This window comes from Streptomyces sp. NPDC005576 (assembly GCF_042871745.1).
GTDB lineage: Bacteria > Actinomycetota > Actinomycetes > Streptomycetales > Streptomycetaceae > Streptomyces.
This window is the reverse complement of sequence record NZ_JBIAJC010000015.1, coordinates 165,523-222,305: the sequence shown is the minus strand read 5'-3', so window position 1 is coordinate 222,305 and position 56,783 is coordinate 165,523. Positions and strand designations below refer to the sequence as shown.

Sequence of the window (56,783 nt, the reverse complement as noted above, 5' to 3'; positions counted from 1 at the left end):
GCGGCGTGCAACCAGCACTGCAGCAGGGTCTGCGCGGTGTCGACGGTCGCCTCGTCGATGCGGGCCTGCGGGCGTACCGGAGCGAGGAACGCGGCGGCCCGGGCGGCGGCCACCTCGGGCAGCTCGCAGCCGGAGGTCGGCGACCAGTGGAGGCGGGCCGGGGTGTCGCAGAGATGCCCGGGGTCGTAGACGAGGACGGGTCCCAGCTTGGCGCGGGTGTCCTTCGTCTCCGCCCAGACGGTGGGATCGGAGGTGACCACCAGCACCGGTCCGGGAGCGTCGAGCACGGCCTGCACGGCGGTGGGGCGTCGCTCGGCCGCCGTCGCGTAGAGGAGAACGGGCATACCGGAGGCACGGGGGGCGGGGACGAGGTGGTCGGGCTCCTTCGCCGGGACCGGAGGGGCAGCCTGGGTTGCGGGGGCCGTTACGGGATGCGGCTGCGGATGCGTCGCAGGAGCCTGGGGCATCGGACCCGGCGCGGGCGCGGAGGCGGCCGCCAGCGGCAGCGTCGGCGGTCCGGGGAGGGGCTCCGTGGCCACAGAGTGGGCGGCCAGGCGCTCTTGGCGCTCTTGGCGCTCTTGGCGCTCCTCGCGGGCGCGGCGGCGTACGGCGCGGCCCCGCGTGACGACCCCGAGGACGAACACGCCGAGCACCACCAGCACCAGCAGCTCGCTGATGAGCAGGCCCCAGAAGAGGCCGTGGCCGGAGAGTTCACCGGGTGGGGTGCTCGGCCAGGCGTCGGCGAGGTCACGGGGTGAGCCCGCGAGTTCCCGCAGGGCCGAGGGGGTGTGCGGCAGGGACACGCCGCGGGGCCAGGCCCCGTGCGCGAACAGACCGGCGAGTCCGGTGGCCGTCCACGTCAGGACCGTCACTCCGAGGAGGAAGGCCAGTCCTCCGATCAGCAGACCGTCCGGGACGCCACCGCCCCGCTCCTCGCTCCGGGCCGGAGGGTGCCCGGAGCCGTGACCCGTCGAGGTGCGCGCCACCTCAGGCCACCGTGGACTCGGACGACTTGTCGAGCCGTTGCCTGCGCTCGATGCGAGCGGCCCGCTCCGCCGTCTCCCGCTCGGCCTCGCGCGCGTACTCGGGGAGCAGGTCGTCCAGGTCGTCCGGGTTGGTGGAGGACTCCGTCATCGCGCGGTCGGTGAAGACCAGCGGGCGTTCCGCCTCGGTGATCAGGTGCTTCACGACCTGGACGTTGCCGTTGACGTCCCACACCGCGATGCCCGGCGTCAGCGTCGGGATGATCTCGACGGCCCAGCGCGGCAGCCCGATGACCCGGCCCGTCGCCCGGGCCTCGTCGGCCTTCTGGGCGTAGATCGTCCGGGTGGAGGCCATCTTGAGGATCGCCGCAGCCTCGCGCGCCGCGGCGCCGTCCACGACGTCGCTGAGGTGGTGCACGACGGCGACGAACGAGAGCCCGAGCCGGCGGCCGAACTTCAGCAGCCGCTGGAAGAGCTGGGCCACGAAGGGCGAGTTGATGATGTGCCAGGCCTCCTCGACCAGGAAGATGCGCTTCTTCCGGTCGGGCCTGATCCAGGTGTGTTCCAGCCAGACCCCGACGATCGCCATCAGGATGGGCATGGCGATCGAGTTGCGGTCGATGTGCGAGAGGTCGAAGACGATCAGCGGCGAGTCGAGGTCGATGCCGTCGGTCGTCGGTCCGTCGAACATGCCGCGCAGGTCACCGTCGACCAGCCGGTCCAGGACGAGGGCGACGTCGAGCCCCCACGCCCGTACGTCGTCTATGTCGACGTTCATCGCTTCGGCAGACTCGGGCTCCGGGTGGCGCAGCTGCTCGACGATGTCCATCAGGACCGGCTGGCGGTCGGTGATGGTCAGGTTGACGTATGCGTGGGCGACCTTCAGCGCGAAGCCGGAACGCTCGTCGAGACCGTGGCCCATCGCCACCTCGATGATGGTGCGGAGCAGGGCGAGCTGACCGGTCGTCGTGATCGCGGGGTCGAGCGGATTGAGCCGGATCCCGCCGTTCAGGGCGGCGGTGGGGTCGAGCCGGATGGGGGTGATCCCCAGCTCCTCGGCGATGAGGTTCCACTCGCCGTGCCCGTCCTCGCCCTGGGCGTCGAGCACCACGACCTGGCGGTCGCGGAAGCGGAGTTGGCGGAGTACGTACGTCTTCTCCAGCGCGGACTTCCCGTTGCCCGATTCGCCGAGCACCAGCCAGTGGGGTGCGGGCAGTTGCTGCCCGTACAGCTGGAAGGGGTCGTAGATGTAGCCCTTGCCGGAGTACACCTCGCGTCCGATGATCACCCCGGAGTCGCCGAGACCGGGTGCCGCGGTGGGCAGGTAGACGGCCTGCGCCTGGCCCGTGGACGTACGCACGGGCAAGCGGGTCGTCTCCACCTTGCCGAAGAGGAACGCGGTGAAGGCTTCCGACAATGCGGACAGTGGGTCTCGCACGAGTGGCCGCCCTCTCTCTCGACTGCTTCCGGTGGCCCGGAGGTGGGGTGGTGCGTGGTGCTGCGGTGCCGGCGGCACCCGGTTTTCGGTGGTCCGGTGGTCCGGTGGTCCGGTGGTCTGGTGTTCCGGTGGTCTGGTGTTCCGGCGCTGCCCGGGAAGGCCGGGCAGCGGGTGGGAGCCGCGTCAGCGGCGGATGCCGGTCGCGAACGGCAGGGTGTTCACGAACGCGCGATGGTGTTCGCGGTCGCACCACTCCAGCTTCAGGTACGACTTACCGGCCGAGGCCCGGATCGTCCGCTTGTCGCGGGCGAGCGCCTCGGGGGAGCGCGAGGAGACGGTGATGTAGCCGACGAGGTTCACCCCCGCCGCGCCGCTCGCGAGGTCCTCGCCGCGCTGGTCCATCCGGCCGTGGGCGGCGATGTCACGGGGGTCGACGGTGCGGTTCATCTTCGCCTGACGGCTGGCCTCGGCGTCGTCGTTGGTCTTCTCGGTCAGCATCCGCTCGATCGCGACCTCGGTGGGTTCGAGATCCATCGTGACGGCGACCGTACGGATGACGTCGGGGGTGTGGACGAGCAGCGGGGCCAGGAAGTTGACGCCCACCGGCGTCATCGGCCACTCCTTCACCCAGGCCGTGGCGTGGCACCAGGGGGCCCGGGTGGTCGACTCCCGCGTCTTGGCCTGGAGGTACGTCGGCTCCATGGCGTCCAGCTCGGCCGGCCAGGCGTTCCGCTTGGTCATGGCCTGGATGTGGTCGATCGGGTGGTCGGGGTCGTACATCGAGTGCACGAGGGAGGCGAGCCGGCTCTGCCCCAGCGGCTGGCGCACCCGGATGTCGGCCTCGGCGAGGCGGGCACAGATGTCGGTGAGCTCGCGGGCCATCACGACGGCGAGACCGGCGTCGCGGTCCAGCTTGCGGCCGCCCTGCGGGCGCGCCGCCCGGGCCATCGCGCTGGCCTCGGCGCTGAGCTCGCGGCTGTGGTGCATGCAGGCGACGAGGTACGCGCGGTGCTGCTCGCTGGAGGTCGACACCATGGACTGCAACTGGTCGTACGAATCCTGCAGCCAGCGCGGCGCGTGGTGGTCGCCCCGCTGGGCGACGTCCTTCGCGTGCGCGTCCGGGTCGGCGGGGAGGGTACGGGCCAGCATCTGGATACGGGTGACGAAGCCGTCGCCGTTGGCCACGTGCTTGAGCAGGGTGCCGAACCGGTCGACCAGGGCCTCCTGGTCCTCGCTGTCCCGCAGTCCGACGCCGGGGCCCTCGATCTCGATGGCGGCGGTCACCGTGCGGCGGTCCGCGTGCAGCAGCACCGCCATCTCGTCCGGCCCGAACGGCGCCGAGAGCCAGTTGATCCGGCCGATACCGGGCGGCGGCCCGACCTCGACCTCGCGGCCGTCGCCCCGTACCCCGGCCTCCATCACGGAGGACCGGTAGGCGGTACCGCGGCGCAGGGAGCGTTTGAAACTGCGGTTGATCTCGAACCACTTGTAGAAGGTCCGGTGCTTGTACGGCACGTACACGACGGCCAGCGCCAGCGCCGGGAACCCGGTGAGCAGCACGATGCGCAGGGAGAGGAGCGGGACCAGGAGCCCGCTCATCATTCCGAGGAACGCGCCGGCGATGATGAGGGCGATCTCGCCGGTCTCGCGGTTCTTGCCGACGATCGCGTTCGGCCGGGCCCGGCCGATGAGATACGTGCGGCGGGGCGCGATCGGGTGGGACTGGATCGTCACCGCCCTCCACCTCCTGTACTCGGATTACCTGTGCTGCCGGAACCGCCCCGCGGGGAGCGGCTGCTGTGAGGGGTCCCGGAGGTGGGACCGGAACCGCTGCGGGGCGCGGGGGCGGCTCCGCCGCCGCCCCGGGAGCCGTGGGCCGCGACACCGCCGCTGAGGGGATTGGCCGAGCGCCCGCCTCCGCCGCCTCCGCCGCCTCCGCTGTTCTGGTCGTTGCGACCGCTGTGCGTCTTGATGCCCTGGGAGACGAGGGCGGCGGGCGAACTGACCAGGGCAGCGGCCTGGGAGCCGTCGGTGGCCTGCTTGCGGTTGGTGCGCGCGCCCTGGATCTCGTCGCCGAACCCGGGGACGAAGCGGTAGATCATCGCCGACGCGAAGATGGCGAGCAGGATGATCGAAAGTCCGGAGACGACGGCGGAGAGCGCGTCCGGGCCGTCGTCCGAGGAGAGCGCTCCGGCGAGGCCGAGGACGATCACGATCACCGGCTTGACCATGATCACCGCGATCATGATGCCTGCCCAGCGGCGTACGTGGCCCCACATGTTCTTGTCCACGAGCCCGGCATAGACCACTACGCCCAGCAGAGCGCCGACGTAGAGCAGCGCCGCGCGGATGACCAGCTCAAGCCAGAGGATGCCCGCGGCGAGCAGGGACACCAGGGAGACGACGATGAGCATGATCGGCCCCCCGCCCATGTCGTCGCCCTTCTTGAGCGCGTCGGCGAACGAGCCGAAGAAGACATCGGACTGGCCACCGGTGGCGGTCGAGATGACCTCGGTGACCCCGTCGGTGGCGGAGACCACGACGTACAGGATGAGCGGCGTGAACGCCGAGGCCAGCACCGTCAGCCAGAGGTACCCGACGGCTTCGGAGATCGCGGTGGTGAACGGGACGCCCCGGATCGCCCTCTTGGCCACGGCGAACAGCCAGAGGACGAGGGTCAGGATCGCGGAGGCGGCGAAGACGATCGCGTACTGCTTGCGGAAGGACTCGTTGGTGAAGTCGACGCTGGCGGTGCCCTCGACTGCCTTGCTGAGCTGGCCGATGAGGTAGGACGCGGCGTCGGCGCAGCCGTGGGCGAGGGAGGTGAGGGGGTCCAGGGGGTCGGCGCCGGTGGAGGGTGGTGTGGTGCGTGCCCCGGCGTCGCCTTCGCAGTAGTCCTTGGCCAGCCCGACGATGAGGTCACAGGGGTTAGCGGTGCTGCCGGGCGATGGGGTAGGCGACGGAGAGGGCGCGGCTTGCGCTGTGGAGGGCCTCAACAGCATGGAGGCGAGCCCGCCGAGAAGCGTCGTTACCGCGAGCGCGCGAAGGCGGCGGTTACCGGGCATAAGTGAAGCCTCCGAATCCTTCGACGGCTCCGGCGATTTCGTCCGCAGTCGACGCGCGGTTGTCTCCGCCGACCGGGGTGGGACCCTCGGTCTGTGAAGACGAGGTGATCTTCCAGTCGCCTTTGACCCAGATGAGCTTCTCGGTGATGGTGAACCAGGTTTCAGTGACGGGCTTGGTCGATCCCTGTCCTGCCAGTCCAACGAGGCCGGTGCACCAGACGTCCACCGTGGCGCTTTCGCTGGAAGAGGCCGTCACCTTGGTGCCGACCGGCACTGTCTTGGAGACGAAGGTGAGGCCGGAGGGTGCGCTGCCGTCCTCATTGAGTCCGACGTTCTTGAGAAAGGTCGGCGAATAGGCGGCGTCCGTGTCGGATTGCAGATCGTCGACTACGGAAGCTGTGTGGGTCGTTCGGAGGATGGAGTGGCGTGTCTGAGCATCGAACATCCCCGCAGACCCCAACGCCACCGCGTAGTTCGCCGCCGCGCTCTGCGCCCCCTGCTCGTCGTGTGCGAAACCCGAGGCGATGCTGCCGATCTTCCCCGTGACGGGATCGGTGCCGGTGGGGGCGGTCGGGGCGGTGCCTCCGGTGGTGTCGGACCGGCTGCTGCCGGGGGCGCCCGAGTCCGAGGCTTTGTGGTTGTCGCCGCCACCGAGGTTCGCGAACGCGATGGCAGCTACGAGCAGCGCCACCACGCCGGCAGCCATGACCAGCGAGCGGGTGTTGCGGGCCGGTCGGCGGCCGTGGGGCGCGCCGGGGTCGCCCTCGGGGAGGCGGGTGCGCGTTTGGCGAGTTCCGCCCAGGGTGCTGTACGCGTCGTCGCCGCGGCCGCCGGAGTCCCTGTTCCCGTAGCCCTGCTCGTCGTAGCTCATGCCGCGTACGTCCCCTCAGCCGTGTGCGGTCCTCCGTCATATGACGGTAGCTGTGCTGGGCGCCGCGCGGGGGCGGTGTGGTGACTCGACATGGGTTGACTCGACCTCAGCCGGTGGCGCGACGGACGGATGGTGGTGGGGGGCGAGATGCGGCAGCAGGGCGAGAACGCTGATCGCGCGTCAGACAGCCATGCCATACACGATGGTGAACAGGGTGCCGAGGGATCCGATGATGAAGACGCCGGTCAGTCCCGCGACGATCAGGCCCTTGCCCTGTTCCGCGCTGAAGGTGTCGCGCAGGGCTGTTGCGCCGATGCGCTGTTTGGCCGCGCCCCAGATCGCGATGCCGAGACAGAGCAGGATGGCTACCGCCATCACCACCTCGATCATGATGCGTGCCTCGTTGCCCAGCGTCCCGAACGGGCCCCAGTTCGGGGCGATTCCGCCGATGATGGTGGTGATGTCGCCCTTCTCAGCTGCCAGGATCATGTAAGTCACCGCCCCTGTTGCTCAGTTCGCCGCCCGCGCCGTCCGGTGCGGGTCGTGTCTTCTATCTTCGCTGATGAACCCACGCCAGCACGACGCCTTCCCGGGTCTCTTTACCCGGATCTCGCACACATGACCGGACCGGTCGCCCTGACCTGCAGTGGAACCGGAGACGGTTGAGACACCGACTGGTTACTCTGTGTATCACGCTCCGTGACGAGGGGCAATGATGGAAGCCACGGGATTCTGTCGCGATCGGAGTGTTCGCCCAGGTGCCCATGTTCGTATGCGCTGTTCGAGAGCTGGTCGTGCGCTGCTGCTCCGCGCCCGACGCCCCATCACGTCGAACCACTTCAGGCGTGGGTCGCCACCAGCGAGCGCAGGAGCTCGCGTGTCGCACGCACGTCGAGGGCCAGTAATTCGAGCCGGTCCAGGAGCTGACGGTACGTCCGGAGCAGTGCGTCGGTATCCAGCTGGGCGAGGCCGTGCGCCTGCTCCAGGTGCACGGTGTCCAGTTGCGCGACCGATCCCTGTACGTACGTGATCGGCTGCCCTGCCCCCGGTTGCCCGCCGGACGCAAAGGGGATGACACGGAGGGAGATGGCCTCCCGCTCGCTCATCGCCAGAAGGTGGCGCAGCTGAGGACCGGCTACCCGGGAGCCGCCGAGCCCCATGTGCAGGGCGGCTTCGTGGATGACCACCCGGTACGGAACCGCCTCCGTGCGGAAGACGACGTCCTGGCGTCTGATGCGGAAGGAGAGCCGCCGTTCGATCTCGGGCGGCGACAGTTCGGGCACGCCGCGGGCGAGGGCCTCACGGGCGTGGTCCACGGTCTGGAGAAGGTCCGGCAGGGTGCAGGTGGTGGCTGCACGGAGGGCGGTGCCGTGGTGTTCGAGTTCGGCGAGGTCCAGCAGGTTGCCAGGGAGGTCGTCCCGGTACTCCTCCCACCAGCCGCTGCGGCGTTCGCCGGTCATCGCGGCCAGCGCCTCCACGAGTCGTCGGTCGGTGCACGCGTAGTGGCGGGAAAGCGCACGGACCCGGTCCGCGCTCACGCCGTACCGGCCGGCCTCGATGTTGCTGATGCGTGCCTGGTTGCCGCCGAGCAGGACCGCTGCCTCCGTTGCGGTGATCCCGGCGCGTTCACGGAGCTTGCGCAGCTCCGCGCCGAGTCGCCTCCTGCGGGCCGTCGGGGTCGAGTTGGTCGCCATCGGCCTCCTTCGCCCAGTCACCCGTACGGGTGTCTTGGGACATGCATTACCCCGACTGCGGGGAATGTATTACATGGCGCCTCTACCGTGATCGTGGGGCAGGTGCCCGAGACGAGCCCACCGGTCGGTCGGCTCGAACGTCGGGTGCCGTACGGGGCCCGCCAACCACACCATCCGAACGGGGACTTCCATGCACGCACCCACCGTATCGCCGCCGTGGGCGTACACCCTTCAACTGCCGCACGATCCGCGCTCCCCAAGCGTCGCCCGCTCCGTCCTGCGGGTCGTGCTGCGCGCGCACGGCATGACCGCGCTGGGCGACACCGCCGAGCTGCTGGTGAGTGAGCTGACCACCAACGCGTACCAGCACTCCTGGGGGGCGTATTCGCTCCGGATGTGCGGCGAAGGACATCGCCGTATCCGGCTCAGTGTCTGGGACAGCAATCCGGAGATCCCGCCCCCCTTCCGAGGAGCCGGGGAGGGCCGGAGCGGCGGAGTGGGCGTGCCGGCCCGGCAGACGACGCTCACGGAACGCGGGCGCGGACTGACTCTCGTACAGATGTGCGCGGAGAGTTGGGGCGGTCGAGTCCTGCCCGCCGACCCGACCGGCGAGGGCGGCAAGCTGCTGTGGGTGGTGTGCGGGGAGAAGCCCGAGTGAACGCGTCCTGCTGTCACCACTCGGGGGTACGGACTGACGTGCCGACCACCATTCGGGTGAACTCGTAGCCGGGCGTACCCCTGAATGCCCTGGAAATACCGGGCCCACGCCACGTAGAGCCGTGGAAGGGCGGCGTGTCGCCCTTCCCGGATCAGGCACAGTTCTGCCGCTCCACGATCGAGGATCGAGGATCGAGGATCAAGGAACGGGGTGGTGGTGTGTCCGTGATCGGACAGCCGCAAGCGTGGCAGACGGGTGATCCGGCGGAGAAGCAGGTGTTCCACGGCCAGGGCGCTGGCGGTGTGGGGGACGGGCTGGAGCACGGGCCAAGGAACGTCGCGGGGAAGGCGGTGGCGGATCCGGCTTCCGGCCACGCCCGACTGAGACACGGCGACGGGCCCTGGACCAGAGCCGCGGGCGACGCCGAGGCGTTGCACACGCATCTGGGGACGGCGCGGTCCGAACTGGTGAAGTCGCACGAGGGCCTGCTGACGGGCGAGGGCGCCGGGAACTTCGCGGTTCTGGCGGAGCTCGCAGCGGTCCGTGAGTCGTGGGTGCGCCGTGTATCGACGGCGCAGGGCGAATGCGGAAGCCTCGCCGGCACACTGCGGGCGGTCTCCAGGGAACAGCGGACGACGGACGAAGCGGTACGGGACGGGTTCGGGCGGCCGGTCGACGTCCCGGCACAGTCGACCCCACCGCTGCGGTCCCCGACGCAGCCGCTGTCCTCGCTGTATCTGCTCGGCGGGAGCGACGGGTGAAGGGCACGCTGACGTGGTCCGCCCTTCTCGCTCTTCCGTGCGGGGAGTTGGACGGTGCTGCGGACGGGTGGGGCCGTCTCAGCAACCGGGCCGACGCGGCGCGGGACCGGATCGAGCGACAGGTTCTCACCGGTCTCCGCGAGACGCAGGAGGGCGAGGCGGTGGACGCCGCCCTCGACCGCTTGGGACGACTGGCCCGGAACTTCCAGTACGTCCATACGGAGACCGGACTCGTGCGCACGGCACTCAACAGCCTCGCCCACGAGGTGCGCACACATCAGAAGTCGGTCCGCGAGGCGCTGGAGGAGGCCGAGGGCCTGCACTTCACCGTGGACGCAAACGGGTCCGTGTCGTACCCCGCGCGGGAGGGGCTGATCGCCGACAAGCCCCTGCCAGGTGGGAAAACCATGGCCGGCGGCGGGTTTCCCGACCTGATGGCACCCTCGGGCACCCTGACCGCGCCCAATCCACACGCGGCCGCCGCCCAGGACATCGCCGACCGGATCGCCAGAGCGGTGACTCTGGCCGCGGACGCGGACCTGAGGTACGCGAACATCCTCCGCGAGTTGAAGGCCGAAGACAGCCTCGATGTCCCGGACTCCACGTGGACCGACGCAGCGGCCGACATGGCATCCGTGCGCGACGCCGCACGGGCGTATCTGAACGACCACATTCCCTACCAGGCGTCGGCCGCCGAGCGCAAGGAATGGTGGGCCGGCCTCTCGCCGGAATTGCGCGACGAGTACCTCGCGACCTATCCGGACATCATCGGGAACCTCGACGGCATCCCCGCTCTCGTACGCGACGCCGCCAATCGGGACAGCCTCCAGCTGCTGATCGGCAAGTTGGCCGGCCTGGACAGTGGCGAGGCGGCGGAGAAGCTCGAAGCGCTGCGGCTGATCGATCAGCAACTCCAGGCGCCACTCAAGCCCGGAGACCCGCCAATGTACCTCCTCGGGATTGGTGACGAGGGGAACGGACGCGCGATTGTGGCCTATGGAAACCCGGATGCTTCGAAGAATGTTGCGGCTTATGTGCCGGGTCTGAATACATCCGTGGATGTGGAATTTGTCAATAATGACCTAAAGCGAGTGCGTGACACGGCGATCGCTGTTCGGAATATTGATAAATCAAGTTCGGCCATTGCGTGGCTAGGTTACGACGCGCCGCAGGCGCCCAACATGTTCGACTCGCTAGATGTGGCCGGAACGAAACGCGCGGATCGAGGGGGCCTGGCATTCAATGGGTTTATGGAGGGCATGTCCGTGACCAGTGAGAATGATGATCCTCATATCACGGCAATCGGGCACTCCTATGGTTCCCTGACCGTTGGGTCGGCGACCCAACAGGGTGAAGGTATTCCAGGAGTCGACGATATCGTTTTGGTGGGTAGTCCCGGAGTTGGAGTTAACCGAGCTGAGAATTTAGGAGTAGGGGCAGAGCATGTGTTTGTAGGGGCGGCCAAGAACGACGTAGTGACCAAATCCCCATCGAAAGTGCAGGCTGTCGCTAACGTTGTTGGGTTCGTTATGGGTGGCCCTGAGTTCTCTCGGGCCGCAGGAGGGATTGCGGATCCTGGCGGAGACGATGTCTGGTTCGGCAAGGACCCCGCAAGTGCGGCTTTCGGGGCAAGGCGTTTTCCGGTATCGGATGGCCCTTCCTTGGTGCGGGATTGGTCGTTCGGTGCGCATTCTCAGTATTTCAACGCGGAGCTAGACCCTGCGAGTGCGGGGAGTATCGCGCTGATTTCTGCGGGTCAATCCAAACGAGTCAAGATCGAGGAATTTCGGTGAATTTGAGGAAGAGTGGTGCGCTTTGGTGTGTGGTCGTCCTCTTTATGTGCGGTGGCTGTGCGGATGGGGAGAGAATGCAAATGAACATGCAGGATGCGGCGCAAGAGGCGGACAAGGCGCTCGATGCTACGTTTCGGGCGATTTACCCTGAAATTAATTGGACGCATGGTCCTACGACGGCAGGGAGTTGTGTTGTCTCGCGCCGGAGGACGGTCATGACCATCATCTCTAAAGAACGGCGTGGAAGTTTCCTAGGAGTCGTGGATCGATTCTGGCGGAAGGGTGGGTATCGCATTTTGGCGATCAATGACGATGATGTCTATCCGGCGATCTACGCAAAGACTGATGAAGGGTTTGATGTCAGTCTGAGTTTCGGTGGCTCGGGACAGGCGTTTTTTCGCGTCGACAGCCCGTGTGTTGAAAAGTCCGAAGTCGTAGATTCGAAGAGCAAGCCCAACACCCCCAGCTACGAAGGCATGGAGAACATCCCCCGCCCCAATATCCACTCCGACTTCTGGTCGGCTACGGGCGCGGTCGGCGCCACGGAACCCGCGAACCCCGCGACCTCGTGACGGATTGACCGCGCGAAGTCGGCTGCGGGCGCCACCTGAGCCAACTGCCGCGGCCCTAGCGCTGTTTGAGTCCTGCTTTGGGTCCTGGGGCCCATGCCGGGCGTGGAGCGGGTGTGGTCCTCTACGTGCGGTGGCTCTGCCTGCCGCCGCGCCCACTGACGAGCCGGGGGTCCCCACGTGTCTGGCAAACGAGAGCTTGCGGTTCCAGGAGGTGGTGCAACAGGCGCTTCGCGGGGTGCGGTCCGTGGTCTGAGCACGCCAAGGGCGTTACAGGCGGCGGTGATTCTCGTGCGCTTGGTGTTTGGGAGCACGGTCGTGGGCGTGATCAACGTGCTCGCCTTGGCGTCTTCGGTGGACGCCGTGGACGGGCAGTTGCTGGGAATGCTGCTGTATGCGGCTCTGCCGGGGGTCGCCGGTTTTGTGCTGTCGTTCTACGCGCGTATCTGCGGACGCGGGGTCTGGTTCGGGCTGGTAGCCGTGCATGTCTGGCTGGTGCTCGGGTCGTTGGCGACGTGGGGTACCGGGAGCTCGGGGAGTGCTGGTCCGGCCGGGCTTCCCGAACTGGTGATGCCTGTGGCTGTGGTGGTGCTGCTGTTACGGCCGGGGGTGCGGGGATGGTTCCGCGTGCCCAGGGCGGAGCGGGATGCGGAGCCGCGTTTCAGCGCGGTTCGGTGGTTCGCGGTTCGCCGGGACGGCGGGCAGAGCGCGATGGAGTACCTCGGCCTCGTCCTGATCGTTGCTGCTCTGGTCGGAGCGATCATGGCTACGACCATCGGTACTCAGCTCACCGGGGAAATGCGCAACGCCATCTGCCAGTTGACCGGCAGTTCATGTGCTTCGGCCGGCGGCGATGCCGTCGCCGGAGGAGAGGGCGGAGAGGGCGGAAACGGTCAGGGTGGGCCGGGTACGTCGGGCGGGTCGGTCGCGACCGGAGGCACGCAGGGTTCCACGGCGATCGGAGGCACGCAGGGCTCCACCGCGACCGGAGGCAGCTCGGCCACCTCCGGGAGCACCGCCGGTACGGAGAGCAGTACCAGCGCGAGCTCCGGGTCCACCGCTGGCGGCACCGACAGCGGCACCGGCACCGACAGCGGCACCACCGGCACCCCCCAGCGCGCGCAGGCCGCCCACCCCTCCGAGGCTTCCGGCACCACCGGCACCACCGGCGCGACCACCGGAACCGGCACCGACACCCACACCAGCTTCTTCCACGGGCTCGTGGTGGACGGTCTGGCGGGCGACCTCCGGGGCGCGGCCGGCACCGTACGGAACCCGCTGAAGAGTGTCGCCGGCCTCGTCGACCCGTGGTCCGGGGCGCCCGGCGGGGCCTCGGACGGCGGGGCCGGGGGCAAGTGGGCTGCCGGGGAGTATGTGGCGGCGGTCGGGGCGTGGGCCGACGCGTCCGGGGGTGTGGGGATCGGGGGCATGGGGTTACCCGGTTCCGGGTCCCGGGTGGCGGCGGCCGTCCGCGAGGACGAGCGACAGTACCTGGGTGACCGGATACCGGTGACCGCCTCGGCGGTCGGGCGCAAGGCGTGGTGGGACGGGCTGAGTCCCGCCGACCGCGCGAAGTACCTGGAGCTGTTCCCGGAGCGGATCGGGAATCTGGACGGGATACCGGCCGCCGTACGGGACCAGGCCAACAGGAAGAACCTCCAGAGCCTGATCGCCGAGCTGGCGGGCAAGGAGGACAAGAAGTCGAAGGCGATCCTCGAGGGGATGAGGGAGATCGACCGGCAGCTGAAGGAGGGCTCGCAGCCGCCGATGTTCCTGCTGGGGATCGGGTCCGAGGGCAACGGCCGGGCGATCGTGTCGTACGGGAACCCGGACCTCTCGCAGCACGTCTCGGCGTACGTGCCGGGGCTGAACACCTCGCTGGACAGGGAGTTCGCGGAGAACGACCTGAAGCGGGCGCGGGACACGGCGATCGGCGCGCAGGGGTACGAGGGGTCGAGCGCCGCGATCGTGTGGCTCGGGTACGACGCTCCGCAGTTGCCGGACAGCGACGGGGTGGCCGGGTACTTCGCCATCATGGGCACCGGCCGGGCGGAGAAGGGCGGGACGGCCTACAGCGACTTCTGGGGCGGCCTGACGGCGACCAACACCAACAAGGACCCGCACTTCACCGCGATCGGGCACTCGTACGGTTCCCGCACGGTGGGTGCCGCCACACAACGGGAGGGCGGGATTCCGGGAGTGGACGACATCATCCTGGTCGGTAGTCCGGGGGTGGGCGTGGACCGGGCGGTGGACCTCGGGGTCGGCGCTCGGCACGTTTTCGTCGGGGCCGCCGCGAACGACCCGGTGACCAAGTTGCCCTCCAAGACGCAGGCGCTCGTTGGCTCCCTGGGGCTGCTGGCCCTCGGTCCGGCCGGTGCGTACGTCGCGGGCGATCTCGCGGACCCGGGTGACGACGACCTCTGGTTCGGGAAGGACCCTGCGAGCAAGGCGTTCGGCGCCGTCCGTTTCCCGGTCGATCCCGGACCGCCGGTGATCAGCGGGCACGGCATCAGCGGTGAGGCGCACTCGCAGTACTTCGACCCGGTGCGGGACGCCATGTCGGCCGACGCCATCGCGCTGATTGTGTCGGGACACTCCAGCAATCTGAGGATCGAGGAACAGCGATGAGGCGCAGGCTCCGGACGACGGTCGCCACCCTGGCGCTCGGTCTCGCCCTGGCCGGCTGCGGTCGGCAGCAGGCGGGATCGGACGGCCCGACGACCGCAGGCACGAGTACGAGCACCACCAGCGACGAAGACACCACCAGCGACAGAGACACCACCAGCGACACCGACAGAGACGCGAACACCGACAGAGACGCGAACACCGACAGAGGAGCGGACACCGGCGGGAGCGCGAACACTGGCGAGAGCACGGACACCGGCGGAGGCACGGGGAGCCCCATGGGCGCGATGGACATGCAGGGGGCCGCAGAGCGGGCCGACTCGATGCTCGATCTGACCCTGAAGGCGATCGAGCCCGCGGTCCAGTGGGCCCACGGCCCCACCACGACGGGGAGTTGCGACGTGACGCGCCGGCGCACGGTGATGACGGTCATCGCGCCCGAGCGGCGTCAGGAGTTCCTGGACGTGGTGACGGAGTTCTGGCGTGAGCGCGAGTACCGGATCAAGGCCGTGAACAAGGACAAGGACTTCCCCGCGGTCTACGCGCAGGCCGAGGGGTTCGGTATCAGCGTGAGTGTCCGGGGCCAGGGTCAGGTGTTCTTCGAGGTGGACAGCCCGTGCGTGCGGAAGTCGGAGGTGGCGGACTCGGCGTCGAAGCCGAACGGCCCCACGTACGAGGGGGTCTACCCCTTGCCCAGGCCAAACGTGAAGTCCCCTCACTGGTCGGGGGGAGCGTCCTGAGGGGGCGTCAGTGACGCGCGTGCTTCGAACGATTCGTACACACCGTCGAAACGACCCTTGAACCGGGCCTCGGTGGGGGATGGTTGAGGGGTGCGGAAATACTGGGTGTTCGTCGGCGGTGGAATCGGGCTGTGCCTCTGCTTCGTGGGGCTCCTCGTTGTCGGGACGTACTCCGCCGCCGCGGGCATCGCCGGGGCGAGCGGGTCGGTCGGGCTGGTCAAGGGGGCGGTGCCCGCGCGCTACCAGCCGCTGGTGGAGAAGTGGGGCACCCTCTGCGCCGCGATCAACCCGGCGCTGCTCGCCGCGCAGCTCTACCAGGAGAGCGGCTGGAACCCGCGGGCGCAGAGCGCGGCGGCGGCCCAGGGGATCGCACAGTTCATCCCGGGTACCTGGGCCACGCACGGTCTCGACGGTGACGGTGACGGTGACCGGGACGTGTGGGACCCGGCGGACGCCATCCCTTCGGCCGCTTCGTACGACTGTGAGCTGGCCGGGTACGTGAAGGACGTGCCGGGCGACCCGACCGACAACATGCTCGCGTCCTACAACGCGGGTGCCTACCGGGTCATCCGGGCCGGCGGGGTGCCGGCGATCGCCGAGACGCAGAACTACGTCAAGATCATCCGTTCGCTGGAGAAGAGCTTTGCGAGGCCGGTCGGCCGGGTCGCGCCCTCCCAGCAGGCCGCCGGGGCGATCTACTACGCGCAGCAGAAATTGGGCACTCCCTACCTCTGGGGCGGCAACGGTACGGCCGAGCAGGGGGGCCGGTTCGACTGCTCCGGACTGACGCAGGCCGCGTACCGGAGCGTGGACATCGAGCTTCCCCGGGTCGCCAACGACCAGTACAACGCCGGGGCGCATCCCTCCCGGGACGAGCTGCTCCCCGGTGATCTGGTGTTTTTCTCCGACGATCTGACCAATTCGCGGGCCATCCACCACGTGGGGATCTACGTCGGTGGCGGCTACATGATCAACGCGCCGTACACCGGCGCGGTGATCCGGTTCGACAAGATCGACAGCCCTGACTACTTCGGTGCGACGCGGGTGACCAAGGACGGTGCGGCGGCGCTCCCCACCGCCTTCCCGCAGGCATGAGCGCCGAGCGCCGAGCGCCCAGCGGTGTGCGGCGAGCGCCGAGCGGCGTGCGGGGTGCGGGGTGCGGTGGGGGCAATGCGGTGGCGGGCGCCGGCCCGCGAGAGCGGGGGCAGGGGTGGCAGCGAGGATCGGGGGCAGGAGAGGGATGGCGGGCATGGGAACTCCCTGTGAAGCCTGGGCCGTGAGCTGCGACGATGAGTCACTCTTCGATAACGTCATGGTGATCATTCGGTGGAGGGCGGAACCGTCGCTACCGGAAGGCCGTTCCCTGGGTGGGGACGGCCCGCGCATCGACCACGCGCGATCGCCCGACCGTCGTCGCGTCCAAGGACGCGTCGACAGGTACGCGGTGTCGGATCGCACCGAATGCGGGGGTTCGACCACGGGCGGCGCGCATGGACGCGCGTCGCGGCAGCAGACAAGGCAAGGGGCCGCAGCAGATGGCTGGACTCGCACTCGATGGGTCGAACCCCGACGTCAGCCTGCTCTACGACATCAACGGGTGGGCCAAGTCCTCTCCCGCCTGGCTCGACAGCACCATGGAGTTCGTCGGTGAGTACGGGATCATGCTCGGCATGGTCCTGGTGGCCCTGTGGTGCTGGTGGAGCGTTCGCCGGCGCGGCACGGCCGAGGACTCGGTGACCGCGGTCACCGCGCTCGTCTGGGCACCGCTCGCCATGGGTATCGCCCTCCTCGTCAACATCCCCATCCGGGGGTTCGTGGAGCGCCCGCGTCCGTTCAAGGACCATCAAGGGCTCGATGTCCTCGTCGCGGGCAAGAACGACTTCTCCTTCGTCAGCGACCACGCCACGATGGCGATGGCGATGGCGGTCGGACTCTTCATGGCCGGTCGGAAGTTCGGATTCGTCGCGCTGGGCCTCGCGTTCGCCGAGGGTTTCTGCCGCGTCTGGATGGGCGTGCATTACCCGACCGACGTGATCGGCGGCCTCGCCCTGGGCACGGCTGTCACGCTCCTCCTCGCCCCGCCGGCCATGGCGTTGCTGACCCCGCTGGTGGCGGCCGTCTCCCGGTCGACCCGGGTGGGCTTCCTCGTGCGGTCGCGGCGGCCGGGATCCCCGGCCGGTGGGCTCGGCGGCACACTCGGAGTGCCCGAGCCGAGACCGGGCCGCGATGGCGGCACGGGCGGACAGGACCTCGCCGCCTGAGACCACATCAGGCGGGAGCCGGGACAGCGGGCACCACGCCCCTTCTGCCCACCACGGGCACACCACTCCACGGCGCACAACGACACGGATCAGCGGCTGTACGGCAGGGCGTCGGTTCCCCGGTGGGGGAGCCGACGCCCTGTTCCGTTTGGTCTCCGGTCAGGCGTCTTCGGTCACGGGGGCTGCGGTTACGGGGTCTGCGCTCATGGCATCTCCGGTCATGGCATCTCCGACCGCGGGGCCTTCGGTCACGGGGGCTGCGGTCACAGGTTTTCGGTCACGGTGTCTGCGGTCCGGCGAAGAGACGCGTGGGGTCGTACTGTTCGCGGAGCTTCCCGAGGCGGTCGGCGGAGGAGCCGAAGTAGGCGCGGCGCCAGTCGGTGAGCGTGGGGTCGGTGTAGTTCTGGTACGCCTCCCCGGACGCGTGGGGCCCCATCGACGCGTGGATGCTTTTCAGCCACCCCTGTGCGGCGGTGGCCGACGCCCCGGGCGCCTGCGGACCCCAGGCGGCGATGTACTGGGCGAGCATCCGGGAGTCGCGGTGCACGAAGGCGGTCGCGCCCCGGGCGACCCGGTTGACCGCTCCACCGAGGGCCGTGAGGATGACCGACCCCTTTCCGTCCTCGCCGGCGGGCTGCCGGGTGAACGCCTCGACACCACGGGTGAGGGCGCGCAGCCCCTCGGGCGGCAGCGAGCGGGTGAAGAAGTCGGAGGCCGCCGCGTACGTCTCACGCCCGAGGACGCCCTGGGTCGTGCGCCCCGGCGTCGTCCCGGGCAGATGGCACTGGTCGGCGGTGAGGCCCGCGCAGCCGGCGTAGGCCAGCATCGCTTCCTCGTAGCCGCGCCGGCGCAGGGACACGGTGGAGGCGGAGGAGCCCACGGCGTCGGCGAGCCGGTCCACCGCGTTCTGGAGGTCGCCGTAGGTGCCGAGGCTGAACGCCGAGAGCGTCACGGTCGGGTCGGCGCCGCCTGTTCCCGCCGAGAAGTGGAGGGAGGACCAGATCTCGTCCGGCTGGTCGGGCCCCCACTCCTGCCACGCGGCGAGCACCGCACCGGCCCGGGACCAAGGCCAGCCGAGGTTGCAGACGACGGTCTGCGGGGCGGGCGAGGTACGGAAGCGGAGCCGGGTGACGACGCCGAAGGAGCCGTTGCCCCCGCCGCGCAGCGCCCAGAAGAGGTCCTGGTTCCGGGTGGCGTCGGCGGTCAGGGTGCGGCCGTCCGCGGTGACCAGAGTGGCGGAGGTGAGGCTGTCGCAGGTCAGCCCGTACGCGCGGGAGGCCACGCCGTGGCCGCCGCCGAGGGTGAGGCCGGATATCCCGACCGTGGCACAGGAGCCGCCCGGGACGGTGAGGCCGTGGGCGCCGAGGCTCCGGTAGACGTCGCCGAGCCGGGCGCCCGCACCGATGGTGCCGTCCCGGTCGACGCCTCCGAGCGCCGAGACGTCGACGACCAGGCGCCCGGTGGCGGCCGAGAGGCCCGCATAGGAGTGGCCGCCGCTGCGTATCGCGACGGGGGTGCCGGTCGTACGGGCGAAGGCGAGGCACTCGCGTATGTCGTCCTCGTGCCGTACGTAGGCGACGGCCGCGGGCCGCTGGGTGTCGAAGCGGGTGTTGTAGAGCCGGCGGGCGGTGTCGTACGCGCCGTCCTCGGGCCGCACGAGGGTCCCGTCGAGGCCGCGGCCGAGCGCGGGCCAGTCCGCGGGGGCGCCGGAGGCGGACGCGGCGGGGGCGCTCGTCCGCCCGGGCGTGCTCCGGCCGGCGGTGGGGGGCGGGGCTCCGGTGGGCCCGGCGGCGGGGGCATCCGGGGAGGAGCAGGAGGCGAGGGCGGCGAGCGCCCCGGCGGCCAGGACGGTGCGCCGGGCGAGCGGCGGGACCGGCGCGGATACGGAGCTCGCGCGCCGGGCCCGGGGGACCACCGGGTCCGTGAGGTGCGGCTGGTTCATGGGACCTCCGGGGCACGGGGCGGCGGTGACACGTCCGGGCAGGGTTCCGGACGCTCGGTCGGACGAGCGGATTGCCTGGTGGGTGGGTTCGCCTGGCGGGGCTGGGATCGTCGGGCGGCTGTATTCGCCTGGCGGGGCTGGATCGCCTGGCTGGTGGGATCGCCGGGCGGGCAGGTCGCCGACGGGCGGGTCGCCGGGCGGGCGCGTCGGGATCCCGTCCGGCGGCAGTGGGTCCGGTCGACGGGTCAGGCCGAGGTCCGGTGGCGTTCGGCGTCGGTGCGGGCCAGGTCGCGTGAGCGGCGGGCGGGTCCGGACCAGCCGCAGGAGCAGCGCGCGATACAGAACGAACCGCGTTCGATGGTGCTCGCCGCATGGTTCTGAGCTGGGGGAACGGGCTCGGAGAGGGAGGCGGTGCCTGACGGGGGCCCGGTGCACACCGGGGTGCGCCGGGCAGGGTCAATAGCTTCCTGATGCACGTGCCCACGGTACTGGTGGGGCGGCCCGGACGGGAGGGGGTCCGGACCGCCCCGCCGCCGATCGGAGGGGGCCGGCGTGACGGGGGACGGCGACCGTCGTTAGGCGGGAAGGGCGAGGGCCCGGTTCCGGCGTGACGTCGTTGGGGGTTGGCAGGCGATGGTGGTGCGGCAGCACAGGTGCGAAGGCGCGGCACTGGCTGTCCGCGCGCTGGCCGTGGCGGGTGTGCTCGCGGTGCTGGCAGGCTGTTCCGGCGGTGGGAGCGGGACCGTCGCGGGTGCTCCGGCGGACGAGGCGCCCGGGCTGGTGCTCGACCGGGCGGCGGACGTGCTCGCCGAATCCGGTGGGGCGGAGACGAACACCTCGATGGAGACCTCGGCCGGTGGCACCCGTGTGACGATCCGGGGCCAGGGGGCGTACGACTTCCGCAAGCAGCTGGGCCACATCCGGGTGGTGCTGCCGAAGGACGCGGCCGGGTCGGACGAGCACCGGCCGATCACCGAGCTGCTGACGCCGGGCGCGCTGTACATGAAGAACCGGGGCGCCGGGGTCCCGGAGGACAAGTGGGTACGCATCGACACCACGGTCCTCGCGGACGGCAACCTCGTCACCGGAGGGGTCACCGACCCGATGGCCGCCGCCGAGCTGCTGCGCCAGGCCCGGGGCGTGACGTTCGTGGGGCGTACCGAGCTGGCGGGCATCGGGGTCCGCCACTACCGGGGGACCGCGGACATCGGCAGCGCGGCGGGGGCCGCCTCGCCGCTCTCCCGGGCGGCGCTGACGGCCGCGGCGGGTGGGTTCCGTACGCACGCGGTGCCCTTCGACGCCTACCTGGACGACGAGGGCCGGCTGCGGAAGGTCCGCCACCGCTTCACCTTCGCGGCCGAGGGGCCGGCGGTGACGGTGGTCTCGACCATGCTGCTGTACGGGTTCGGCGTGCCGGTCACCGTGGAGCTGCCGGACGGGGCGGACCTCTACACGGGCGAGATCAGGCAGAGCTGACGGCGATGACGGTGGCTATGACGGCGGCAGCGGCGACGGCAGTGACGACGGCAGTGACGACGACAGTGACGACGACAGTGACGACGACAGTGACGACGGCGGCAGCCGCGGAGGCACCCGCCCCGGCGGCACCCGCCCCGGCGGCACCCCGTGCGGCCGTGACGGCGAGGCGCCTCCGGGGCAGCCGCCGGTGGCTGAATTTCGACGCTGACGCTGCTGCCGGTGCTGTTGCTGGTGCTGTTGCCGGTGCGAACGGGTCGGTCGCCGGAAGGGTCGACCGGGCGCACGGGCGTTCGACGGGGGAGGGCAGTCCTCTTGGGAGGGGCCGAAATGGCCCGTCCGTGTCATGCGCGCGGCACTTGACGATCCCTACGCTTGGAGTCTGTGCGCCAAGGGCCGGCGACGGCAGAGAGAGGTGACGCAGGTGGTGACGCTCAGCGCTCCGAACGCGCAGGAATACGTGGCTCTCGCCGAGATCGAGCTCTGCGGCGAGTTGATGATCGCCGCATCGTCCAGCCCCGAGGACCGGCTCAGTCCGGACCGTATCGACGAGGTGCTCAACGCGGGCGAGCCGCCGGAGCGCCCCACATTCCCCGCCAATCCGAACGCAGGTCCTGACCCGGCTGGGCCGGGTTCCGTGTGTCACCTGTCACGCCGGGCAGCCCGGCCGGGCACCGCAGGCCCGCACGCCGGGTGACGGGCCGACCGGCGTGGGCCGGGCACCGCAGGCCCGCATGCCGGGTCACCGGCCCGGCCCGGCCAGGCCCCTACGGAACGGGCATCAGGTACGGAGCAGGCGGGCGATGGCCTTGGTGGCCTCCTCGACCTTCGCGTCGATCTCGTCCCCGCCCTTGACGGCGGCGTCGGCGACGCAGTGGCGGAGGTGTTCCTCCAGCAGTTGGAGCGCGAAGGACTGCAGCGCCTTGGTGGACGCCGAGACCTGGGTGAGTATGTCGATGCAGTAGGTGTCCTCGTCCACCATGCGCTGGAGGCCGCGGACCTGGCCCTCGATCCGGCGCAGGCGCTTGAGGTGCTCGTCCTTCTGGTGGTGGTAGCCGTGGATGCCCCGGTCGTGGTCGGTGACGATCCCGGCCGGCTGCCCGACGGGTCCCGGAGGAGTGGGTCCGGTCTGCCCGGTGGCCTCGGTGGTGGTCATGGGGGTCCTCCCGTTGTCTCGTACCCGTCGTGCCGACAGCAATGACGACGGGCACGGCCGGTGGTATTCCGGTGGCCGCACCCGCTTGGGCCGGCCCGTCCGCCGGATGCCGCCCGGGGCTTTCCCCGGGTTGTATACCCCGGGTGGGTATATGGTAACGAATCGAGCCGAAACGTGACCGGGGGGCCGTGCTGATCACGCTGATCGATGGGCGACACTGAAGAATGCCGGTTAGCCGTGGCCGGATGATGCGCCTAGCATCAGCCTGACCGAATCCAAAGCACCCCGAGGACCCCACGTGCGCTTTCGTCTGACCCCCAGGGAGACGAGCTTCTACGACATGTTCTCCGCATCAGCGGACAACATCGTCACGGGCTCGAAACTCCTGATGGAACTGCTCGGAGCGGACAGTTCCTCCCGAGCCGAGATCGCGGAGCGCATGCGGGCGGCGGAGCACGCCGGGGACGATGCCACCCACGCGATCTTCCACCAGCTGAACTCCTCCTTCATCACGCCGTTCGACCGCGAGGACATCTACAACCTCGCCTCGTCGCTCGACGACATCATGGACTTCATGGAGGAGGCCGTCGACCTGGTCGTTCTGTACCAGGTCGAAGAGCTCCCGAAGGGTGTCGAGCAGCAGATCGAGGTGCTGGCCAGGGCGGCGGAGCTGACCGCCGAGGCCATGCCGGGGCTGCGGACCATGGACAATCTCACCGAGTACTGGATCGAGGTCAACCGGCTGGAGAACCAGGCGGACCAGATCCACCGCAAGCTGCTCGCCCACCTCTTCAACGGCAAGTACGACGCCATGGAGGTGCTGAAGCTGAAGCAGATCGTGGACGTGCTGGAAGAGGCGGCCGACGCGTTCGAACACGTCGCCAACACGGTGGAGACCATCGCGGTCAAGGAGTCCTGACCCCAGTGGACACCTTTGCGCTGATCGTGACCGTTGGCGTCGCGCTCGGCTTCACCTATACGAACGGCTTCCACGACTCCGCGAACGCCATCGCCACCTCGGTCTCCACCCGGGCGCTGACCCCGCGGGCGGCTCTGGCGATGGCCGCGGTGATGAACCTGGCCGGTGCTTTCCTCGGACAGGGCGTCGCCAAGACGGTCAGTGAGGGGCTCATCGCCACGCCCGAGGGCCAGAAGGGGATGGGCATCCTCTTCGCGGCGCTGGTCGGCGCGATCATCTGGAACCTCGTCACCTGGTACTTCGGCCTGCCGTCCTCCTCCTCGCACGCGCTCTTCGGCGGCATGGTCGGTGCCGCGCTGGCCGGCGGGACGATGGTCCACTGGGACGGGGTGCTGGAGAAGATCGTCATCCCGATGTTCCTCTCCCCGGTCGTGGGCCTGGTCGTCGGTTACCTCTTCATGGTCGCGATCATGTGGATGTTCCGGAAGTCCAACCCGCACAAGGCCAAGCGCGGTTTCCGGATCGCGCAGACGATCTCGGCGGCGGCCATGGCGCTCGGCCACGGTCTCCAGGACGCCCAGAAGACGATGGGTATCGTCGTGATGGCCCTGGTCATCGCCGATGTCGAGGGTCCGAACGACGAGATCCCGGTCTGGGTCAAGATCGTTTGTGCGCTGATGCTCTCGCTCGGTACGTACGCGGGCGGCTGGCGCATCATGCGGACGCTCGGCCGGAAGATCATCGAGCTGGACCCGCCGCAGGGTTTCGCGGCCGAGATGACCGGCGCGTCGATCATGTTCGGTTCGTCGTTCCTCTTCCACGCCCCGATCTCCACCACGCACGTCATCACCTCCGCGATCATGGGTGTCGGCGCGACCAAGCGGGTCAACGCGGTCCGCTGGGGAGTCGCCAAGAACATCATCCTGGGCTGGTTCATTACCATGCCGGCGGCGGGGCTCGTCGCCGCCGCGAGCTACGGGATCGTGTACCTGCTCTTCGGCTGACGCACGTGACGGCTGACGCACGTGATGGCTGACGCACGTGATGGCTGACGCACGTGATGGCTGACGCACGTGACGGCTGACGCACGTGATGGCTGACGCACGTGATGGCTGATCCCCGAATCGCCCGACGCCCGCACCGACGGGTTCCGGATGTGGGGCCGCCCCCGTTCTCTTCGCAGAGAACGGGGGCGGCCCCTTTTCGCCTCACGGTGGCACCGCCATGCAGCACCGCGAGGCAGTTCGGGGTCCGCCGCCCGGAAGAGGTCCGGGCGGCGGAGGCCGGGCGGCTGCTTATCCGAAGCGGCCCGAGATGTAGTCCTCGGTGGCCTGGACCGACGGGTTGGCGAAGATCCGCTCCGTCTCGTCTATCTCGATGAGACGGCCCGGCTTGCCGACCGCGGCGAGGTTGAAGAAGGCGGTGCGGTCGGAGACGCGTGCCGCCTGCTGCATGTTGTGCGTCACGATGACGATGGTGAAGCGTTCCTTCAACTCGCTGATCAGGTCTTCGACCGCGAGGGTCGAGATCGGGTCGAGCGCGGAGCAGGGTTCGTCCATCAGCAGGACCTCGGGCTCGACCGCGATGGCGCGGGCGATGCAGAGGCGCTGCTGCTGACCGCCGGAGAGGCCGGAGCCCGGCTTGTTCAGGCGGTCCTTGACCTCGTTCCAGAGGTTGGCGCCCTGGAGGGACTTCTCCACGACGTCGCTCAGCTCGTTCTTGCGGTACTTGCCGTTCAGCTTCAGGCCCGCCGCGACGTTGTCGAAGATCGACATGGTGGGGAACGGGTTGGGGCGCTGGAAGACCATGCCGACCGTGCGGCGCACGGTGACCGGGTCGACGTTCGATCCGTACAGGTTCTCGTCGTCGAGCAGGACCTTGCCTTCGACGCGGCCACCGGGGGTGACCTCGTGCATCCGGTTCAGGGTCCGCAGGAAGGTGGACTTGCCACAGCCGGACGGGCCGATGAAGGCCGTCACGGAGCGGGGTTCGACGGTCATCGAGATGTCCTCGATGGCCTTGTGGCTGCCGTAGTAGGCGGTGAGGCCGCTGACGTCGATGCGCTTCGCCATCTGAATCACTGCTTCTTTCGTGGCCGCGGTCAGCGGCTGGTCTTCGGGGCCTTCCAGCGGGCGATACCGCGGGCCACCAGGTTGAGGATCATGACGAAGGCGATCAGGACCAGCGCAGCACCCCAGGCGCGGTCGTACGACGCCTCGGAACCGACCTTGTACTGCTCCCAGATGTAGTAGGGGAGCGAGGACTGCGGGCCGCTGAAGGGGTTGGTGTTGATCAGCTGGCTGCCGAAGACGAGCAGGATGATCGGCGCGGTCTCCCCGGCGACACGGGCGATGGCGAGCATGACACCCGTGGTGATGCCGCCGATCGCGGTCGGGAGGACCACCTTCAGGATGGTGCGCCACTTCGGGATGCCGAGGGCGAACGACGCCTCGCGCAGCTCGTTCGGGACGAGCTTGAGCATCTCCTCGGTGGAGCGGACCACGACCGGGATCATCAGGATCGACAGGGCGAGCGAGCCCATCAGGCCGGAGGGCCCGAGGTCGGCCATGAGCATGATCGAGAGGATGAAGAGGCCGGCGACGATGGAGGGGATGCCCGTCATGACGTCGACGAAGAAGGTGACCGCCTTGGCGAGCGCGCCCTTGCCGTACTCCACCAGGTAGATGGCGGTGAGCAGGCCGATCGGCGCGGAGATGACGGTGGCGATGCCGACCTGCTCCAGGGTGCCGATCAGTGCGTGGTAGACCCCGCCGCCGGGCTCGGTGGAGAGCACTCCGGCCATCGAGTGGCCGAGGAAGTACCCGTCGAGGACCTTCGCGCCCCGGGTCACCGTGGTCCAGAGCAGCGAGGCCAGCGGGACGATCGCGAGGATGAAGCAGACCCAGACGACGCTGGTCGCGAGGCGGTCCTTCGCCTGGCGCTGGTTCTCGACCACCGTGGTGGTCGCGTACGAGATCGCCAGGAAGAGCAGCGCGGCGATCAGGCCCCACTGGACGTGGCTGTCCAGGCCGGCCGCGGTGCCGACGGCGACGGCGAGGAGGATCGCGACGACGGCGAACCCGAGCGGTGCCCAGCGCGGGAGGGCGCGGCTGCTGAGGTTGCCGCCGGACGGCGTCGGACGGTCCTGGACGCCGGTCGATGCGTGGCTCATGCGTTGGCCCCCGAGTACTCCTTGCGGCGGGCGATGATGAGCCGGGCCGCGCCGTTGACCAGCAGGGTGAGCACGAAGAGGACGAGACCGGAGGCGATCAGGGCGTCACGCCCGAGCTGGGTGGCCTCGTCGAACTTCGCGGCGATGTTCTGGGCGAAGGTGCCGCCGCCCGGGTTGAGCAGGTGGAACGAGATGAGGAAGCTGGGCGAGAGGACCGTGGCGACGGCCATCGTCTCGCCGAGCGCGCGCCCGAGGCCGAGCATCGAGGCGGAGATCACGCCGGAGCGTCCGAAGGGCAGCACCGAGAGGCGGATGACCTCCCAGCGGGTGGCGCCGAGGGCCAGGGCGGCTTCCTCGTTCATCCGCGGGACCTGGAGGAAGACCTCGCGGCTGACGCTGGTCACGATCGGCAGGATCATGATCGCGAGCAGGATGCCGACGGTGAAGAGCGAGCGGGCGACGCCGACTTCGGTCTTCTCGAAGAGGTACGTCCAGCCGAAGTACTCGTCGAGCCAGAGGTTGAGGCCCTCCAGGTGCGGGACCAGGACGAGGGCGCCCCAGATGCCGTACACGATCGAGGGGACCGCCGCGAGCAGGTCGACCACGTAGGAGAGGGGGGCGGCCAGCTTGCGCGGCGCGTAGTGCGAGATGAAGAGGGCGATGCCGACGGCGACCGGGACCGCGATGACCATCGCGACGATCGAGCTGACGACCGTGCCGAAGAGCAGGACCGCGATGCCGAAGACCGGCGGGTCGCCGGCCGGGTTCCAGTCGAAGGTGGTGAGGAAGTTGCCCTCGTCCTTCGAGACGGCGAGTACGGCGCGGTAGGTGAGGAACACGGCGATGGACGCCATGATCACGAGAAGCAGGATGCCCGAACCCCGCGAGAGGCCCAGGAAGATCTTGTCGCCGGCGCGCCCGCTGGACTGGGCGGGGCGGCTCTGGCGGGCCGGCGGTGCCGGTGGGATGTCTATCGGTGTGGTGGAGGCCATGGTCTTTCCGGTCTGTGTGAGGGAGCTGAGCCCCCCTGGCGGCGGTGCACCGGATGGGAAAGCGCGGCGGCCGGCCGGTGGCGGACGCCCCTCGCGGGGCTGACCGCCCGGCCGGCCGCCGGTCGTTCATGTCCGTGCGGCCCGGTCCGGACGAGGGGCCGGGCCGCACGGGGTTCCGCCGGAGGCGGAGGGGTGTTCCGGGTGGTGTCCCGGGGTGTCGCGGGTGTTTACGAGAGGGCCGCGATGGTCTCGCGGACCTTCGTGTTGATCTCGGTCGGGATCGGCGCGTAACCGGCCTCGGTGAGGACCTTCTGGCCCGCGTCGGAGGCGGTGTAGGTCAGGAAGGACTTGACCGTCGGGAGGGTGTCGGCCTTGTTGCCGGTGTCGCAGACGACCTCGTACGTGACCAGGACGATCGGGTAGGCACCCTCGACCTTGGTGGTGTAGTCGAGGTCGAGCGCCAGGTCCTTGCCGGTGCCCTTGATCTTGGCGGCGGCGATGGCCGCGGAGGCGTTCTCCGGGGAGGCCTTGACCGGGGCGGAGGCGCCGGTGTTGATGTCGACGGTGGAGATCGACTGCGAGGAGGCGTAGGAGAGCTCGAAGTAACCGATCGCTCCGTCGACCTGCTTCACCTGGGCGGCGACGCCGGCGGAGCCGGTCGCGGCCTGGCCACCGGGGGCCGGCCACTTCTTCTCGGGCTCGTACTTCCAGTCGTCCGCGGCGGTGGCGGCGAGGTACTTGCCGAGGTTCTGCGTGGTGCCGGAGTCCTCGGAGCGGTGGAAGGGCTGGATCGCCTTGTCCGGCAGGTCGACGCCCGGGTTGAGCTTGGTGATGGCCGCGTCGTTCCACTTCTTGATCTTCGTGTCGAAGATCTTCGCGAGAGTGGGGGCGTCCAGCGTCAGGCTGTCGACACCTTCGAGGTGGAAGCCGATCGCGATCGGGCCGCCGACCATCGGGAGGTTGATGCCCTGGCCGGTCTTGCAGACCTTCTTCGAGTCGGCGACCTCTTCCGGCTTCAGCGCGGAGTCGGAGCCGGCGAAGCCGACGGTGCCCTGGTTGAAGGCGATGATGCCCTCACCGGAGGAGGAGGACTTGTAGTTGACCTCGACGCCGGAGCAGGCGGCCATGTAGTTCTTGACCCAGAGGTCCACGGCGTTCTTCTGCGCGCTGGAACCGGAGGCCAGCAGCTGGCCCTTGGCGCCGTCGCAGGAGATGTCGGACGCGGCCGCGGTGGCGGACTTGCTGCTGCCGCTGGTGGCCGAGTCGTTGCCGGTGTTGTCGTCCGAACCGCACGCCGTGAGGACCAGGGCGCTGGAGACGGCGAGGGCACCGAGCGCGGTGGCACGAAGCCGGTTCTTGCGCTGAAGCTTCACTTTTCGGGTGTTTCCTTCCAAGAGCCGCCGTGGTCTGAATGTTCTACGACGGCGTGCGATGAGGAGTGGTGTCTTGGCTGAGCGCCTCGCACCGTGTACGTCCGAAATTAGGCAGAACAGGTGAAGCGGCCTACGGGAGCGAGTGAACGGAAGGTGAACCGTGCGGGGCGGTGCGGGGTTGCGGGCTTTTGTGCCGCTCCGGGCACCGTTCGGCCGGCCCGCCGCGGCGAACGGGGGGCGCGCGGGGCGGCAGCCGGGAGCCCGGCCGGGGGCGTCCGGAAGCGCCGGACACCCCGGGACGTCAGGGACGTGGTACCCGAGGCACCCACGGCATCAGGAGTCCGGCACCCGAGGCATCAGCCACCGGGCCACGGGGCGCGTCAGGCGTCCGGCCGGGCGGCGAGCATCGCGTCGAGCGGTATGCGGTCCGCGGGGCGGGTCAGCCGGTCGCGGGCGGCGGCGGGCGGGAGCCAGGCGACGCGGTCCACCTCGTCGTTGGGGACGAAGGCTCCGCCCGTGGCGGGGGCCTCCCAGTAGAAGACCTCCTTGGGGTGCCCGTTCGCCTCGTACCGCAGCGTCGGCAGCGCGACGCCGGGCTCGCAGTGGTGGCCGGTCTCCTCCAGCACCTCGCGCACCGCCGCGTCCCGTGCGCTCTCGCCGCGCTTCAGCTTCCCCTTGGGGTGCGACCAGTCGTCGTACCGGGGCCGGTGCACGAGGCAGACCTCGAGGCCGCCGTCGTACGGGGAACGGCGCCAGAGAACGCAGCCGGCGGCGAGCACCGGGCCGGGCGCGCTCATGGGACCGCCACGGCCGCAGCGTACGGCCAGGTCTCGCGGAACACGCAGCGGGCGGCGTCGACCTCGTGGCGCTGGTCGGCGTGGAGCACGCCGAGGGCGTACGCGGTGGCCGGGGCGATGCGGGGGGTGCGGGCTGCTGCCGACGCGGCCGAGGCGGCCTCGGAGGCCTCCCGGTGCAGGTCGAGGGCGCGTTCCGGACCGGCGAGTACCGGGTCGGGGGTGCCGGCCACGACCTCGTGGGCGTACCGGTGCAGGCGGAGCAGCAGCCGGATCTGCTGCCAGTGCGCGTCGTGCGCCTCGTTGTAGACATCCGCGGCTTCGCCCGGCGGGAGGGCCGCGACGGCGCCGAGCAACTGCTGGCGGGCGCGTTCGGCCGGGTCGAGGAGGGTTTCGGCGGCGGGGGCGCCGGCCCCGGCGGTCAGCGGCACCTCGGAGGCGAGGAGCGCGACGGCGTCGGCGACCGCGTGGAAGCGGGAGGAGCCGAGCGCCTGGAGCGCGGCGGAGTGGGCGCGGGTGCGGGCCAGGGTGAGCTGGCGTTCCAGCAGCGCTCCGGCGCGGGCGGCGCCGACGTCCAGGGCCGCCCGGTCGGTGGTGGCGCCGCCGGTTCCGGTGCCGCCGGCCTTGCCGGTGCGGGCGGCCGGGAGGTGGGCGCCGGACAGCCGGTGGAGCGCTTCGAGGAGCCGCAGGAGCCGGGTGGAGCAGTCGTGCTCGCGGGCGAGGGTGCCGGAGAGCCAGGCCAGCTCGGCGCGGAGCTGGTCGGCCCAGCCGGGATCGAGCAGCCCCTTGAAGGTGTGCAGCGACCCGCTGATGCGGCGCGCCGACCGGCGCAGCGAGCGGGCGGCCTCGTCCGCGCCGCGGCTGCCGGAGTCCGTGGGGGCGCTCTGCTCACGGTGCAGGCGCAGGCTCCGCAGGAAGTCGGCCGCCTGCGCGCGGAGGTAGGGCGCCAGTACCGCCTCGGCGGTCAGTGCCGTGGCGGTACCGGGCGTCTGCTGGTCAGGGCGTCGCACGCCTGCGCCTCCGTGCATCAATGAGCATTTCCTGTACGTGCCGCAGGGGGCGGCCGTCCGCGTCGGTGGAGTGCCGGGTCCATTCGCCGTCGGGACCCAGGTGCCACGACGAGGTCGTGTCGGCCATGCCGGTCTCCAGGAGCCGGCTGAGCGCGGCGCGGTGGGCGGGGTCGGTGACCCGGACCAGGGCTTCGATCCGGCGGTCGAGGTTGCGGTGCATCATGTCGGCGCTGCCGAACCAGACCTCGGGTTCGCCTCCGTTGCCGAAGGAGAAGAGCCGTGAGTGTTCGAGGAAGCGGCCGAGTATCGACCGGACCCGGACGTTCTCGGAGAGGCCCGGGACCCCGGGGCGGATCGCGCAGATGCCGCGTACCCAGATGTCCACCGGGACGCCCGCCTGGGAGGCCCGGTAGCAGGCGTCGATGATCGCCTCGTCCACCATGGAGTTGACCTTGAAACGGACGTAGGCGGGGCGCCCGGCGCGGTGGTGGGCGATCTCCTTGTTGACGCGGGCGACGAGCCCGTCGCGGAGCGACTTGGGGGCGACGAGCAGCCGGCGGTAGGTCTCGCGGCGGGAGTAGCCGGAGAGCCGGTTGAAGAGGTCGGAGAGGTCCGCGCCGACCTGCGGGTCGGCGGTGAGCAGGCCGATGTCCTCGTAGAGCCGGGCCGTCTTGGGGTGGTAGTTGCCGGTGCCCACGTGGGAGTAGCGGCGCAGGGTGTCGCCCTCCTGGCGGACGACGAGCGACAGCTTGCAGTGGGTCTTCAGCCCGACGAGGCCGTAGACGACGTGGCAGCCGGCCTCTTCCAGCTTGCGGGCCCACTTGATGTTGGCCTGTTCGTCGAAGCGGGCCTTGATCTCGACGAGGACGAGGACCTGCTTGCCGGACTCGGCGGCGTCGATCAGGGCGTCGACTATCGGTGAGTCGCCGGAGGTGCGGTAGAGCGTCTGCTTGATCGCCAGCACGTCCGGGTCGCCCGCCGCCTGCTCCAGGAACGCCTGGACGGAGGTGGAGAAGGAGTCGTACGGGTGGTGGAGCAGCACGTCCCGTTCGCGGAGCGCGGCGAAGACGTCCGGCGCGGACGCGGACTCGACCTCGGCGAGGTCGCGGTGGGTGCCGGCGATGAATTTGGGGTACTTCAGCTCCTGCCGGTCCAGCGACGCTATGCCGAAGAGCCCGGTGAGGTCGAGCGGGCCGGGCAGCGGGTAGACCTCGGCGTCGGTGACCTTCAGCTCGCGGACCAGCAGGTCGAGGACGTAGGGGTCGATGGACTCCTCGACCTCCAGGCGGACCGGCGGGCCGAAGCGGCGCCGCATGAGCTCCTTCTCCAGCGCCTGGAGGAGGTTCTCGGCGTCGTCCTCCTCGACCTCCAGGTCCTCGTTCCGGGTGACCCGGAACATGTGGTGGGCGAGCACCTCCATGCCCGGGAAGAGCTCTTCGAGGTGGGCGGCGATGACGTCCTCGATGGGCACGTACCGCTGCGGGGACGCCTCCAGGAAGCGGGTGAGCAGCGGCGGCACCTTGACCCGGGCGAAGTGGCGGTGGCCGCTGACCGGGTTGCGTACGACGACGGCGAGGTTGAGCGAGAGGCCGGAGATGTACGGGAAGGGGTGCGCCGGGTCCACCGCGAGCGGGGTGAGTACGGGGAAGACGCGCTGGCGGAAGAAGGTGAAGAGGCGGGCCTGTTCCTTCTCCGTCAGGTCGGGCCAGCGGATCAGCTGGACGCCTTCGTCGGAGAGGGCCGGGGCGATGTCCTGCTGGTAGCAGGCGGCGTGCCGGGCCATGAGCTCGCGGGAGCGGGTCCAGATCTGCTCCAGGACCTCACGGGGCTGGAGCCCGGACGCGGAGCGGGTGGCGACGCCGGTGGCGATGCGGCGCTTGAGGCCGGCGACCCGGACCATGAAGAACTCGTCCAGGTTCGACGCGAAGATGGCGAGGAAGTTGGTCCGTTCGAGGAGGGGGGTGGCCGGGTCCTCCGCCAGCTCCAGAACGCGTTCGTTGAATGCGAGCCAACTGCGTTCCCGGTCGAGGAAGCGGTTCGCGGGGAGACCGCCGCCGTCACGGCCCGGCTCGTAGGAGTCGGCGTCGGCGTCGAGGCCGGGGGCCAGGTCCGCGGTGGTGGAGAACCCCGACGAGCCCGACGAGCCCTTGGACACCGCCGGCGGGCGGTGCGCGGCGAGGGACCCGGCCGACGGCTGGGCCGGAGGGGTGGACGAGGCGGCGGGCTGGACCGGTACATCGGCGCTGGGCTGCTGGCTCATGGACCCATTCTTCCCGCTGAATGGCCCAGTGGGCGCGTCGGAGCGGGGAAAGATCGCGGAAGGTCCGGGAGGGCGCTGAGGCTTTCCGTTGCGGGGGGCGGGCACAGCTGGCTGCATTCCGAGAGACTCGCAAGCGAGTCTGAATGGACGGTAACGGTGACATGACATGCAGGAAGCGGTGTGGACGCGGAGTGGTGACCCGGACCGCCACCCGCAGGGCCCCACCCCGGGGCGCTCGCGTGGGGCGCTCACCTGCCCGTAGGCGCCCCCTTGGGGCTCCGGGGCCACGGAGCGCCCGCGTTCTCCGGTCGCCGGGAAGGCGTACCGCCGCGCCGTCCCGGGCCCGGGGAGAACGCGTCACCCCGCCCCGTCCGGACTCTCCCCTCGTGGAGCCCGGACGGCGCGGCGGTCGCGGCGGTCGCGGATGAGCCGCACGGCCGGCGCGGCGCCGGATCAGCCGTGCAGGCGGTGCAGCAGCCGGTAGGAGGCGTACACGGCCAGGGCCGCGACCGCGAGCAGGATGCCGGTCTCGACGAGCTGGAGCGGCCAGTGGTGGGACTCCGGGTGGTAGTCGACGTAGCGGCCGGTGACGCCGAGCGCGTTCAGGCACGTGTCGCCGCTGTCGATGCAGGTGTCGAGGGGCAGGCGCTCGCCGGTGCTGGTGAGGTAGCCGGTGTCCACCACCCACCGGTCGAGGTGGAAGGCGCCGATCCCGTACGAGTGGTAGGTGGCCGTCCCGACCGGCCAGAGGTGGACGCGGACCGCGTTGAACCCGTACATCGCGATGCCCTGGACCACCACCGCCACGGCGATGGACCGGAGGGTGCTCCGCAGCAGCAGGCCGACGAGGGTGCCGACGGCCAGGGCGAAGAGCGCGTACGCGAGGGGGAGCACACCGCCCGTGGACCGGAGCCCGTCCATGTACCACTCGTCGGTGTACTGCTCGGCCTGTCCCGAGGCCCAGGCGCGGGCGGCGGTCAGTACGAGGGTCACTGCCACGACCGCCGTCGCGGGGACGGCCAGCTTCGCGGTCAGCCAGCGGGCCGGCGATACGGACTGGGTCCAGGCGAGACGGTGGGTTCCGCTCTCCAGCTCGCGTCCGATCGCCGGGCCCGCCATGAACGCGCCGTACACGGCGGGCAGCAGGACCGTCAGCAATCCGACCTGGCTCCGGGCGTGGCTGAGGCGCAGCTGGCTGTCCAGGTAGTTACGGACGGACTGCGCGCAGGCATGGGTCGGGGACTGGTCGCCGACACGGCAGCCGGTGCGGGCGAAGGCGTCGGCGTCGTGGCCGACCCACAGTGCGACGGCCACCAGACCGGCGACGGCCAGCACGGTGAGGAGGATCAGCAGCTGGAACGCGCGCCGGTGCTGGCGGACGACGAGCCGGGCGGGCCCGCGCAGGCCGGCGGAGGCGCGGACGGCAGGGCGGGGCGGGGCGAGGGTGCTCATGACGCGGACACCGTCCGGGAGTCTTCGTGGTCGGCGCCGTCGCGGCCCGAACCGGGGACGGTCAGGGGCGGGGCGTCGGGGGAGCGGAGGTGGGCGAGCAGCAGTTCCTCCAGGGAGGGTGCGGTCACCAGCCAGGCGTCCCGGTCCACCGGACCCCCGGGCCGTACCAGCGCCGTGAGCTGACGGCCCGTGGTGCGGGATTCGACCACCGTGTGCGGGGCGAGGTCGGCGGTCTGCCCGGTGAGTACGGCGTGCGCCGCGAGGATCTCCTCGGTGTCCCCGGAGAGCCGGACCCGGCCGCCGTCGACGAGGAGGAGGTGGTCGCATGCGCCCTCCAGCTCGGTGAGGATGTGTGAGGACATGACGATGGTGGTGCCGTGCTCGGCGGCCTCGGCCATGAGCAATCCCATCAGCCGGTGGCGTACCAGTGGGTCGAGATCGGCCATCGGCTCGTCCAGCAGCAGGAGTTCGGGCCGCTTGCCGAGGGCGAGGGCCAGGGCGAGCCGGGTGCGCGAACCGCCGGAGAGGGTACGGACCCGGGCCGTGCGCGGCAGGTCCCCGGTGAACCGCTCGGCCGTCTCCGCGTCCCAGCTCCCCGGGTTCAGGTCGGCGCCGGTGAGCAGGGTCTCCGCCACCGTGAGCTGCCCGTAGAGCGGCTTCTCCTGTGCCACGTACCCGATGCGGGCGCGGGCCCCGGCCGGTGTGGTGCCGAGCACCCGCAGGCTTCCCTCGGCGGGGCGGAGCACCCCGGCGGCGAGGGCGAGCAGGGTGGACTTGCCGGCTCCGTTGGGGCCGACGAGAGCGGATATCCGCCCGGCCGGCAGCCGGAAGGAGCAGTGGCGCAGTGCCCACGCGTCCTTCCTGCGGCTGTACGTCGTGCCGAGGCCGTCGGCCTCGATCGCGGCGACTGTCATGCGTTCGTCTCCCCCTTGTGTGCGCTGTTTCCCCGGGACGTGCTGCTCTCCCGAGCCGTGCTGCTCCCCTGGTCCGTGCCGCCGCCCGTGGGCGTGCCGTCCAGTACCGCCGTGAAGAGCGCGGTCATGTCGTCCCGTTCCAGACCTGCGGTGCGCGCCCGGCCGACCCAGTCGGCGAGTTCGGCGCGGAGCGGCGAGTCGGCGTCCTCGTGGGCCGCGCCGCCGAGGGCGCGCCGCACGAAGGTGCCGATGCCGCGCCGGCCCTCGGCCAGTCCCTCGCGCTCCAGCTCGCGGTAGGCCTTGAGCACCGTGTTCGGATTGATCGCGGTGGCTTCGACGACCTCGCGCGCGGTGGGCAGCCGGTCGCCGGGCCGCAGGACTCCCAGGCGCAGCGCCTGCTTCGTCTGCTGGACGATCTGCAGGTAGGTGGCGACGCCGCTGTGCCGGTCGATGCGGAACTCGACCGCTGCGGGCTCTGCCATGCGGTCAACACCCTTTCACTAGTGGAGTGGTGAAAGGGTGGGCCAAGAAAGGGGCGGCGTCAAGTGACGCCGCCCCCGCTGTAGTTCAGGGTGTTGAGGACCAATGCGACGGAACCGCACCGAAGATGGTCAAACGCCACCTGGTGCGGAAGCCCGGAGGCTACGACTCCGTGCGGTACATCAGGTCCACCTCGTGCGTGGTGAAGCCCATCCGCTCGTACACCGTCACGGCCGCCACGTTGTCCGCGTCCACGTAGAGCATCACGTCCGGCAGTCCCTCGGCGGCCAGGTGGCGCAGGCCGACGGCGGTGAGCGCCTTGCCGAGGCCGCCACCCTGCGCGTCGGGGCGGATGCCGACCACGTACACCTCACCGAGGTTCTCCTCGGCGTGCACCTTCGTCCAGTGGAAGCCCACGAGCTCGCCCCCGCGCTCGGCCAGGAAGAAGCCCTTCGGGTCGAACCAGGGCTCGGCCATGCGGTCGTCCAGATCCCGCTGGGTGAGCGCCCCCTGCTCCGGGTGGTGGGCAAAGGCGGCGCTGTTCACGGCGAGCCAGGCGGCGTCGTCCTGGCCGGGGACGAAGGTGCGTACGGTGACGCCCTCGGGCAGCACCGGTTCCGGGACGTCGAGCGGGACCAGCGGGCGCCGGAGCTGGCGCAGCTCGCGGAAGAGGCTGAGACCGAGCACCTGCGAGAGGTGGCGGGCGGCCGGGCCGCCGCCGTGCGCCCACACCCGCAGCCGCTTGCCGCTGGCCGCGAGCAGGGCGGCGCCGAGGGCCCGCCCGTGACCGAGGCCGCGCTGTGCGGGGAGGACGACGAGCTCGGCGGCCGGGGCCTCCACCGGGTCGGTGTCCTCCAGCTGCGCGTACCCGGCCAGCACCCCGCCGCTGGTCAGCAGCAGGTGGCGTACGCCGGGGCGGTGGCCGCCCCGGAGGTAGAGCCGCCCCTGTTCGGAGACCGCCTGCCGGCCGTCCATCCGGGCGGCCTCGGTGAGCAGGTCGAGTACGGCGTCGGCCTGGGCGGGTGCGAGCACGTCCAGCGTCTGGATCTCGCGGCCGGGGGCGGGGAGGGGTACGTCAGTCGTCATACGGACGAGCGTACGGCGGGCGGCCCGCCGGGTGACGGTACGGGCGCGTGACGGGTCGGGCGCTGGACGATACGGGCGCGTGACGGGTCGGGCTGGGGTCGGCGCCCGGTACCGCGGGTGCCGGGCGATCCGCCGGGAGCTCCTCGGCCGGCCGCTCCGGCCGCGGCGGCAGCCGGTCGGTACGCTCCGCGACAACACCGCGATGGTTCCCTCCGCCGAGCGCAACGGCTTCGTCCGTCAAGGCGTGCTGCGCTCCTCGGCCTGGGTCATGGGCGCTTTCCTCGACGAGGTCCTGCTCGGTCTCCTCGCCCAGGGAGTGGACGGCGGACGCGCGTGGTTCGTCCGCCCGTAAGGGCTTCTGACGCGAAGGCAACCAGCTCGTAACCTCGGAGGACTGTCGCGCTACGCGCGTTGACCATAGGCTTCCGCACGCACGGCACAGGCATGTCAACACCCCCGTGCCGCACCGGACGAGCACCACGCCGTTCACCCGCCACGCTGGACAGCCACCAAGCTGAACAGCCACCAGGCTCCACACTCACCACGCTGAACACTCACAAGGGGACCGATGTCAGCGACTCCGAAGAAGAACCGCGCCGCTCGGCGGCTGCTGGCCCTGGCGGCCGGCGTGGCCACGGTGAGCGCGCTCGCCGCGCTGCCGGCCGGCGCCCATGACCGCGGAAACGGTCACGGAAGCAACTCCGGCCACGGCCACGGCCAGCAGTCCCGCACGGTCGACGTGCAGCTGCTCTCCTTCAACGACCTGCACGGCAACCTGGAGCCGCCGGCCGGCTCCTCCGGCACGGTCTCCGAGGCGCAGGCCGACGGCACCGTGAAGTCGGTGGCCGCGGGTGGCGTCGAGTACCTCGCCTCCTCGCTGCGCACCGCGCGCCAGGGGCACCCGTACTCCGTCACCGCGGCCGGCGGCGACATGGTGGGCGCGAGCCCGCTGCTCTCCGGGCTCTTCCACGACGAGCCCACGATCGAGGCGCTCAACGGCCTGGACCTGGACGTCACGGCGGTCGGCAACCACGAGTTCGACGAGGGCATCGGCGAGCTGACCCGCCTTCAGAACGGCGGCTGCCACCCGGTCGACGGCTGCTACGAGAAGGGCAAGAAGTTCCAGGGCGCGGACTTCCCCTACCTCGCGGCGAACGTCACCAGCGAGAAGACCGGCAAGCCCGTCCTCAAGCCGTACTTCGTGTGGAAGAAGAACGGCGTCAAGATCGGCTTCATCGGGGTGACCCTGGAGGGCACGCCGAACATCGTCACGGCGAACGGCGTCAAGGGACTCCAGTTCCACGACGAGATCGAGACGGTCAACAAGTACGCCAAGGAGCTGGACCGCCAGGGCGTCAAGTCGATCGTCGCGCTGATCCACGAGGGCGGGGCCCCGGCCTCCGGCGCGTACAACTACGACTGCGACAGCGCGGGCGCCGGTGTCTCCGGGCCGATCGTGGACATCGCCAAGGGCATCTCCCCGAAGGTCGACGCCCTGGTCACCGGTCACACGCACACCGCGTACGTCTGCACCATCCCGGACCCGGCGGGCAAGCCGCGCATGGTCACCTCGGCCGCGTCCTTCGGCAAGCTCTACACCGACACGACCCTCACCTACGACCGCCGCACCAACGACATCGTGCGTACGTCGGTGAAGTCGGCGAACCACGTCGTCAGCCGTGACCAGGCCAAGGCCTCGGACATGACCGCGCTGATCGCCCGCTGGAACGCGCTGGCCGCCCCGATCGCGAGCCGCCCGCAGGGCTTCATCAGCGCCGACATCAACGGGCGCGGCTCCGCCGCCCTGGAGAAGCCGCTCGGCGACCTGATCGCCGATGCGCAAGCGGAGGGCCTGGCCCCCGCCGACCAGGGAGGCGCCCAGGTCGCCTTCATGAACCCGGGCGGCATCCGCGCCGACCTCGTCTACGCCAACGGCGCCGGCGAGGGCGACGGAGTGGTGACGTACGGCGAGTCCTTCACCGTGCAGCCGTTCACCAACATGATGAACGTCGTGGACCTGTCCGGCGCCAACCTGATTGCCGCGCTCCAGCAGCAGGTCAGCGGCCTCAACGAGGCCAGCCCGAAGATCCTCCAGGTCTCGAAGGGCCTCACCTACACGCTCGACCTGACGAAGTCGGGCGCGGCCCGCGTCTCGGCGAGCAGCATCAAGCTGAACGGTGAGGCGATCGACCCGGCGAAGACCTACCGCGTCGCGATGAACGAGTTCCTCGCGGGCGGCGGCGACGGCTTCCCGGCTCTCGCCCTCGGTACGAACAAGCTGGTCGGCCCCTCCGACCTGGACCTCTTCAACGCCTACCTGTCGGCCCACTCCACGGCCGCGGCGCCGCTGGCCCCGCCGGTCACGGACCGCATCACGATCGTGCAGTAGTCCTCGCGGACAGCGTTACGGGGGACAGCGTTACGGGGGCGGCGGGCCGGGTCACGGTCTGCCGCCCCTTTCGCGTGTCGGCGAAGGGGCCTACGGGGGCCAGGGGTGCAGGTGAGCGCGTGTCCCGGGTGTAGCGGCAAGCGCGAGGCCGGGCCACCCTCGCCGATGCGCGCCGCCTCGATCAGGGGCAGGCCCGGCGGGGCGGGTTCGGTGGCCACGGCCACGGCGAGGCCGCCCTCGGCGTAGACGGTCTCCTGGATCTCCAGGGCCTCGCGTGCCGCCAGCTCCTTCGCGAGCGGGTCCACGAGGGCCTCGTCGCGTCCGTTGTCCGCCATGCCGAGCGCGCGGAGCAACCGGGCGCGGTGGTGGGGGTAGTTGGCGTGCGTGCGGACCCACCCGTCGGCCGTCCGCCAGAACCGGGACAACGGGGCGAAGGACGTGGGCGTCTGCCCGTTGATCCGCAGGTGGCGTTCACCGGCAGCCGGGACGGCAGGACGGCACCGGCCCCGACGTAGGACACCCCCTTCGTCAGGTCCCTCCGGCCCCCCCCAGAGCGGCCCAGGCATGTGCGGTGGCGGCGTCCTCGGTGTCCCCGGTGCGCGTCATCGGGCCATTGTGCGGGCGATGATGCGGGAAGAGACGGGCGAATTGAAGCGGCGGAACCTGACCGGCCGGGCGGTCTCCGCAGCTCCGCGATCGAATATTCGCGGGCGGAGAAGCGCGCGGGCCCCGTACGATCCTGGTCGGGACGGGGCTCGTAGCGCAGTGGTTGTCGCGCCTTCACGGCATGTGGGAGGACGCCGGTTCGAATCCGGCCGGCCCCGTCCCACCTGGCCTCCGTGGCCGGTGCTGTTGTCGTCTTCCCTCTGGTGATCGGCGTCGGACCCGCCGTGGGGGGACTGGTGGGTCTGTGGAGCGCCACGCACAGCGCTACCGGCAAAGCCGGTTCGCACGGCTGACCACAGTCGATGGCCCGCTCCTGCGGCCCGGACCGGATACCGCCCTGTGACAGGGAGGCGGTGCAGGCCCCGTGCGGGGACGGTGCGACCCGTGGCAGGATGGCCGCATGATAATCCGAAAGGCCGATGCCGCGTAGGCGTCCGAGAGGGCTGCGCGCGGAGCGCTGGCGGCCCCGGCGAGGTGTACCGGTCCGCCGGATCGACGGCGTGTCGGCGGCGACTCGCTTAGCGATCCGGCGGGTGGAAGAAGAGCGGCTGTGGCCGGGTGCCGTGGGCGCTGCCCTGGCGGAGTGCCGGAGGCATCTGGGGCGACCGGGACGTGTGCTGCCCGATCCGAGGATCGGCTGCGACTGCTGTGACCCTCTGGTGGCCCGGGATTCCCTGGAAGACGTCCTGCGGTGGCTTCCGCGCGGTGCTCGGGCGGACCTCGGCAAAATCGTCGCCGGGCTCGACGCCGAGTTCGACCGCAGGGCCGTCTCCCTCGGGCCTCATCTTGTGTTGGCCCCCCCGGTCGGTGCTTTTGGCTACTGGCGTCGGCGGCTCATGGAGGACCGGGGGTGGGTGGCGCCCCGTCGCCGGTAGCGCCCGCTCACCGCTCCACGAAGGGGACGGTTCCCCGATCGCGCCCTCGCGCCCGCCCCTCCGGCCGGGAATCACGGCCGTCCGGCTGGTTCCGGTACGGGCGCCCGCTCGGACCGCCCGAGGGTGAACCACACCGCCTTGTGGCCGGGCAGTCGGTCGTCCAGCGAGTTCGTCCCCCAGGCGAGAGCCAGGTTCTCCACGATCAACAGGCCGCGCCCGCTCACCTGTTCGCGCCCGGGGAGCCGGGCGGCGAGGGCTTGGACGGCTAGCGGGTCGTAGTCGGCGACGGAGACGGTGACCCGCTTCCGGTTCACCGCCACATGCACTCGAACCAGTGACGAACTGGTGTGCCGGTACGCGTTGGTGACCAGCTCCGTGACACAGAGCCGCGCGTCGTCCACGAGTTCGCCGCGCTGCTCCCGCGCCAGCAGCGACGCGAGGAATTCCCTCGCGATACGGGCTGCCGACGCGGTGTTCGGCAACGTGAGCCGGTAACGCTCGCCTCCGAGCGGGTCGGGCGGTGCGGGGATCGGGGTGGCGGTGGTGGTCATGTGCGTACTCCCGTCGCGGTCGGTGGGGGTGCCTGCACCGAGTGGAGTCCGTGGCGATGGCCGTAATCTGGAGCGCCCTCAAGGCGTGTGTGTACGGCTGCACTTCGGGATCTTCGACCTGATTGCCGGTGCTGTGAGGAGACACTAGCGCGCAGTCTCACTTGTGCACCCACTTCGGCTCATTAAGGGACCGAATGGATTACGGTGAGGCCGCCAGCGAAACTGTGAGCCGACCAGAGGAGAGCGTGATGCCACCGAGAAAGGCGCCCACGGCCCGGCAGTGCCGCGTGGGGATCGAGCTGCGCAAGATGCGTCAGCATGCGGGGCTCGCCCTGGCCGAGGCGGCGAGCCTGCTCGGTACGGACCGCACCGCCATCAGCAACACGGAATCCGGGCGCTTCGGGGTGAGTGCGGATCGGGTGCGAACTTGGGCCGGCGGCTACGGGTGCCCCGACGCCGCCTACGTGGAAGCCCTGGCCGCGATGGCGGAGGAACGGGTCAAGGGCTGGTGGGAGGAGTATCGGGGCGAGTTCACCAGTGGAGCGTTGGACCTGGCGGAATTGGAGCATCATGCGGTCGGCATTCGGTCCATGCAGGTGATCTACCAGCCGGGACTGCTGCAGAACGAGGACTACGCCAACGCCGTATTCGATCAGGCGGTGCCGCAGCTGAGCCCGGCTCGTCGGCGTCGGTCGATTTCGCATCGATTGAGGCGGCGAGACGTCCTCGATAGGGTCGACGCGCCCGTATGTACGTTCCTGATCCATGAAACCGCGCTCCGGATGGTGTTTGGAAGCTCCCGGGTGGCTCGCGGACAGCTTGACCATCTGCTCAGGGAGTCGGAGCGGGAGAACGTGGTGGTCAGGGTGGTTCCCTTCGCTGCGGGCGGCTTCCCAGAGACTGGCAGCGCGACGCAATATGTCTACGGTCCGGTCCCGCAGCTGGATACCGTGCAGATGGATACGGCGACCGGACCTGCATTCCTGGATGCCGAGACGCGCCTCGTCAACTACCGCGCCGCACTGGACCGGGTGGAGGAGCTGTCGCTCGGCCGAGGGGAGTCCAGGGACTTCATTCGAAAGGTCGCACAACAAGTGTGAAGGCGTGAGAACCATGGAAATTCAGTGGCGCAAGTCCTCCAAGTCGTCTGCCCCCGAGGGCAACAACTGCCTGGAGCTGGCCGAGTACGACGGTGAGATCCTGCTGCGCGAGAGTGACAACCCGGACGTGGTCGTCCGGACGACGCGCGTCAAGCTCCGGGCCTTCCTGGGTGGTGTCAAGGAGGGCGAGTTCGACGACCTGGCGTGAGCGTCTCTGGTCTCATCGCGTACGCGCTTCGGGCGGCCCTCACCGGCGCAGGTGGGGGCCGCTTTCGATTTTCGTACAACATGTGTAGAGAGACGAGGTTCACTCGTTAGACGTCAAACTCTTGATACGGAGGTGCGCCAGGCGTTAGCTTCGTAGCGCTCGACCGTTGCTTGTGCGGCGGTCAACTCCCCTCACATCTGCGCCTGTTGGGGGAGGTGGGCCCGTGCGCCCCTGCTCTGCGGCTCGTCACGCCGGTTGCGGGCGGGGGCGTCCTCGGCGCGTGACAGGAGGCCCCCGTGCACGACTCGCAACCCTCGGCCACAACGCCACCGGACGTCTTCCGCTGCGAACGGGTCACCTACCACACGGTCGAAGCCGATCAGATCGTGGATGCGGCGCACTGCACCACCAACACCCCGCTGGAAGCGATCCGTTGGGTCCAGGGTCAGGTGCAGTCCATCGTTGCGCAGCTCCCGCCCGGTGAAGCGGTGCAGGCCCGGCGCTGGGACGAGGGTGGTGGCTGCATCGGGGCGCTTGCCGCACTCCACCGGGGGGAGGCGTGCGGGTTCACCCTCCGGCACGGGGACTTCTGGAGCGAGTGGAACTTACGCCCTTGGGGCGAGGCGGACGTGTTCGTCAGCCGGGCCGAGGGCCACGGATCGCGTTGTCAGGGCGTGGAGTTGTTCTTCCGGATGCCCGACGGGTTCGGCCTCCGCGACGGATGACTCTCCCGGCCGGCAAGGGGATGGGCAGCACCGCTCACGACTCCCCGAAGGGGACGGCTCCCCGATAGCGCCCTCGCGCCCTCGCTCCCGCCCCACCACACCCCCGCGCGAGCCGACCACCGGACCCCGGCCCCCGCCGAGCAGATGTTCAGGCCGCCGTCTTCTGGGCGAGGAGGCGGAAGGCGGTGTACGTCATCACGGCGGTGAGGGCGAGGATGATGCCGGTCTCCACGAGCTGGAGGGGCCAGAAGTGGGAGACGGGATGGATGTCGGCGAAGTAGCCGGTGGCGTGCAGCTGTTCGAGCTTCCGGACGCAGGCCGGGTCCTCCTGGAAGCCGGGGAGGTAGCAGGCGGAGTCGCCGGTGAGGCGGGCGCCGCCGGAGGTGATGATGCCGTGGCCGAGGCTCTCGGCTCCGGAGGTGCCGGGGATCGAGTCGGCGCCGAGGCCGGACACGCGGGTCACGGTCGGCCACAGGTGGGGCCGGAGGAGCGTCGCGGCGGCCCAGACGCCGAAGGTGGTGACCACGGTCAGGCCGAGCGCGCCGAGGGTGCGGCCCAGTCGCAGGGCCGCGACGGCGCCGAAGGCGAGGGCGAACAGAGCGATGGCGACCGGGACCGTCCCGCCGGCGTTGTAGGTGAGGGTGTCGGTCCACGGCTTGAGGGTGTCGACCCGGTGCTGCCCCGCGGACCAGGCCCGGCGGTGGAGCAGCGCCAGCGGCGTCAGGCCCACGACGACCAGCGCGGCCGGCAGGGCGAGCTTCGCCGCGAGCCAGTGGGCCGGGCGGACGGACTGGGTCCAGGCGAGTTGCGCCGTACCGTCCTCCATCTCCCGGCCGAACAGGCTGCCGCCCGCCCAGGCGGCGATGGCGAGCGGCGCGAGGGCCACCAGGCAGGCGCTGTAGAGGGCGACCGACTTGTAGGTGGTGATGGCGTCCTGGTCGTACGGACACCCGCTGTCGACACAGGCGTTGTACCGGTCCCACGCGTCGGCCGAGGCGTCGGTGAGCGGGCCGCCCAGCCACAGCAGCAGGGCGATACCGCCGAGGACCATCACCGCCCAGACGAGCAGGGCGGGCCGGTGCAGACGGAGAACCAGCCAGTTCGGTCCCGAGGGGCGGCCGAGGGTGGCGAGGGAGCTCATGCGGTGGCCGCCTTCATGTGCAGGATGCGGAACGCCACGGCCACCAGGAGGGCGGTGACGGCGAGGACGATCGCGGTCTCGGTGAGCTGGACCGGCCAGTAGTCCGGCGAGGGGAGGTAGGTGCGGTGGGCACCGCCGCGCACCGGGACATCGGGGATGTGACGGTAGACCGAGCTGTGCTGGAGGGGCCACAGGAGGGAGCGGTACGCGCTGATCGGGAACTGCACGACGGCGGCGATCACGAGCGCGGGCAGTGTTCTGCGGACCGCCAGCCCGATGACCGCGCCGAGGGCCAGTCCGAGCAGGGTGTACGCGACGGTTCCCGGTCCGATGGAGAAGTAGAGCGAGGCGGGTGCCGAGCCGGCCGTGAGCAACCCGCTGTGTGCGGACCACGCGAGCCGGTAGAGGCCCATGAGGAGGCCCGTACCGGTGGTGAGCAGCACGGCGGGGACGGCGAGCTTCACGGCGAGCCAGCGTGCGGGGCCGGCGGACTGCGTCCAGGCGAGCTGTGCGGTGCCGTCCTCCAGTTCGCGGCCGATCAGCGAGGCGGCGGCGAACAGCGGAACCGCGAAGATCGCGAGGCTGATCAGGGCGGACGGCTGGTAGAAGAGGTCGGCGTAGGCGTACTTCGCCTCGTGCGGGTACGGCACGTAGTACCCGTACCGGTCGAACTCGGCCTGCGCCGCGTTCGATCCCGGGCCCCACAGCCAGAGCAGGAGAGCGGCCGTGGCGGCCACGAACACGCCCCAGACCACCAGCGCGGTGCGGTGCAGACGCAGCACGCTCCAGACGAGACCGCGAGGGCGGAGGAGTGTGCGGCGGGGGGCGGGGGCCGGCGGGGCGGCGGTGGTCATGCCGTCACCGTCACGGGGTGCGCGGTGGTGCTCGACGCGATCAGGGCAGGGGCGGCGGGGGAGCGCAGGTGGGTGAGGATGACCTCTTCCAGGGACGGCTCCTGTACCGCCCAGGCGTCGCCGACGGGGCCCTCGGGCCGGAGCAGGGCGGTGAGACCGCGACCTGCGGCGCGGGCCTCGACCACGGTGTGCGGGGCGAGGTCGGCGGGTGTTCCGCGCCCGGTGACCAGGCGGTGCGCGGCGACCAGGTCGTCGATGTCGCCGCCGAGTTGGATGCGTCCGCCACTGAGGAGCAACAGGTGGTCGCAGGCGTCGGCGAGCTCGGCCACCACGTGCGAGGACATCAGCACGGTGGTGCCGCGCTCGGCGGCGTCCGCCATCAGCGTGCCCATCAGCTCGTGGCGGGCCAGCGGGTCGAGGTCGGCCATCGGCTCGTCCAGCAGCATCAGGTCGGGCCGCTTGCCGAGCGCGAGGGCGAGTGCCACCCGGGTGCGCTGGCCGCCGGAGAGCCGGCCGACCTTCGTCTTCGGGCTGAGGGAGCCCTGCTCGACTATCCCGGCGGCGTACGGGGCGTCCCAGCGGCCGGGGTTGAGTTCGGCTCCCATCCGCAGGGTGTCGGCGATGCTGAGCTGGGGGTGGAGCGGCTTGGCCTGGGCGAGGTGGGCGACCCGGTCACGGGCCTTGCCGGGGGCCTCGCCGAGGACGGTGAGCGTCCCCGAGCTGGGCCGCAGCAGACCGGCCGCCATGGCCAACAGGGTCGACTTTCCAGTCCCGTTGGGGCCGACCAGTGCGCTGATCCGCCCGGCGGGGAGTCGGAAGGAGCAGCCGTCGAGCACGGGCGCCCCGCGTCGGCCGTACCGCTTGCCGAGTTCGTACGCCTCTATGGCGACGTCGCCCGGTATGGAGCTGGTGGGTGTCACTGGTTCCCCTTGGGGGTCGGAAAACGTTCGTCCAGCGTGGAGCCGAAGAGCGCGGCCACGTCCTCGCGGTCGAGGCCCGCGGCCTCGGCCTTCCGCGCCCATGCGGCGAGCTCCGCGCGCAGCGGGGAGTCGTCGGCCGGGGCGGCTCCGAGTGTCCTGCGCACGAAGGTGCCCAGTCCCCGGCGCGCCTCGACCAGACCTTCGCGTTCCAGCTCGCGGTAGGCCTTCAGGACGGTGTTCGGGTTGATGGCGGTGGCCTCCACGACCTCACGGGCCGTGGGCAGTTTGTCGCCCGGTTCGAGCAGACCGAGGCGGAGGGCCTGCTTGGTCTGCTGCACGATCTGCACATAGGTGGAGACACCGCTGCGGCGGTCGATGCGGTACTCGATGCGGTGCTCGCTGCCGGGTTCCCCCATGACTTAACCCCCCTTTCACTAATTGAGTAGTGAAAGGGTCCTTCAAGGTGGCCTCAGAAGTCAACCCCCGCCCCACCTGGGTCGACCGGAGGAGGGGGCGCCTGGGCGGCCTGGAGTGCGGGTCGGTAAGTCAACGCCCGTGTACATCACGTGTGTTGGTGCGGAACAGGCGTGCTGCGCGTGGCAAAAATGGTCTGCTCCCCGGCATCCGGGCCATCGTGGAGGACATGCTCCACCGGAGGCTCAGCGCTCCCAGCCGATCTCCGGCGGCGGGGTGGGCGCTCCCGGCAGGCGGATGACCGCCTCCGTGCCGCCGCCGTCCGGGGCCGGGCGGAGCGACACCTCGCCGCCGGACTGCTGGACCGACCGGGCCACGATGGACAAGCCGAGTCCGGAGCCGGGGAGTTGGCGGGCGGAGGGGGAGCGCCAGAAGCGTTCGAAGACGTGCGGGAGTTCGTCGGCGGGGATGCCGGGACCGTGGTCGCGCACCGTCAGCTCGCCCCGGTCCAGAGTGACCTCGATGGACCCCCGGGGCGGGCTGAACTTCACCGCGTTGTCGAGGACGTTGACGATCGCGCGCTGGAGCGCGGCCGGTTCGCCGCGTACGTACCAGGGGGCCAGCTCGGCGGTGATGGTCAGCTCGGGGCCGCGCAGCCGGGCGCGTTGCAGGGCGGTACGGGTGATGTCGTGCAGGCCCACCACCTCCAGCGGGCCCGGCTGGGCGGCGTCCGGGCGGGCGAGTTCCTGGAGATCGCCGATGAGGGCGGCCAGCTCCGTCATCTGGGCGGTGACCGAGGCCATCAGGGCCTTGCGGTCGTCCGGCGGGATGGCGCGGCCGGTCTCCTCGCTGCGGGCGAGCAGCTCGATGTTGGTCCGGAGCGAGGTCAGCGGGGTGCGCAGCTCGTGGCCGGCGTCGGCGATCAGCTGCGACTGGCGGTCGCGGGAGGTCGCGAGCGAGGCGGTCATCGAGTTGAAGGAGCGCGACAGCCGGGCGATCTCGTCCTCGCCCTCCACCGGGATGCGGACGGTCAGGTCCTCGGTGCGGGCCACGTGCTCGACGGCCAGGGTCAGTTCGTCCACCGGGCGCAGCCCGGATCGCGCGACCCACATGCCGGCCGCTCCGGCGGCGACCACGCCGATGCCGGAGACGGCGAGCAGCAGCCAGGCGAGCGCGGTGAGCGGGTCGTCGACCTCACTCATCGGACGGCCGATGGTGACCGCGTAGTCGGTGGGGGGCTGGGTGATCAGGTGGTAGGTGTAGACGCGCATCCGCACGCCGTTCTTGGTGGTCTCGGTGTGCAGGGCGTAGTGCTCCCTGCCCTCGGCCACCGCGATGTCGGCGTCGGTCACCGGGATCTCGGAGTTCTCGTCGACGGAGCAGACGGTGCCGCTCGAATCGATGACCTGGAAGGCGACGCCCCCCACGGCGGGCGGGAAGCGCTGCTGGTTGCCGCTGTCGCAGGAGGCGAGCAGGGCGCTGACGTCGCCCAGCCGGGAGCTGCGCAGCGACTCGTCCATGCGGTGTTCCAGCTGCTGCTTGGTCACGAACCAGCAGGCCACCGCGACCGCCGCCACCGCCACCGCCACCGCGAAGGCGACCAGCAGGGCGAGGCGGGACCGGAGGGGCAGGGTGCGGAGTCTGCGTACCAGGCGCCTCACCCCTCACCGCCGGAGCGCAGGGCGTACCCCACCCCGCGCACGGTGTGCACGAGGCGGGGTTCACCACCGGCCTCGGTCTTGCGGCGCAGGTACATCACGTAGACGTCCAGGGAGTTGGAGCTGGGTTCGAAGTCGAAGCCCCAGACGGCCTTGAGGATCTGCTCGCGGGTGAGGACCTGGCGCGGGTGCGCGAGGAACATCTCCAGCAGGGTGAACTCGGTGCGGGTCAGCTCGACGGGGCGGTTGCCCCGGGTGACCTCCCGGGTGGCGAGGTCCATGCGCAGGTCGGCGAAGGAGAGCACGTCCTCGTCGGTGATGTCGGTGCCCGCCGCCGCCGCGTAGGAGCTGCGGCGCAGCAGGGCGCGGATGCGGGCGAAGAGCTCGTCGAGTTCGAAGGGCTTGACGAGGTAGTCGTCGGCGCCCGCGTCGAGGCCGGTGACCCTGTCGCCCACGGTGTCGCGGGCGGTGAGCATGAGGATGGGGGTGGTGGTCCCGGTGGCCCGGATGCGGCGTGCGGCGGTGAGACCGTCCATCCGGGGCATCTGGATGTCCAGCACGATGAGGTCGGGGTGGTACGCCTCGGCCTTGGTGAGGGCGTCGTAACCGTCGACGGCGACCTCGGTGGCGTACCCCTCGAACGCGAGGCTCCGCCGGAGTGCCTCACGTACGGCGGGTTCGTCGTCGACGATCAGGATGCGCTGCGGATCGTCTTCGGCGGGGCTCATCGCTCTGCGTCCTCTTCTCGTCTCGGCCGCGCGGCACCGGCGGCGCGGCCACGGATGGTCCCGGTGGTGTCCGGTGGGTCACCGTCGGGCAGGGCGTCGGGACCCCGGCCATGATCCGCCGGGCACCGCCCAAGCCTCGCACGCCGGGCGGGCGGACCGGAGGTTCGGCGGCCTCCGGCGGGAGCGGTCAGGAACCGTCGCCGGAGCGGAGGGTCTCCAGGTCGGCCTTGACCGTGTTGACGGGGATGGCGAAGCCGAGGCCGACGCTGCCCGCGCCGGAGCTGCTGGTGCTGCTGGACGAACTGGGCGAGTACATGGCGGAGTTGATGCCGATGATCTCGCCGTTCATGTTGATCAGCGCGCCGCCGGAGTTGCCCGGGTTGAGCGAGGCGTCGGTCTGCAGGGCCTTGTACGTGGTGGTGCTGGAGCCGGTGTCGCCGTTGAACTGCCGGCCGCCGAACTCGAACGGCCACTGCTGCTCGCCGCTGCCGCCGCCCTGGCTCCCGCTGCCGTAGCCGCCGAAGCCGCCCGTGCCGCTGGGGTCGCTGGAGTCGGCCGAACCGGAGTCGCTCTCCTCCTTCGCGACCGTGACGTCCCGGTTCAGTGCGGAGATGATGCCGCTGGTTACGGTGCCGCTCAGCCCCTCGGGGGAGCCGATCGCCACGACCTGGTCGCCGACCGCGACGTCTTTGGAGTCGCCGAGCGTGGCGGTCTTGAGGCCGCTCGCGTTCTCCAGCTTGATGAGGGCGAGGTCCTTGTCCGGGTCGGTGCCGACCACGTCCGCGGTGTAGGTCTTGCCGGTGGAGAGGGTCACCTTGATCTCGGAGGCGCCGGTGATCACGTGGTTGTTGGTGACGATCTCGCCGTCCGAGGTGATGACCACACCGGAGCCGGTGGAGTCGCCCGCGGTGGAGGTGGCGCCGATCTCGACGATCGCGGGGGAGACGGCCGCCGCCACCCCGGCCACGGTGCCGGCGCGGCCGGACGAGACGGTGGTGCCGCTGACGACGGTGCTGCTCGCGCTGGTGCTGCCGCCCCCGCCGTCCGCCAGGTCACCGACCAGGGTCGCGGTGCCGCCGCCGATCGCCGCCGCCGCGATGGCGACCGCCGCGAGCAGCGCGTACGGCCGCTTCACCTTCCGCGCGGGCTTCTCCGGGAGCGGGGCGGGGGCCGGGTAACCGGCGTGGTCCGGGAAGCCCGAGAACCCGGAGCCGCCGCCCGCGCCGCCCGCCGCGCCGCCCGGCCACACGGTGGTCTGCGGGTCCATGACGACGGGGTGCACCGGAGCGGTCGGCCGCGCCGGCTCGTACGCCGGGGGCGGCGGGTACGCGCCGCTGCCGGAAGGCGGGGCGGGGGTCCCGGCGGAGGCGCCGAAGGGTCCTTCCGCGGGGTGCGACTCGGTGCCGTACGAGTCGTTGCCGTACGTGGGATACGTCGGGTACTCGCCGCTCGGGCGGGGGCTCTCAGTCATGAGGAAAGCGTGTCCGGGAAACATGAGAAGAGCCTGAGCCCCCGCTGAGAAGCCCGGCAGAAGCTCGTAGGATCCGGATAAGAGCCCGGACGGGACCCGGATGAGGGCCTCGACGCGGGCTGTGGTGAGCGCGCCCGCGCGTGCTCCCTACCGCGCGAGCGGCGAGGGCTCCCCGCAGCCGCAGGAGCGCCGCACCACCAGAGCGGACGGGAACTGCTTCAGCCGCTCCCGCCGGGAACCCGAGACGCGCAGCGAGTCGTCGAGCACCAGGTCCACGGCGGCCCGCGCCATCGCCGGGCGGTCCGAGAAGACCGTGGTCAGGGGCGGGTCGGTGAGTCCGGCTTCCTTGACGTCGTCAAAGCCCGCGACGGCCAACTGGCCGGGCACGTCGATGCGCAGCTCGCGGGCGGCCCGCAGGACGCCGATGGCCTGGTCGTCCGTGGAGCAGAAGATGGCCGGCGGCCTGTCGGGACCTGCGAGCAGGCCGAGGGCCACCTGGTAGGCGTCGTAACGGTTGTACGGGGCCTGGAAGAGGCGGCCCTCGGTGGAGCGGCCCGACTCGTGCATCGCCCGGCGCCAGCCCTCGACGTGGTCGGCGACCGGGTCGCCGACGGCCGGGGTGGACTCCATGCCGCCGAGGCAGGCGACGTACTCGTAGCCGTGTTCCAGCAGGTGGCGGGTGGCGAGCTGGGCGCCGCCGATGTCGTCGGTGACCACCGCGACGTCGTCGATCGCCTCGGGGCGCTCGTGCAGCAGCACCACCCGGGCGTCCCACGCCTCTATCTCGGCGGCGGCCCGTTCGCTGGGGCCCTGGCTGACCAGGATCAGCCCGGAGACCCGCATGCCGAGGAACGCCCGGAGGTAGTGGACCTCACGCTCGTCGCGGTAGTCGGAGTTGCCGACGAGGACCATCTTCCCGCGCTCGGCGGCGGCCTGTTCGACGGCGTGCGCCATCTCCGCGAAGAACGCCTGCCGGGCGTCCGGCACGATCATCCCTATGAGGTCGGTCCGCCTCGACGCCATCGCCTGGGCAACCCGGTCGGGCCGGTAGCCCAGTTCCTTGATGGCGGCTTGTACCCGCTCACGCGTGGCCGGGGCGACCGGCCTGGGTCCGTTGTTGATGACGTAGCTGACGACCGCGGTCGACGTACCCGCCAGTCTCGCCACATCGTCCCGCGTCACCTTGGCCACGCGCGGCAGTCTACGCGGAGGGAACCGAGGTCAGTCCTGCCCGTCGGCCCCCTGATCCGTGGTGGATCGGTGCACGGCGTCGGACGGGGTGCACCCGCGGGGCCGGGGAGCGTCCGCACACGGGATGCGTGGGGACGCTCCGACGACGTGGTGGGGTGCCGCGGCTGTCGCCGCGCACCCACCGGGACCCGTGGGCCGCCCCTATCCCTTCACCGGCTCGGCCGCGGGCTCCTCGGTGACCTCCACCGCCGGCCCGGGTCGCTCCGCCGGCGCGTCCGGCGGGGTGCTGCCCCGCGACGCCGATTCCTGGGTCGCCTGCTTGCGGTCGCCCTTCTCCGGCGCAACGAACCGGTAACCGACGTTGCGGACCGTGCCGATGAGCGACTCGTGCTCGGGGCCGAGCTTGGCGCGCAGCCGCCGTACGTGGACGTCGACCGTGCGGGTACCGCCGAAGTAGTCGTAGCCCCAGACCTCTTGCAGCAGCTGGGCGCGGGTGAAGACCCGGCCCGGGTGCTGGGCGAGGTACTTGAGCAGCTCGAACTCCTTGAAGGTCAGGTCCAGGACCCGGCCCTTGAGCTTCGCGCTGTACGTCGCCTCGTCCACGGAGAGGTCACCGTTGCGGATCTCCATGGGGGAGTCGTCGGCGGTGATCTGCTGCCGCCCGGTGGCGAGCCGGAGCCGGGCCTCGACCTCGGCAGGACCCGCCGTGTCCAGCAGGACGTCGTCGATGCCCCAGTCGGCGGTGACGGCCGCGAGGCCGCCCTCGGTGACGACGAGGATCAGCGGACAGCCGGGTCCGGTGGAGCGGAGCAGCTGGCAGAGGGAGCGGACCTGCGGGAGGTCACGCCGCCCGTCGACCAGGATGACGTCGGCACCGGGGGTGTCGACGAGAGCGGGTCCCTCGGCGGGGGCCACCCGCACGCTGTGGAGCAGAAGACCGAGGGCGGGAAGCACCTCCGTCGACGGTTGAAGGGCATTCGTCAGGAGCAGCAGTGAGCTCATCGCCGCTCACCTGCCTCGGTCGTCGGTCGATCGTGGTGCACGTTTCGCTCGCCCATTACGTCGGTCCTCCTCGTTCCCCCTGCGAGAGGGGCACTCCCGGGTCGGACCCGGGGGAGATGCGGCATCACTTCGTACTGCTGCGGGGCTGTACGGCTAGGCCCTGCGGCATTCGTCATACAGGTTTTACGGGTGCGGCCCCGCGCCCTGGGGTCGCTGAGCTTGTTGAAACGTCTCCGTAACAACGCGCGGAAAGCACAAAAGGATCCGGGGGCTGCTCTGCCCGGATCCTCTTCGCAGCAGAATAGCCCACATGAGTTCACTGGTAGAGGGTCGATTCGTGAGTTCTTCTGTTCCCTTGATCACGCGAACCCCGCAGTACGCCACATTGCTCACCGATGACGGGGTCCCGGTGGAGGCGGTGTACGAGCCGTGTACGGCAGGGGTCGGGCCGGGCGCCGCAGGGGTCGAGGAGCAGACGGCGATCGTGCTCGCGCACGGTTTCACCGGCTCACTCGACCGGCCCGCCGTCCGGCGTGCCGCAGGTGTGTTCCTGCAGCGTGCGGCGGTGGTGACCTTCTCCTTTCGGGGGCACGGAAAGTCCGGCGGAAAGTCCACCGTGGGGGATCGCGAGGTCCTCGACCTGGCCGCCGCGGTGGCCTGGGCGAGGTCTCTGGGACACCGCAGAATCGTTACGGTCGGCTTCTCCATGGGCGGTTCCGTGGTGCTCCGGCAGGCCGCCCTGTATACGAAAGAATCCGTATCCGACGAGGGGGCCGTTCGGGGGGTGGCGAAATCCGCCGGTCCTGCCGCGGGTCGCGCCGCGGGGCCTGCCTCGGGTCCTGCCCACGTCGACGGGGTGATCTCGGTCAGCTCCCCGGCCCGCTGGTACTACCGGGGCACTCCGTCGATGCGACGGCTGCACTGGGTGGTCACCCGGCCCACCGGACGGCTGGTCGGCAGGTACGGGCTGCGCACCCGCATCCACGACGAGGACTGGGACCCGGTGCCCCTCTCGCCGGTGGAGGCGGTTCCGCTGATAGCGCCCGCCCCACTGCTGGTGGTCCACGGCGACCGGGACCCGTACTTCCCGCTGGATCACCCCCGGATGCTGGCCGGTGCGGCGGCCGAGGGAGCCGCCGAACTGTGGCTGGAACGGGGCATGGGACACGCCGAGAACGCCGCGGACGAGGCGCTGCTCGGCCGGATGGCCGACTGGGCGGTCGGCGGGTGACCCATCATGGACAGCGCGCCCGGCACGGCCGAGCGCGGGATGCCACGTGACGCATGTGGCTCGTGCCATGTGTGTGACGCGAGTGACACGACGACGGACGGACGACGAAAGGGGTGCCGCCATGGCGGCGGGGACGATCCGCTACTGGGCCGCGGCCAAGGCAGCAGCCGGTACGGCGGAGGAGCCGTACGCGGCGACGACACTGGCCGAGGCGCTGGACGCCGCGCGGAAACGTCACCCCGGAGAGCTGGTGCGCGTGCTGATGAGGTGCTCGTTCCTGATCGACGGCGATCCGGTCGGAACACGGCGGCATGAGACGGTACGCCTTGCCGAGGGCGGCACGGTCGAGGTGCTCCCGCCGTTCGCAGGAGGGTGAACCGGAGACGATGAGCAGCGCAGAGAACAGGGACCAGAGGGGCGCCCGGCCGCAGGGCCGGGAGCCGTACACGTACGGCGAAGGCGAGGCGTACCCCGAGCACGCCCACCCGGACCAGCAGCAGTACCCCGGCGGCCCGCAGGGGCAGCCGGGACAGGGGCAGCAGGGACACGCGGCGCAGGTTCCGGGGTACGGCGCCGGTGAGGACACCGGCTCCACGCAGACCTGGCAGGGGCAGACCTGGGACACCCAGTACCAGCCGACGGTCCAGCCACAGCAGCAGCAGTTCCAGCAGCCGCAGTTCCAGCCACAGCAGCCGGTCCAGCAGCCGCAGCAGTTCCAGCAGCCGGTCCACGAGCAGCCGCAGCAGTTCCAGCAGCAGTTCCAGCAGCCGGTCCACGAGCAGCCGCAGGCGTACGGGCAGCCGCAGGCGTACGGGCAGCCCGGACAGCCGCAGGCGCACGCGCAGTACCCGCCTCCGGCGCACGGCCGGCAGGAACCGCAGCAGCCCCAGCAGCCGTACGGGCACCACCACCAGCAGCCGTACGGGCAACAGCAGCCCCAGCAGCCCCAGCAGCCCCAGCCGTACGGCCAGGCCCAGCAGCCGCAGCAGTACGGCCAGGCCCAGCAGCCGCAGCAGCCGCAGCCGTACGGCCAGGCCCAGCAGGCGTACGGGCAGGCCCCGTCGCCGTACGGGCAGCCGCAGCAGGGGTATGCCCAGCAGCAGGGATACGCCCCGCAGCAGCACGGCCAGCAGCAGGGTGCGCAGCAGGCGTGGGGCCAGCCCCAGCCCCAGCACCAGCCTCAGCCGCAGCCCCGGTCCACGCCGCCGCCCCAGCAGGCCGCGTCCGACGCGGCAGAGACGGCGTTTCTGCCGCCGGTCGTCGGGGCGGCGGCTCCCGCGTCGGGTTCCTACCCGCTGCCCGCCGAGGTCCCGGTGGCTCCGGCGGCCCAGGCGGCCCCGGCTCCCGCGGCGGAGCGTTTCGGCGCGCCCGTACCGGCGGCCACGGCCGCTCCCGCGCCGGGGCAGCCCGGTGCGGACGGATACGGCGTTCCCACCACGCTCGGCAACACCCGGATCACCGACGCCCAGCGTGCCCGCGCCGAGGGTCGTTCGCCGATCATCGCGCCGGGCATGCAGCCCGCCGCGCTGACGGCCGTGCTCGGCCTGCTGCTGGCGCTCGGCGCGTGGGTCGGTCAGTACGCGCTGGCCGTACCGCTGGTGCTGCTCCAGGCCGTCACGGCGGCCGGGTGGTTCCGGCTCAACGGCATGTGGCCGGCCCGGCAGGGCATCGCGCTCGCCTTCCTCGGCGGGTTCGTCGCGGACGTCGCGCTGCTCGCGGCCGGCCGTGACCACGGCCCGGCCGCCCTCCTCGGCACGCTCGGTGTGTGGGTGCTGCTCACCGTAGTGCTCCAGCTGCGGAGCCACGCGGGGGCCGACGAGCGGATGTCGGGGCTGATGGCCACGGTCGTGTCGGCGGCCCTCGCGGTGCTCGCGGGCGGGTACCTCGCGGCGGACCCGGACGTGGTGGTCGCGGGCGGGATCGCCGTCGCCGGTGCCGCGCTCGTTCGCGCGCTGCCGCTTCCCGGGCCGGTCTCCGTGGCCGGGGCGCTGGTCGCCGCCGCCGGGTTGGGCGCGGTGGGCGGCGGTATCGCCGGAATCGGCATGCCGGGCGCGGTGCTGTCCGGCCTCGCGGCGGGCGTCTGCGCGCTCGTGGGGCTCCGGGCGGCCAGTTACGACTACCCGTCCCGGTTCGTCCACATGACAGCCGGTGTGGCGCTGCCGCTGACCGCCGCGGCGCCGGCCGTCTACCTCGTCGGCAGGATGATCGGCTGACGATCGGCTGATCTTCCCGGGAACCGACCGGGTACCCCGCTTCGTCGCTCACTCCGGGCTTTCCGTGGCCGTGTCCGGCCCATGGGAAGCCCGGAGTCCGTCGGCGAGAGTGGGAGAAGGACAGGCATGCGCGCACTGCGAATACTGCTGACCGTCGTGGTGGTGCTGGGGGGCCTGTTCGTGGCCGTCGACCGCCTCGCCCTCCACTTCGCGGAGAAGGAGGCGGCGGACCGGGTCGAGTTCACCGGTGCCACGGCCGCCTCGACCGACGTCTCGATCCACGGTTTCCCCTTCCTCACCCAGATCGCGGAGCGCGACCTCGACCGGGTCGACGTCACGCTCAAGGGCATCAGGGCCGGCAGCAACGGCGACACCATCCGGATCAGCGAGCTGCGGGCGGAGCTCGACCGGGTCATCATCGGCGAGGGGTACTCCAGCGCCCGGGCCGGTCTCATCAAGGGCACCGCGCTGGTCACCTACGCGGACCTGACCGCCGCCGCCGAGGACGGCATCACCGTGCAGTACGCCGGCGACGGCAAGGTCAAGGTCAGCGGCACCGTGGAGATCCCGGTCCTCGGCAAGGAGATCACCCGCAGCGTCATCTCCTCGGTCACCCTGATCGACGGCCGTACCGTCCGGGTCCGCGCGGACGCGGTGCCGGGTGAGGGCATCCCCGGCCTGGAGGGGCTGGTGCGGACCCGTACCGACTTCGAGCGGAGCCTCGGCGGACTCCCCGACGGCGTGGTGCTGAAGAAGATCGAGGCGCTCCCCGAGGGGCTGGAGGTCTCGGTGGAGGCCACCGACATCGCCCTCGCGGGCTGACGTCCCGGAGCCGCCCGCGCGAGGCATCCGACCGGATGGTGAGACGGCGGCGTCCGTACCGCAGATGGGGTGCCGACGACTCCCCGTCCGGGCGCCGCGGGAGGGGCGGATTCCCGTTCCGCGTCTCGCATCGCGGA

52 protein-coding genes, 1 tRNA gene and 1 pseudogene (1 of these 54 running past the window's edge) are annotated in these 56,783 nt (G+C 70.8%); 22 read left to right on the top strand and 32 right to left on the bottom strand.

The features are described from left to right. From ACFYPN_RS26510 to ACFYPN_RS26480, 7 genes are all read right to left on the bottom strand, one after another. On the bottom strand, positions 1-986 hold the 5' portion of the coding sequence (locus tag ACFYPN_RS26510) for a type IV secretory system conjugative DNA transfer family protein (RefSeq protein ID WP_389301533.1). The gene continues 583 nt to the left of window position 1, outside the view; the window shows 986 of its 1,569 coding nt (coding positions 1-986); its start codon is at positions 984-986; its stop codon lies beyond the left edge, outside the window. A 1-nt stretch (position 987) separates the two neighbouring features. After that, entirely contained in the window at positions 988-2,421 is a 1,434-nt protein-coding gene (locus tag ACFYPN_RS26505) for an ATP-binding protein (protein WP_358759157.1), read from the bottom strand. Positions 2,422-2,604: 183 nt separating this feature from the next. Next, positions 2,605-4,155 carry an SCO6880 family protein gene (locus ACFYPN_RS26500; RefSeq protein ID WP_358759159.1) on the bottom strand — a complete coding sequence of 517 codons (1,551 nt, stop codon included), beginning with the start codon at positions 4,153-4,155 and terminating at the stop codon, positions 2,605-2,607. Beyond that, the gene (locus tag ACFYPN_RS26495; RefSeq protein ID WP_389301529.1) at positions 4,152-5,486 is read right to left on the bottom strand and encodes a hypothetical protein; all 1,335 of its coding nucleotides are present in this window, start codon (positions 5,484-5,486) and stop codon (positions 4,152-4,154) included. The genes ACFYPN_RS26500 and ACFYPN_RS26495 overlap by 4 nt, the downstream gene beginning before the upstream one ends. Then, positions 5,476-6,357 (bottom strand): hypothetical protein, encoded by an 882-nt coding sequence (locus tag ACFYPN_RS26490; RefSeq protein ID WP_389301526.1) that lies wholly within the window; start codon positions 6,355-6,357, stop codon positions 5,476-5,478. Before ACFYPN_RS26490 ends, ACFYPN_RS26495 begins: the two co-directional genes overlap by 11 nt. A 180-nt stretch (positions 6,358-6,537) precedes the next feature. Further along, positions 6,538-6,846, bottom strand: a complete 309-nt coding sequence (locus ACFYPN_RS26485) for a hypothetical protein (protein WP_014047394.1) — start codon at positions 6,844-6,846, stop codon at positions 6,538-6,540. A gap of 350 nt (positions 6,847-7,196) precedes the next feature. Continuing rightward, a complete protein-coding gene (locus tag ACFYPN_RS26480) occupies positions 7,197-8,051 on the bottom strand; it encodes a helix-turn-helix transcriptional regulator (protein WP_389301523.1) in 855 nt (284 codons plus the stop codon). 190 nt (positions 8,052-8,241) lie between these two features. Here ACFYPN_RS26480 and ACFYPN_RS26475 point away from each other — a divergent pair, with 190 nt between their 5' ends. From ACFYPN_RS26475 to ACFYPN_RS26440, 8 genes are all read left to right on the top strand, one after another. After that, positions 8,242-8,709, top strand: coding sequence for an ATP-binding protein (locus ACFYPN_RS26475; protein ID WP_389301521.1), 468 nt, complete (start codon positions 8,242-8,244; stop codon positions 8,707-8,709). 218 nt (positions 8,710-8,927) lie between these two features. Continuing rightward, a complete protein-coding gene (locus tag ACFYPN_RS26470; protein WP_389301518.1) occupies positions 8,928-9,470 on the top strand; it encodes a hypothetical protein in 543 nt (180 codons plus the stop codon). Next, positions 9,467-11,263 carry an alpha/beta hydrolase gene (locus tag ACFYPN_RS26465; protein WP_389301515.1) on the top strand — a complete coding sequence of 599 codons (1,797 nt, stop codon included), beginning with the start codon at positions 9,467-9,469 and terminating at the stop codon, positions 11,261-11,263. The genes ACFYPN_RS26470 and ACFYPN_RS26465 overlap by 4 nt, the downstream gene beginning before the upstream one ends. Before the next feature lie 80 nt (positions 11,264-11,343). Next, complete coding sequence (locus tag ACFYPN_RS26460; RefSeq protein WP_389301512.1) at positions 11,344-11,835, top strand: hypothetical protein; 492 nt, start codon at positions 11,344-11,346, stop codon at positions 11,833-11,835. 795 nt (positions 11,836-12,630) lie between these two features. Beyond that, on the top strand, positions 12,631-14,463 hold the full coding sequence (locus ACFYPN_RS26455; protein ID WP_389301559.1) for an alpha/beta hydrolase: 1,833 nt from the start codon (positions 12,631-12,633) through the stop codon (positions 14,461-14,463). Beyond that, positions 14,460-15,200, top strand: coding sequence for a hypothetical protein (locus ACFYPN_RS26450; protein ID WP_389301509.1), 741 nt, complete (start codon positions 14,460-14,462; stop codon positions 15,198-15,200). Before ACFYPN_RS26455 ends, ACFYPN_RS26450 begins: the two co-directional genes overlap by 4 nt. Before the next feature lie 105 nt (positions 15,201-15,305). Next, positions 15,306-16,295 carry an NlpC/P60 family protein gene (locus tag ACFYPN_RS26445; RefSeq protein ID WP_389301557.1) on the top strand — a complete coding sequence of 330 codons (990 nt, stop codon included), beginning with the start codon at positions 15,306-15,308 and terminating at the stop codon, positions 16,293-16,295. Between the two features lie 440 nt (positions 16,296-16,735). Continuing rightward, on the top strand, positions 16,736-17,461 hold the full coding sequence (locus ACFYPN_RS26440; RefSeq protein WP_358759176.1) for a phosphatase PAP2 family protein: 726 nt from the start codon (positions 16,736-16,738) through the stop codon (positions 17,459-17,461). A 277-nt stretch (positions 17,462-17,738) separates the two neighbouring features. Here ACFYPN_RS26440 and ACFYPN_RS26435 read toward each other — a convergent pair whose 3' ends face one another. Beyond that, positions 17,739-19,403, bottom strand: a complete 1,665-nt coding sequence (locus ACFYPN_RS26435) for an FAD-binding oxidoreductase (protein WP_389301505.1) — start codon at positions 19,401-19,403, stop codon at positions 17,739-17,741. Between the two features lie 245 nt (positions 19,404-19,648). Continuing rightward, positions 19,649-19,840, bottom strand: coding sequence for a hypothetical protein (locus ACFYPN_RS26430; protein ID WP_389301554.1), 192 nt, complete (start codon positions 19,838-19,840; stop codon positions 19,649-19,651). A 196-nt stretch (positions 19,841-20,036) separates the two neighbouring features. Here ACFYPN_RS26430 and ACFYPN_RS26425 point away from each other — a divergent pair, with 196 nt between their 5' ends. Together ACFYPN_RS26425 and ACFYPN_RS26420 are read left to right on the top strand one after the other, a co-directional pair. Next, entirely contained in the window at positions 20,037-20,879 is an 843-nt protein-coding gene (locus ACFYPN_RS26425; protein WP_358759179.1) for a hypothetical protein, read from the top strand. Between the two features lie 424 nt (positions 20,880-21,303). After that, entirely contained in the window at positions 21,304-21,576 is a 273-nt protein-coding gene (locus ACFYPN_RS26420; protein WP_389301502.1) for a hypothetical protein, read from the top strand. An 84-nt stretch (positions 21,577-21,660) separates the two neighbouring features. On the opposite strand, the gene ACFYPN_RS26415 is transcribed toward ACFYPN_RS26420, so the two are convergent. After that, positions 21,661-22,035: a metal-sensitive transcriptional regulator gene (locus ACFYPN_RS26415; protein ID WP_358759183.1), complete on the bottom strand. Its 375-nt coding sequence runs from the start codon at positions 22,033-22,035 to the stop codon at positions 21,661-21,663. A 298-nt stretch (positions 22,036-22,333) separates the two neighbouring features. Here ACFYPN_RS26415 and ACFYPN_RS26410 point away from each other — a divergent pair, with 298 nt between their 5' ends. Both ACFYPN_RS26410 and ACFYPN_RS26405 read left to right on the top strand, forming a co-directional pair. Continuing rightward, positions 22,334-22,954, top strand: coding sequence for a DUF47 family protein (locus ACFYPN_RS26410; RefSeq protein ID WP_358759184.1), 621 nt, complete (start codon positions 22,334-22,336; stop codon positions 22,952-22,954). Between the two features lie 5 nt (positions 22,955-22,959). Next, positions 22,960-23,958, top strand: a complete 999-nt coding sequence (locus ACFYPN_RS26405) for an inorganic phosphate transporter (protein WP_358759186.1) — start codon at positions 22,960-22,962, stop codon at positions 23,956-23,958. Positions 23,959-24,249: 291 nt separating this feature from the next. Here ACFYPN_RS26405 and pstB read toward each other — a convergent pair whose 3' ends face one another. The 11 genes from pstB to mshD form a co-directional block, all read right to left on the bottom strand. Further along, entirely contained in the window at positions 24,250-25,026 is a 777-nt protein-coding gene (gene pstB / locus ACFYPN_RS26400; RefSeq protein WP_389301498.1) for a phosphate ABC transporter ATP-binding protein PstB, read from the bottom strand. Positions 25,027-25,055: 29 nt separating this feature from the next. Beyond that, positions 25,056-26,126: a phosphate ABC transporter permease PstA gene (gene pstA / locus ACFYPN_RS26395; protein ID WP_358759190.1), complete on the bottom strand. Its 1,071-nt coding sequence runs from the start codon at positions 26,124-26,126 to the stop codon at positions 25,056-25,058. Next, the gene (pstC, locus tag ACFYPN_RS26390) at positions 26,123-27,118 is read right to left on the bottom strand and encodes a phosphate ABC transporter permease subunit PstC (RefSeq protein ID WP_358759192.1); all 996 of its coding nucleotides are present in this window, start codon (positions 27,116-27,118) and stop codon (positions 26,123-26,125) included. The genes pstA and pstC overlap by 4 nt, the downstream gene beginning before the upstream one ends. Before the next feature lie 227 nt (positions 27,119-27,345). Next, a complete protein-coding gene (pstS, locus tag ACFYPN_RS26385; protein WP_358759194.1) occupies positions 27,346-28,491 on the bottom strand; it encodes a phosphate ABC transporter substrate-binding protein PstS in 1,146 nt (381 codons plus the stop codon). 380 nt (positions 28,492-28,871) lie between these two features. Then, positions 28,872-29,288, bottom strand: coding sequence for an NUDIX hydrolase (locus tag ACFYPN_RS26380; protein ID WP_358759196.1), 417 nt, complete (start codon positions 29,286-29,288; stop codon positions 28,872-28,874). Next, positions 29,285-30,295 carry a CHAD domain-containing protein gene (locus tag ACFYPN_RS26375; protein ID WP_389301494.1) on the bottom strand — a complete coding sequence of 337 codons (1,011 nt, stop codon included), beginning with the start codon at positions 30,293-30,295 and terminating at the stop codon, positions 29,285-29,287. The genes ACFYPN_RS26380 and ACFYPN_RS26375 overlap by 4 nt, the downstream gene beginning before the upstream one ends. Next, positions 30,282-32,555 carry an RNA degradosome polyphosphate kinase gene (locus ACFYPN_RS26370; RefSeq protein WP_358759200.1) on the bottom strand — a complete coding sequence of 758 codons (2,274 nt, stop codon included), beginning with the start codon at positions 32,553-32,555 and terminating at the stop codon, positions 30,282-30,284. The genes ACFYPN_RS26375 and ACFYPN_RS26370 overlap by 14 nt, the downstream gene beginning before the upstream one ends. A gap of 453 nt (positions 32,556-33,008) precedes the next feature. Then, positions 33,009-34,007, bottom strand: a complete 999-nt coding sequence (locus tag ACFYPN_RS26365; RefSeq protein WP_358759202.1) for an ABC transporter permease subunit — start codon at positions 34,005-34,007, stop codon at positions 33,009-33,011. Then, positions 34,004-34,921, bottom strand: a complete 918-nt coding sequence (locus tag ACFYPN_RS26360) for an ABC transporter ATP-binding protein (protein WP_389301490.1) — start codon at positions 34,919-34,921, stop codon at positions 34,004-34,006. Before ACFYPN_RS26360 ends, ACFYPN_RS26365 begins: the two co-directional genes overlap by 4 nt. Next, positions 34,918-35,403 (bottom strand): GntR family transcriptional regulator, encoded by a 486-nt coding sequence (locus tag ACFYPN_RS26355; protein ID WP_358759206.1) that lies wholly within the window; start codon positions 35,401-35,403, stop codon positions 34,918-34,920. The genes ACFYPN_RS26360 and ACFYPN_RS26355 overlap by 4 nt, the downstream gene beginning before the upstream one ends. 160 nt (positions 35,404-35,563) lie before the next feature. Then, positions 35,564-36,487 (bottom strand): mycothiol synthase, encoded by a 924-nt coding sequence (gene mshD, locus ACFYPN_RS26350; RefSeq protein ID WP_358759208.1) that lies wholly within the window; start codon positions 36,485-36,487, stop codon positions 35,564-35,566. A gap of 181 nt (positions 36,488-36,668) precedes the next feature. Between mshD and ACFYPN_RS26345 the strand changes: the two are divergent. Both ACFYPN_RS26345 and ACFYPN_RS26340 read left to right on the top strand, forming a co-directional pair. Next, a pseudogene (locus ACFYPN_RS26345) lies at positions 36,669-36,849 on the top strand (GNAT family N-acetyltransferase); the annotation flags it as partial. Positions 36,850-37,055: 206 nt separating this feature from the next. Then, on the top strand, positions 37,056-38,876 hold the full coding sequence (locus ACFYPN_RS26340) for a bifunctional metallophosphatase/5'-nucleotidase (RefSeq protein WP_358759210.1): 1,821 nt from the start codon (positions 37,056-37,058) through the stop codon (positions 38,874-38,876). Here ACFYPN_RS26340 and ACFYPN_RS26335 read toward each other — a convergent pair. Beyond that, a complete protein-coding gene (locus tag ACFYPN_RS26335) occupies positions 38,801-39,301 on the bottom strand; it encodes a hypothetical protein (protein ID WP_389301486.1) in 501 nt (166 codons plus the stop codon). The two genes, ACFYPN_RS26340 and ACFYPN_RS26335, sit on opposite strands and share 76 nt — an antisense overlap. A 325-nt stretch (positions 39,302-39,626) precedes the next feature. Here ACFYPN_RS26335 and ACFYPN_RS26330 point away from each other — a divergent pair. Next, positions 39,627-39,700, top strand: a tRNA-Ala gene (locus ACFYPN_RS26330). Between the two features lie 788 nt (positions 39,701-40,488). On the opposite strand, the gene ACFYPN_RS26325 is transcribed toward ACFYPN_RS26330, so the two are convergent. Beyond that, positions 40,489-40,968: an ATP-binding protein gene (locus ACFYPN_RS26325; protein WP_358759212.1), complete on the bottom strand. Its 480-nt coding sequence runs from the start codon at positions 40,966-40,968 to the stop codon at positions 40,489-40,491. A gap of 248 nt (positions 40,969-41,216) precedes the next feature. On the opposite strand from ACFYPN_RS26325, the gene ACFYPN_RS26320 reads away from it, so the two are divergent. From ACFYPN_RS26320 to ACFYPN_RS26310, 3 genes are all read left to right on the top strand, one after another. Then, complete coding sequence (locus tag ACFYPN_RS26320; protein WP_358759331.1) at positions 41,217-42,068, top strand: DUF5753 domain-containing protein; 852 nt, start codon at positions 41,217-41,219, stop codon at positions 42,066-42,068. Positions 42,069-42,081: 13 nt separating this feature from the next. Next, complete coding sequence (locus ACFYPN_RS26315; RefSeq protein WP_328720827.1) at positions 42,082-42,276, top strand: DUF397 domain-containing protein; 195 nt, start codon at positions 42,082-42,084, stop codon at positions 42,274-42,276. 296 nt (positions 42,277-42,572) lie between these two features. After that, entirely contained in the window at positions 42,573-43,001 is a 429-nt protein-coding gene (locus ACFYPN_RS26310; RefSeq protein ID WP_358759214.1) for a hypothetical protein, read from the top strand. A gap of 148 nt (positions 43,002-43,149) precedes the next feature. On the opposite strand, the gene ACFYPN_RS26305 is transcribed toward ACFYPN_RS26310, so the two are convergent. The 9 genes from ACFYPN_RS26305 to ACFYPN_RS26265 all read right to left on the bottom strand — a co-directional run bounded on the left by ACFYPN_RS26305 (position 43,150) and on the right by ACFYPN_RS26265 (position 52,380). Then, on the bottom strand, positions 43,150-44,142 hold the full coding sequence (locus tag ACFYPN_RS26305) for an ABC transporter permease (RefSeq protein ID WP_389301481.1): 993 nt from the start codon (positions 44,140-44,142) through the stop codon (positions 43,150-43,152). After that, on the bottom strand, positions 44,139-44,996 hold the full coding sequence (locus ACFYPN_RS26300; protein WP_389301478.1) for a hypothetical protein: 858 nt from the start codon (positions 44,994-44,996) through the stop codon (positions 44,139-44,141). The genes ACFYPN_RS26305 and ACFYPN_RS26300 overlap by 4 nt, the downstream gene beginning before the upstream one ends. Beyond that, complete coding sequence (locus tag ACFYPN_RS26295; protein ID WP_358759220.1) at positions 44,993-45,916, bottom strand: ABC transporter ATP-binding protein; 924 nt, start codon at positions 45,914-45,916, stop codon at positions 44,993-44,995. The genes ACFYPN_RS26300 and ACFYPN_RS26295 overlap by 4 nt, the downstream gene beginning before the upstream one ends. After that, complete coding sequence (locus ACFYPN_RS26290; RefSeq protein ID WP_358759222.1) at positions 45,913-46,332, bottom strand: GntR family transcriptional regulator; 420 nt, start codon at positions 46,330-46,332, stop codon at positions 45,913-45,915. Before ACFYPN_RS26290 ends, ACFYPN_RS26295 begins: the two co-directional genes overlap by 4 nt. 243 nt (positions 46,333-46,575) lie before the next feature. Continuing rightward, positions 46,576-47,991 carry a HAMP domain-containing sensor histidine kinase gene (locus tag ACFYPN_RS26285; protein WP_358759224.1) on the bottom strand — a complete coding sequence of 472 codons (1,416 nt, stop codon included), beginning with the start codon at positions 47,989-47,991 and terminating at the stop codon, positions 46,576-46,578. Then, on the bottom strand, positions 47,988-48,716 hold the full coding sequence (locus ACFYPN_RS26280; protein WP_389301474.1) for a response regulator transcription factor: 729 nt from the start codon (positions 48,714-48,716) through the stop codon (positions 47,988-47,990). Before ACFYPN_RS26280 ends, ACFYPN_RS26285 begins: the two co-directional genes overlap by 4 nt. Before the next feature lie 187 nt (positions 48,717-48,903). Then, the gene (locus ACFYPN_RS26275; protein WP_389301471.1) at positions 48,904-50,187 is read right to left on the bottom strand and encodes a S1C family serine protease; all 1,284 of its coding nucleotides are present in this window, start codon (positions 50,185-50,187) and stop codon (positions 48,904-48,906) included. A 147-nt stretch (positions 50,188-50,334) separates the two neighbouring features. Then, positions 50,335-51,378, bottom strand: a complete 1,044-nt coding sequence (locus ACFYPN_RS26270) for a LacI family DNA-binding transcriptional regulator (protein ID WP_358759230.1) — start codon at positions 51,376-51,378, stop codon at positions 50,335-50,337. A gap of 201 nt (positions 51,379-51,579) precedes the next feature. Beyond that, positions 51,580-52,380 (bottom strand): response regulator transcription factor, encoded by an 801-nt coding sequence (locus ACFYPN_RS26265; RefSeq protein WP_358759232.1) that lies wholly within the window; start codon positions 52,378-52,380, stop codon positions 51,580-51,582. Between the two features lie 310 nt (positions 52,381-52,690). On the opposite strand from ACFYPN_RS26265, the gene ACFYPN_RS26260 reads away from it, so the two are divergent. The 4 genes from ACFYPN_RS26260 (at position 52,691) to ACFYPN_RS26245 (ending at position 56,646) form a co-directional block, all read left to right on the top strand. Then, a complete protein-coding gene (locus tag ACFYPN_RS26260) occupies positions 52,691-53,611 on the top strand; it encodes an alpha/beta hydrolase (RefSeq protein WP_358759234.1) in 921 nt (306 codons plus the stop codon). A gap of 121 nt (positions 53,612-53,732) precedes the next feature. Then, complete coding sequence (locus tag ACFYPN_RS26255; RefSeq protein ID WP_358759236.1) at positions 53,733-53,987, top strand: MoaD/ThiS family protein; 255 nt, start codon at positions 53,733-53,735, stop codon at positions 53,985-53,987. A gap of 10 nt (positions 53,988-53,997) precedes the next feature. Beyond that, entirely contained in the window at positions 53,998-55,824 is a 1,827-nt protein-coding gene (locus ACFYPN_RS26250; RefSeq protein ID WP_389301466.1) for a hypothetical protein, read from the top strand. 126 nt (positions 55,825-55,950) lie between these two features. Beyond that, a complete protein-coding gene (locus tag ACFYPN_RS26245; protein ID WP_358759238.1) occupies positions 55,951-56,646 on the top strand; it encodes a DUF2993 domain-containing protein in 696 nt (231 codons plus the stop codon). The last annotated feature ends 137 nt before the right edge of the window (positions 56,647-56,783 follow it).

Coding starts and splice junctions, on each gene's coding strand:
- ACFYPN_RS26495 (WP_389301529.1), bottom strand. CDS start 5,486: ATGCCCGGTAACCGCCGCCTTCGCGCGCTCGCGGTAACGACGCTTCTC.
- ACFYPN_RS26490 (WP_389301526.1), bottom strand. CDS start 6,357: ATGAGCTACGACGAGCAGGGCTACGGGAACAGGGACTCCGGCGGCCGC.
- ACFYPN_RS26485 (WP_014047394.1), bottom strand. CDS start 6,846: ATGATCCTGGCAGCTGAGAAGGGCGACATCACCACCATCATCGGCGGA.
- ACFYPN_RS26480 (WP_389301523.1), bottom strand. CDS start 8,051: ATGGCGACCAACTCGACCCCGACGGCCCGCAGGAGGCGACTCGGCGCG.
- ACFYPN_RS26475 (WP_389301521.1), top strand. CDS start 8,242: ATGCACGCACCCACCGTATCGCCGCCGTGGGCGTACACCCTTCAACTG.
- ACFYPN_RS26460 (WP_389301512.1), top strand. CDS start 11,344: ATGAACATGCAGGATGCGGCGCAAGAGGCGGACAAGGCGCTCGATGCT.
- ACFYPN_RS26455 (WP_389301559.1), top strand. CDS start 12,631: ATGCGCAACGCCATCTGCCAGTTGACCGGCAGTTCATGTGCTTCGGCC.
- ACFYPN_RS26450 (WP_389301509.1), top strand. CDS start 14,460: ATGAGGCGCAGGCTCCGGACGACGGTCGCCACCCTGGCGCTCGGTCTC.
- ACFYPN_RS26440 (WP_358759176.1), top strand. CDS start 16,736: ATGGCTGGACTCGCACTCGATGGGTCGAACCCCGACGTCAGCCTGCTC.
- ACFYPN_RS26435 (WP_389301505.1), bottom strand. CDS start 19,403: ATGAACCAGCCGCACCTCACGGACCCGGTGGTCCCCCGGGCCCGGCGC.
- ACFYPN_RS26425 (WP_358759179.1), top strand. CDS start 20,037: ATGGTGGTGCGGCAGCACAGGTGCGAAGGCGCGGCACTGGCTGTCCGC.
- ACFYPN_RS26415 (WP_358759183.1), bottom strand. CDS start 22,035: ATGACCACCACCGAGGCCACCGGGCAGACCGGACCCACTCCTCCGGGA.
- pstB (WP_389301498.1), bottom strand. CDS start 25,026: ATGGCGAAGCGCATCGACGTCAGCGGCCTCACCGCCTACTACGGCAGC.
- pstA (WP_358759190.1), bottom strand. CDS start 26,126: ATGAGCCACGCATCGACCGGCGTCCAGGACCGTCCGACGCCGTCCGGC.
- pstC (WP_358759192.1), bottom strand. CDS start 27,118: ATGGCCTCCACCACACCGATAGACATCCCACCGGCACCGCCGGCCCGC.
- ACFYPN_RS26380 (WP_358759196.1), bottom strand. CDS start 29,288: ATGAGCGCGCCCGGCCCGGTGCTCGCCGCCGGCTGCGTTCTCTGGCGC.
- ACFYPN_RS26370 (WP_358759200.1), bottom strand. CDS start 32,555: ATGAGCCAGCAGCCCAGCGCCGATGTACCGGTCCAGCCCGCCGCCTCG.
- ACFYPN_RS26365 (WP_358759202.1), bottom strand. CDS start 34,007: ATGAGCACCCTCGCCCCGCCCCGCCCTGCCGTCCGCGCCTCCGCCGGC.
- ACFYPN_RS26360 (WP_389301490.1), bottom strand. CDS start 34,921: ATGACAGTCGCCGCGATCGAGGCCGACGGCCTCGGCACGACGTACAGC.
- ACFYPN_RS26355 (WP_358759206.1), bottom strand. CDS start 35,403: ATGGCAGAGCCCGCAGCGGTCGAGTTCCGCATCGACCGGCACAGCGGC.
- mshD (WP_358759208.1), bottom strand. CDS start 36,487: ATGACGACTGACGTACCCCTCCCCGCCCCCGGCCGCGAGATCCAGACG.
- ACFYPN_RS26340 (WP_358759210.1), top strand. CDS start 37,056: ATGTCAGCGACTCCGAAGAAGAACCGCGCCGCTCGGCGGCTGCTGGCC.
- ACFYPN_RS26325 (WP_358759212.1), bottom strand. CDS start 40,968: ATGACCACCACCGCCACCCCGATCCCCGCACCGCCCGACCCGCTCGGA.
- ACFYPN_RS26320 (WP_358759331.1), top strand. CDS start 41,217: ATGCCACCGAGAAAGGCGCCCACGGCCCGGCAGTGCCGCGTGGGGATC.
- ACFYPN_RS26315 (WP_328720827.1), top strand. CDS start 42,082: ATGGAAATTCAGTGGCGCAAGTCCTCCAAGTCGTCTGCCCCCGAGGGC.
- ACFYPN_RS26305 (WP_389301481.1), bottom strand. CDS start 44,142: ATGAGCTCCCTCGCCACCCTCGGCCGCCCCTCGGGACCGAACTGGCTG.
- ACFYPN_RS26300 (WP_389301478.1), bottom strand. CDS start 44,996: ATGACCACCGCCGCCCCGCCGGCCCCCGCCCCCCGCCGCACACTCCTC.
- ACFYPN_RS26290 (WP_358759222.1), bottom strand. CDS start 46,332: ATGGGGGAACCCGGCAGCGAGCACCGCATCGAGTACCGCATCGACCGC.
- ACFYPN_RS26280 (WP_389301474.1), bottom strand. CDS start 48,716: ATGAGCCCCGCCGAAGACGATCCGCAGCGCATCCTGATCGTCGACGAC.
- ACFYPN_RS26275 (WP_389301471.1), bottom strand. CDS start 50,187: ATGACTGAGAGCCCCCGCCCGAGCGGCGAGTACCCGACGTATCCCACG.
- ACFYPN_RS26265 (WP_358759232.1), bottom strand. CDS start 52,380: ATGAGCTCACTGCTGCTCCTGACGAATGCCCTTCAACCGTCGACGGAG.
- ACFYPN_RS26260 (WP_358759234.1), top strand. CDS start 52,691: ATGAGTTCACTGGTAGAGGGTCGATTCGTGAGTTCTTCTGTTCCCTTG.
- ACFYPN_RS26255 (WP_358759236.1), top strand. CDS start 53,733: ATGGCGGCGGGGACGATCCGCTACTGGGCCGCGGCCAAGGCAGCAGCC.
- ACFYPN_RS26250 (WP_389301466.1), top strand. CDS start 53,998: ATGAGCAGCGCAGAGAACAGGGACCAGAGGGGCGCCCGGCCGCAGGGC.
- ACFYPN_RS26245 (WP_358759238.1), top strand. CDS start 55,951: ATGCGCGCACTGCGAATACTGCTGACCGTCGTGGTGGTGCTGGGGGGC.